Origin of the sequence: Bacillus cereus group sp. N12 (assembly GCF_016483575.1) — a bacterium.
Classification (GTDB): Bacteria; Bacillota; Bacilli; order Bacillales; family Bacillaceae_G; genus Bacillus_A; species Bacillus_A toyonensis.
Window position 1 is genome coordinate 57,672 of sequence record NZ_JAEHBO010000005.1, and the last position, 57,671, is coordinate 115,342.

Below are 57,671 nucleotides of genomic sequence, written 5' to 3' on the forward strand. Positions count from 1 at the left end.
TTTCATTAGTACTCCAAATCTTTATCTGACTTAACAGGTTGTCTAAACACATAGAAACTCCATATTTGACTTCCCATAACAAATGGCAATATAGCAATTGAAAAATACGTCATCAGTTTTAGTGCATAATCTCCTGATGCTGCATTATAAATTGTTAAATCGTATATTGAACCTAACGAGCTAATTAAGACACGTGGGAACATGCCGGCAAACACACTCGCACTTAGTAAAATGATTGTTAAACTCGTCATAACGAAAGCCCAACCATCTCTTCTTCTTTTATTTAATAATGTTGACGCACATAATGCTACAAAAGCTCCGATCGGAACCATAACCCACTCTGTACCATGACCAGTGAATATATCTGTTTTCCATAACCCTACACCGGCAAAAATAAGAAGTGCTATAATTGCAAGCGGTGCAATTTTCAACGCAGCAATACGTGCACGTTCTCTTAACTTACCAGTTGTACGTATAGTAAGGAATTGCAATCCATGAACAATACATAGCAGAAGGAACATAACTCCTCCAAGTAATGCAAATGGATGAAGTAGTTGTAAGAATCCACCTACAGCATTTTTCGTCTCATCAATTGGAATACCTACCATAAAGTTAGCAATGGCAACTCCCCAAAGAATAGGCGGTAGCAAACTTCCTAAAAACATACCCCAATCCCAAAAACCTTTCCATTTATGATTATCTATTTTCGCACGGAATTTAAAGGAAACACCTCTAATAATTAAAGCAAGAAGCATAAATACAAATGGAATGTAAAACCCGCTAAATAAAGTTGCATACCAGTGCGGGAATGCTGCGAACATAGCTCCACCTGCACAAACAAGCCATACTTCATTCGCGTGCCAAAATGGACCAATTGTATTTAAATATATTCTTTTCTCTAAATCGTTTTCCCCTAAAAACCTTGAAACTATACCTACACCGAAATCGAAACCTTCAAGTACAAAGAAGCCTACGAATAAAACTGCAATAATGATAAACCACAACTCATTAAGAGATAACATACTCTTCCTCCTTATCAAATGGATCATGGCTTTGAGAATCCTGTTTCGTTTTCTTATTCTCATGTCCTTTTATGACACGAACGAATAAGTAAACAGTAATCCCTCCTATAATTAAATATAGTGATGTGAATGAAACTAAAGAGAATAATACTTCTCCGAACGTAACATTTGGAGATACAGCATCTTCCGTTTTCATAACACCGAAAACTACCCAAGGCTGACGTCCCATTTCAGTCATAATCCATCCTACTGTATTACCGATAAACGGTAGTGCAATTGCATACACCATTAATTTTAAATACCAAGTTTTTTCAGCTAAACGATCTTTTCTTGATAAAAACCATCCGTATGCTCCTAGAAGAAGCATAAATGTTCCACTCATTACCATCGCTCTAAAACTCCAGAACATAGTATGTACTGGCGGTATATAATCTCCAGGCCCATATTTTTCTTCATATTGTTTTTGAATTTGATTCATTCCTTCTACTTGACCACTAAATTTATCAAATGATAATAGACTTAGCATATAAGGGATTTGAATTTCAAACGAATTTTCTTGCTTCTCTGCATCAATTTTCGCAAATACTGTAAATGGCGCTGGATCCTCACTCGTATTCCATAATGCTTCAGCTGCTGCCATTTTCATTGGATGTGTCTTAATTAATTGTTGTGCTTGCGCATGACCGAAGAATAATACTAGCGCAGTTGTAAGTGTTCCAACAATGATAGAAATGCGGAACGATTTTTTAAACACTTCAGTTTCTTGAGCTTTCGTTATTTTCCATGCACTCACACCTGCAATAAAGAATGCACCCGTTGCAATTGCCGCTGTAATTGTATGTGGGAATTGTACCCATAATTGTGGGTTTTGAATAATCGCTAAGAAATCATTCATTTGTGCACGTCCATCTGCTGCCATTTCATACCCTACTGGCGATTGCATAAACGCACTTGCAGTTAAAATCCAAAATGCTGATAACATTGTTCCAATTGAAAGGAGCCAAATACATAAAAGGTGAATACGCTTCGGTAATTTGTCCTCACCGAATACCCATAAACCTAAGAATGTTGACTCAATGAAAAATGCTAATAAACCTTCAATAGCAAGTGATGGACCAAACACATCACCTACGAAACGTGAATATGTGGACCAGTTCATACCAAACTGGAATTCTTGTAAAATACCAGTTACTACACCTACCGCAAAGTTTACAAGGAATATTTGTGTCCAAAACTTTGTCATCTTCTTATAAATTTCTTGTCCCTTTACCACATATAACGTTTGCATTAACGCAATGATAAATGCTAAACCAATAGACAGCGGAACAAAAAAGTAATGGAAAATCGTTGTTGATGCGAATTGTATTCGTGCCAATTCGAGCGTCTCCATACTACAATCACTTCCTTCATAATTTTTTATATCGTAATTTCAATTGAGTTGTGTGAATAAAACAACTCAATTCTTAGAAATGTAGAAAGATAAATTTGTTTATGTACTTTTAGAAAGTATAAATTTTCAGTTTTTAAGATAATTACAAAAGAATTTTCTCATAAAATTTACCTTTTCACTATTTCAGTAGTGTTTTATCCGTTAATCGAATTGTATAATATACCTGCATAGTAAATTCAGCTGATTTTTGACGTATTATTGACATCATTTTGTCTGAAATATGTCTTTTGTCATTTTTTTGAATTAGATTTTTCTCATTACTAAAATGTATTTTTTTAATATAAGACTTGCTTTCACATCAATAAAATAACCGTTTTTCTCTTCATACACTTGACTTTTTCACGAAAAAATGTCCAAAAAACCCACAGATAAATCAGTTAGTTTTTTGTCAAGAGAAAAATGCATTTTAAAAATTCAAACACAAATATTGTTATTCAAAAATAGAAACTACCCTCCCTCTTCCTAGACTAAAAATTCATTTTTTTGTCATTTTTTCAAACTAAATTCATACATAAAAAATACCGAGAATCGATTAGACTCTCGGTATTTTTTAAATTATTTTGCTGTATGTTTTCTAACAGCCGGTAAAATTTCAGTAGCAATTAATTCAATATTTTTCTCAATTTTATTAAGTGGTACACCACCAAAATCAATTTGTGCCATAAAACGTTGTTGTCCAAACAATTCATATTGGTAAAGCATTTTTTCAATAATTTGTTGCGGGCTACCAACCATTAATGCATCACGGTAATCTACTGCATTTGTAAATTGCTCTTTCGGATACCCACCACCGCGTAGTGTAAGCATACCAGCATTAATATGAGGATAGTATTCATTAAATGCATCTTGCGAATTTTTTGCTGTATAAAATAAACTCGTTGTTGCAACTGGCAAACTTGCTGGATTAAATCCACTTTGCGCCGCAGCCCCACGGTAAGCATCTACTGATCCTTTAAAGTTAATAGCTGGGCCACCTAGTGTTGTTATCATCATTGGCACACCCGCACGTCCTGCTTTAATCGCACTAGCTGGTGGGCCACCAACTGCACGCCAAATTGGTAAGTTATTATTTTTCGCTCTTGGAATAACCGATGCATGTGCAAGCGGTGCTCTGAACTGCCCATTCCATGTTACATGTTCCTCTTTATTAATTTTTAATAAAAGATCCATCTTCTCTTCAAATAATTCTTCATAATCATTCACATCATAACCGAGTAAACTATATCCCCCAATACGAGACCCACGACCAGCTACAATTTCTGCACGTCCATTAGAAATTAAGTCAATTGTAGCAAAATCCTCATATACTCGTACCGGATCAGATGTACTTATTATCGTAGCTGAACTTGCAATTTTTATATCTTTCGTAGCTTGTGCAATAGCTCCTAAAATAACTGTATGAGCTTGCGTTGTAAAATGCGTTTGATGACTTTCACCGACAGCAAATACATCAAGACCAGCTTCATCCGCTAACTTAGCTGTTTCAATTAATTCATGAATTCTTTGTTCAGCACTAATTTTCTCTCCATTATGCGGATTTAATACATGATCCCCAATCGAATATAATCCAAACTCCATTCCTTTACTTGTATCCATACGGTATTTTTCCATAGTTGCTCTCTCCCTTAATCAAGTGGTGTTAACTTCTCTTCTATCTCTTGTCTTCTCTCTTCTAAAAATGGTGGTAAATCAAGTTCTTTTCCTAATTCTTCAACTGCTGAATCTATAGTAAAACCTGGTCCATCAGTCGCAATTTCAAATAAAATCCCATTCGGTTCACGGAAATATAAACTTTTAAAGTAAAAACGATCAATAATCCCCGTCGTTTCAAAACCTTTTTCTTTCACTGCTTCATTCCAATAGTTTAGCTCTTCATCATTTTTCACACGAATTGCTACATGATGAATACTTCCCTTTCCAGGTCTTTCATTTTCTCCCTCTTGCTCTTTCACTAAAATTTCTCCGAAAGACTGACCTAGGACAGATTGATATATCCCTTCACCCTCAGAGAGAGATACTTCTTTATACCCAAACAAATCTGTTAACGTTTTTGATAATTTATTTAAGTCCCTTACAGTCATTTCAACTGTACCCATGCCTAAAATACGATGATTTTGCTTTACAGAAGATTCATTCCATGCAGTCCAATATTCTGGTACTTCTTCACCGTTATTATTTAACAGTACTAAGCGGAGACCGTCTGGATTTTCAAAATGCAGTGCATCTCGCTTGGCATATGTTGTAATTTCTCCATGTGTCACTTGAAGTGATTTAAAACGCTCCTGCCAAAATGTAAGGCTCTCTATTGAAGGTACGAGTAATCCTATTTGCGTTATCGCATTCGTACCATGAATTGTTCTCCCAACATTCGGCATTTCAAAAAATGATAGTTCAGTCCCTGCACTACCTGTCAAATCCCCGTAAAACAAATGATACATAAAAGGATTATCTTGATTGACTGTCTTTTTCACTCGTCGTAGTCCTAAAACATCTCGATAAAAATCATTATTCGTTTTCGCATTTTTTGTTACCATAGAAATGTGGTGGTGTCCTGGAATTGTATACATAAAGCTTCCTCCTTTTATCACTTGATTAGTCAATTGATTCTGTAAAAAAAATTACTCTTGCGGTAATTCTTTTTTTTCACTATGCTTATGAACTTTTGTCATTAACTCGTATAGTATTTTCTGTTCTTCCTCGTTCAATACATCATCAAAAAATGATGATTGAAATGCAAGTTGCTCTGGCAATGCTTTTTCTAAAGCTGCTTCCCCTTGCTCTGTAAGACTAATGGTTTTCGTTTTCCAATCTTGCTTTCGTACAATATATCCTTCTTTTTCAAGACGAGTTAACATTCGAGAAATACCGCCTTGCGTAACAGTAACCTTTTCAGCTAACTCCATTTGTGTCAACGGCTGGTATGTCCGTATTTGCAAAAGGACATCAAATTGGGCTGTCGTTAAATCAAACCGTTTTAAAAATTCGTTTGACATTTGATTACTTTGATTCGTAAATCGTATTAAACGTAACCATATTAACGATCCTATCGTATTATCACGCATGTTTTATCACTTCCTAGCGTTTATCTTATTATCACTTTACTACGCAAGTGATAATAAAGCAAGGGATAAACTAAAAAAACATCTCACTATATTATCGTTACTGTTAGCTTTCCATTTGAATTATTTTTCTTAATTTAACATTCAACAAAATATCATCGTGAAATGTGTAGAATTTCATAAATAGTAACATTGTCCATTACATCTATTTCAGGCTTTTCATTATAAAAACTAAATTGACTATATCCCCACTTATCCGGATTATATACGATTACATTGCCTAAACATTTTTCTATGTTTTGCACATTTTTATTTAATCGCGTCTCAATCAGCGATTTATTTTGAGAAATACTCCCTACATATTCAACAACATATCTACTTTTTCTAAAGTCATTACTTACATTAACAACGAATGGAACACCTATATTTATTTGTTGCCACCCGAACGATTGTAAAATATTATCGTAATACCCTTCAAAGATAAATTTGTTCATCCCTTCATGACCATTCCAAATATATAAAGGTGCATAGCAATTATAGAAATTCCCGTCCTTACCTGCCTCAGTAATTAAATAGGCCTTAAAATTCAACTCTTGAAAACCATCTGTTTTATGACCATTCTTTTTTACCCTTTCTCTAATAATCCTTATATCATAATCCTTTGGCAAAATAACCTTATATTGCATTCCAATCATGTTTATCACTCACTTTCAATCTTATATACATAATGATAAACCGATGGCTAACTAACGTAAAATAGGTATAAATTATGTTTGGTATCATTTATAATGATACCGTATAAGGGGCTGAAATGAATGGAAATAAATGATCTTATCATATTTAAAACTGTAGCGAATGAAGGCTCTATTAGTAAAGCTGCTAAAGAGCTAGGTTATGTGCAACCGAATGTAACGGAGCGAATAAAAAAATTAGAAAAAGAGTTAGAAACACCATTACTACATAGAGATAACAAAGGTGTTTCATTGTTACCTTCTGGTGACATTTTATTAGACTACACGAATAGAATATTAACTCTGTTAGAAGAAGCGAAAAATGAAATTAAAACGAGTGGTTCTTCTTATGTAATTGCGACATCACAATCTATTTTGACAAATTATTTAAGTATGCGCATTAAAGAAAATTTTAGGAGTTACCAACTATACATTGAAAGTAGTAGCCACTTACAAACACTATTACAGCAACAAAAAGTTGATATGGTCATAACTTATGAGGATTATCCTGACGCAGCGTTTAAAAAAGTATTCACCACTTCAATTTCTGTAGGTTTATTAAAAGCGAAAGAAAAGTGTAACATTGACTATTCAAAAGAACTTTTCTTCGTTAGTAATGACAAGAAGTGCCCTTTTAGAAATAAGACAATACAATTTTTAAAAGAAAACAATCTATCTCAGCGCCAACTTCAACAGTTAGATTCTTATTCGCTTATGGAAGAATTTATCGTTGAGGGAAATGGGATAGCTTTTTTACCGATTAAAAATGATAAGTTAGTAACAATTGAAAATGTTCCAATAGAGAAATTAGCTGTTCATTTTTTTACGAATCGAAACTTTATTAAGCATACCCCTGATGAACTATTTGAGTAATAGAATGACTTTGTTTACAAACTTTTTTCAAAATAAAAACCCCTCTTGAACGTATATAAAAGAGGGATTTTTTTTATATACAATTGATTTTTCACACGTTCTGCTCCACACCTGCGCTTTTCTCCTTCTTACTCCTTTTAACACTCTTCAACTGCTTAACCGTTCCAACTAATCCTTTCGGAAAAACTAGTAACACGATTATATACAATAACCCTAGAATAATCGTCCATCTTTCAAAAATCGGATACTCCGTCGCTAATTCTGATAAATAATATTTTAGTGATTCAATGATACCAGCTCCTGCAATCGCTCCGATTAACGTTCCAACTCCTCCAATCATTGTCATCAATAATGCATTTAACGTCATTTCAATTGAAAATACAGTTGTATTTACAAAGCGTAATGTGATGACGAATAGACCACCGCTAATCGCTGCAACTATTCCTGCCACTACACTTGCGATAATTTTATAATGAAGAACTTTATAACCAAGTGCTTCAACTCTTTGTTCATTTTGTGAAATTGCCTTTAATACTTTCCCAATTGAAGATTTTGTGAAAAGACGTAGCAAAATGAAAATATTGATTAAACATATAAACGTTACATAATAAAATGTAAAACGATCACGGAATATTTCTGGTACTCCAAATGTAAATCCATCTCCTCCGTGAGTTAGCCCACGCCATTTTTCAGCAAGTACGAAAAACAACTGTGAAATAGCGAGCGTTAACATTGCATAAAAATGACTTTTCAACCGTAAAGAAAGCAAGCCGATTATATAACTAACGATTGCTGAAACGATAATTGCCGCTATTATACCGATGAAAAAGTTTGTTATTGATACACCTTGCCGATCGAATAAAAGTGCTACCCCATATGCTCCTATTCCAAAGAACATACAGTGGCCGAACGATACAATTCCTGTATAACCAAGCAATATATCAAAACTCATTGCAAAAATAGCAAAGATGAAGATTTGAGTGAACAAAATTAACAAGCTCCGTGAATCATTTACGAACGGAAATACACTTAAACAAATGAGCATAAATACTCCGAAGTATACTTTAATTCGATTCGATGTGTTGTTCACCATTTCACCCCTTTTCACCAACAAGTCCAGTTGGCTTCACTATTAAGAAAAACAGTAACATTAACATATTGATTGCAAGTGATAAATCTGGCATGAAATATGCTGTAAAAGCTCCGGCTAATCCGACAATTAAAGAAGCGATAGCTGAACCTTGGACGCTACCTAACCCTCCAATTATTACTACAATGAAAGCTAAAATTGCATATTGCATACCCATTTCGGCGAAAACAACGCCTGAATATGGTGCAAATAAGAATCCACCTAACGCTGCCATTCCTGCTCCTAATAGAAAGACGAACGAAAATATAGCTTTCACGTTAATGCCGAGTGCTTGAACCATCTCCTTATCCATTACACCCGCGCGGATCATAAGACCTATCTTTGTTTTTTTGAGTAGTAATAGTAGAGCAATGTAAATTAGTATCCCAACTAAAATAACGAACAACCGGTATTTTATTAATATAACCCCTCCAAATGTATAGCTACCTTGTAACCATATCGGTAACTTTGCACTAATTGGATTCGGTCCCCAAAATATTTTTATACACTCACTAAGAACGAGCATTCCTCCGAGTGTAACGAGTAGCTGGCGAACATGGTTTCCATACACTGGCCTAATAAGAAATCGTTCTAAAATAAAACCAAGCAACATTCCCATAGCAACCGCTCCAACTAACGCTAACACATAACTACCTGTCATATTAAATAACCAAACGCCTGTAAAAGCTCCCCATGCAAATAAACCACCATGTGCAAAGTTTAAAACGCTCATTAGGCCGAAAATAAGTGAAAGACCTGATGCTAATAAAAAAATAAGCATCCCGGTTGAAACGCCGTTTACAAATAAGTTAATTAACACATCCACGTTCTATCCCCCCGTATCAATGTTAAGAAATACCTAAATATTTATGACATGTTTCTTTATCCTCTCGCAGTTCATTCATAAAACCTTTATGCACAATACGCCCATTATCCATAATGTAAAAATAATCACCGATTTGACTAGCCATCATAAAATTTTGTTCAACAAGTAAAACAGTCGTTTTCTCCTTCATTTTCAAAATTGCTACCATTAATTTTTCTATCATAATTGGTGATAGCCCTTTACTTGGCTCGTCAATAAGCAATAGTCCATCACTATTAATAAACGCTCTTGAAATAGCCAACATTTGTTTTTGTCCCCCGCTTAAAAGCCCACTTTTCTTATTCCAAAACTGCTTTAAATCAGGAAATAGCTCGAGCATCCAATCTATTTTCTCGTGAACTTCTTCTCCTTTTCCACTCGCAAGTGCGAACGTCTCTTCTACTGTTAAATCATGAAAAATCCCTTGATTTTCTGGTACATAGCCTATTCCTTTTCTTGAAATTAAATGTGTAGATAATCCATTGACCTGCGTACTATCATAATAAATCTCACCATTTGCTATCCGATGAAATCCCATAACCGATCGCAACGTTGTTGTTTTTCCCGCCCCGTTTCTTCCAAACAGTACAGTAATCGTCCCTTTCTCAACAGTGAGTGATACCCCTTGTAAAATATGAAACTGATCTAAATACGTCTCTATATTATTCACTTGTAATAGAGCCACTATATAATCCCCCTAAATAAGCACTTTGTACACGCTCATCTTTCATCATTTCTTCTGGTAACCCTTCCGCTAATAACTCGCCATGAAATAAAACGATAAGATGGTCCGACAAACCTAGTACCATATCCATTTTGTGTTCGATGAGTACGATTGTGCTCTCTGGATGTTTTTTAATATTTTCAATCACTTGTAAAATAGCCGGAACTTCCTCAACTGAAATACCCGCAGTTGGCTCATCAAGCAGTAATACATCTGTCTTTAATGCTAATAACATAGCAAGCTCTAACTTTCTTTTTTCCCCGTGAGCTAAATCTTTTGCTAATACCCCCTCTTTCTCATGAAGTAGCACTGTTTTTAAAAGACGTCTCGCCTCTCCAGTTTGCTGCTTTAACTTAGCTACATTCGGGAAAAAACTGTAATAATCTTGAACGAATGATTGAACACTTAAACGTACATTTTCAAGTACCGTTAACTCTGGGAATATATTTGTAAGCTGAAAAGAGCGCCCGATTCCTAATCTTGTTCGGTCTGAAATCGATAATTTTGTAATCTCTTTTCCTTTAAAATACACTTCACCTTTCGTCGGAGAAATTTGTCCACTTAGTAAGTTAAATAACGTTGTCTTGCCGGCACCATTTGGTCCAATAATTGAAATGAGCTTTCCCTTTTGTACCGTTAAATTAACATCTTTAATAACATGATGTTCACCAAAAGATACACAAAGATTTTTCGTCTCTAACAAATGTGTCACGAAATCCCTCCCTTTAAAGCTTTCAGTATGAAAGAAATACGTATAAAGAGGGTATCCCCTCTTTATACAAAAACAACAGAAAATTCAGTCTATTTATTTTGAACTGGTGGTTCTGTCTCTTTCATCGTTAATTCTCGCTCTAACACTGGTACCGGATAATCAACACCATCTTGCTTTTTCAACGTGATAGAATATAGCGTCTGCATCGCTTGGTGGTCTTTCTCTCTAAATTTCATCTTTCCTTTCGGTGTATCAAATTCCATTCCTTCCATTTTCTTAATCAATGTATTTACATCTGTATCACCATTTGATTTCTTTAATGCTTCCACAATGGAAATTGCCGCTGACATTCCTCCTGCTGTAAATAAATCTGGTACTGCACCATTAAATCTTTTTTTATGTTCTTCAACTAACCAGTCATTCACCTTATTTTTTGGAAGTGCATGATAATAAACAGAAAAACCTTGCATTCCTACTAATGCATCCATCGTTTTTAATGCTGGTATATCCGGTGCACCAGTAGAGACTTTAATACCTTGCGCTTCCACATTCATATCTTTCAACTGTTTCCAAGGTGAATTTGCCCCTGCCCAAACGATAAATAAGTAATCTGGTTTTGAGCTAATGATATTTTGAATATTTGCCGTAAAATCTGTTGAATTCGTGTCAGCGTATTGCTCGTTTACAATGTTTGCTCCTAATTTTTTCGCACCCGCTTTAAATGCCGCAATCCCTTCACGACCAAAAGCGTTATCTGGAGCAAACGTCGCAATCTTTACATCTTTTTTCGCAATTGCTGCTGCTCCTGCAATCGCATCTTGTGAGGAACTTCTTCCAGTTCTAAAAATATATTTATTCCAGTTCTTCCCGGTAATACTATCAGCAACTGCCGGTTCTACAACCATAATTTTTTCATATTCTTCAGCAAGTGGTAAAACCGCTAACGTATCACTTGAACTAGACGATCCGACTAAGAAATCAACTTTCTCTTCTTCTAATAATTTCGTAGCTTTCTTTACCGCTACATCGGCTTTCGTTTCTGTATCTTCTACTACAAACTTAATTTTTTTCCCTTCCACTTTCCCTGTTCCACCAGTTGCATAGTCTAACCCTAATTCAAATCCGTTCACTGTTTGCTTTCCATACGATTCTAATGGACCTGTTAATGATGCAAGAACCCCTACCTTAATCGTTTTTTCATCCTCTGTACTTGTTTTCTTTCCTGAACAAGCTGCCGTTATTAATAACGAACCTAAAACACAACCAGTAAACATTGTTTTTAGCCACTTACGTTTTTTCATCGACATTGTGATCCTCCCCATACTTTACTTTCTGATAGAATCAAACACGCCAAATTCCCCTGCCCGTAATCATGACTTTTAAACTATAAGATAGATAATGGAAAACTGTTGTAGTATCCTCTACATTCGGCACAAATCTATAATCACCTTCCTATTAAATGGAAACGGACATACAATCAATATATATTCCGTTATCCAATTGAAAATACTGTTTCATTACAGTATTCATCACGAAAAAAAGCTGCAATAATTAACTTAAGTTAATTATTGCAGCCTACATAAAAAGCACTTAATTATTTTCTACCCTTTCTAACCCTTCAACCAATTGTTTCTTATCTAGCCCTTCCCCGATTACTACCAAGTTTGTCGGGAAACCAAAATCTTGCTCCAGTAAAGTTGGTACGCCAAACGAATATTGGAATAGATGAGGGTATTTATCTCCATGGAATTTCACAAAACCTTTCACTCGATAAATACTATCTGGTAAATTCGAAAGCCATTCATATAATTTGTCTTGATCAATCGATTTCGTAAATTGATACGTCATCGTTTGTATATGTAAATGCTGTTTAACATGAAGTGTCTCGTGTTCCCCAGCACTCACAAATTCAGCTTCTTCTATATCATCTAAAGATATATTACAATATTTTGTTTCAAACAATTTCGCATGATTATTTATTGCTTTCACTTCTTCAAGTACTTTGTTCTTATCTTCTTCTGTTAGTAAATCTGATTTATTAATAAGAAGGTGACTACTAAATTTCATTTGCTCATGCAGTAACTGTTGCACATTTGCACTTAATATACTTCGATTTAACCATCTTACTGCATCTAAAACGACTACAATTGATTTCACTTCTAAGAAAGGTGCTAAAATTGGTGATACACATGCATCTAATACTTCAATTGGATGTGCGACGCCTGTTGTTTCTATGTAAATTACATCTGGTCTTTCTTGCTGATATAATGAATGCAATTGTATTTCAAGTTCTTCCTTTAACGTACAACAAATACATCCTTTTAGTAATTCTCTTAACACATTCTCTTTACCAATAATATCTGTATCTACTGAGTATTCACCAATTTCATTCATTAAAACAGCAACTTTTCTATTCTTCTTCTTCTCCGCTACTAATAAATTTTGTAATAATGTTGATTTTCCACTACCTAAAAAACCACCTAATATATGAATTTCCACTTTATTCATTTGATCAACCATCCATTTCTTTATTTCAAACGTATTCAAAGCGTAATAATTACGATTTATATTTATCATTTTATTAAAAGAATAACAATTTGTAAATATATCTTCTATCTTCACTTTTCATTTACTTCATGAGCAACTCTAATTCCAGACTCAATCGCTCCCTGCATCCACCCATGTGTCAACGTTGTATGTTCTCCTGCAAAGTGTACGTTTCCAGCCGGCGACGCAATATAAGGAAATAATTCTAGCTCTTGGCCTGGTTCAAAAGCTGTAAATGCTCCGCAAGAATACGTATTCTTACTCCAGCTAAAAGATTCCCCTGTTATAAACTCACTATAGACTACATTCCCATATATTTGCGCTAAATTTTTCAATGCGTAACGAATACGCTCTCTATGCGGGAGACTATCCCATGTTAAAGCCTCATCCGCCCACGTATAACTTGCTATAACGATAGCTGCCCCTGGTGACTGAATGCCATAGCTCGGATAATATGTAAAACGTATCGGTAAATCCGTAATAGATTTCCCACCATACTGCCCGACTCTTTCCCAAAATCTACTTTTGAACTCTATCGCAATTTTAGTTGCAGCAATATAATTTAATTCACGAATTGCTCGTCTTTTAAAATAAGTGAATAAATGAAATGGCTGAACTTCTACAAATCGTAACGCCGAAAACGGAATTGTGATAATAGCAATATCACTTGTTATTGTAAATGGATCTAACGTTTGTTCATGGTTTACTTGCAGCATCACTTTATTATCTTCTTGTATTATTTTTTCTACTTTATAGGACATAAAAATATTATCCTTTAGCTGTGGCAAAAATGCATTTGGTAATGCATCCATCCCGCCCGTTATCTCGTAATATTTCGCCGTTGAAGTAAAAAAAATCATTTCCCGTAATACTTCAATTAAAGACATTCCCATATATGCTTCCATATCAAGAAGTACACCAATCATATCTATTGCTCCATCCGAATAATACTCCATTAAAAATGAACCAAGCGAATACGTTTTATACTTTTTTTCAACGATAAACCAGTTTTTATTAGGATCCTTCTTAATATAATTTAGTATTGGTTCTAATACCTCAAGCATTAGCTCTTCTGCCGTTTTTCCTCTTTCTTTATCCAAAACCGGATATTCAAGTATACTTGGATCATTTTCAAACACATTCAATCTCGTTTGAATATGATTCGTATAAATGATATCTGCAAAAGTTTTATTTATAAAAAGGTTTAACGGTAGTTTAAATTTACGAATATACGCTAAAGTTAACTCATGCGTATCAGGAATTCTCATCGGTCCTGCATTAAAGTATAAACCCGCACTAAACGGTTCACGAATCGTATACACCCTGCCACCTATTCTATTATTTGCTTCTATAATCGTTACTTCATGTCCAGCCTCTTTTAATAAAGAACCTGCAACTAATCCAGAAATCCCTGCACCGGCAACTGTAATTTGTTTGGGGTTATTCGTTTTGGCAAGCCCTTCATGAACAATTTGAAGCATTTGTTCCATCGATAATGGATTCCCCATACCATTTCCCCTTTTAAAAAGGATTTTACTGAATTATATTCAGTTAACTGAATTCCTATGTTTTGTTCGCAAATTTGAACGGATACATTTTCAAATACTTGAATATCTTTTATAAAATGTAATAAACTAGATATGAATCTATAGAAGTAGGACGTATTATCTTACATAATAAAATCAATGAAATTGCGAGGAATTGTGAAATGAAAAAAGGTATTAACCGTGTTGTATTAGTAGGAACAGGTGCAGTTGGATGTAGCTATGCTTACTGCATGATTAACCAAGCTGTAGCTGAAGAATTTGTTTTAGTTGATGTAAATGAAGCAAAAGCTGAAGGAGAAGCAATGGATTTAAGTCACGCTGTTCCATTTGCACCAGCTCCAACTAGAGTATGGAAAGGCAGCTACGAAGATTGTAAAGATGCTGATCTTGTAGTCATTACAGCTGGATTACCACAAAAGCCAGGTGAAACACGTTTAGATTTAGTTGAGAAAAACGCTAAAATCTTTAAACAAATCGTTCGCAGTATTATGGATAGCGGATTTGATGGCATCTTCTTAATCGCAACAAACCCTGTAGATATTTTAACGTACGTTACTTGGAAAGAATCTGGTTTACCAAAAGAACGAGTAATCGGTTCTGGTACAACGCTTGACTCTGCTCGTTTCCGCTATATGTTAGGTGAGTACTTCGACATTGGTCCACACAACATTCATGCTTATATTATCGGAGAACATGGCGATACAGAACTTCCAGTATGGAGTCACGTATCAGTTGGTATTCAAAAACTACAAACGCTTCTTGATAAAGACAACACATACACACAAGAAGATTTAGACAAAATTTTCATAAATGTTCGTGATGCAGCCTACCATATTATTGAGCGCAAAGGTGCAACTTATTATGGTATTGGTATGTCACTTCTGCGTGTTACAAAAGCTATTTTAAACGACGAAAATAGCGTATTAACAGTTTCAGCATACTTAGAAGGTCAATACGGTCAAAAAGATGTTTATATCGGCGTACCTGCTGTTTTAAATCGCGGCGGTGTTCGTGAAATTTTAGAAGTAGAATTAAGTGAAGACGAAGAATTAAAATTCGATCACTCTGTTCAAGTGTTGAAAGAAACAATGGCTCCCGTTCTTTAATCGTATATTTCATTCAAAAAAGCAATCCAATTCATATTGGATTGCTTTTTTATATTTTTATTGTTCATCCTCAATCTAAACCGTAATATGATCCATAATAGAAAGGAGTGATTTTATGGATGATTCTTGGACAATTGTCATCCTCTTACTAGCTGTAGCGTCATTAATACTTTTTCTCTTTTTAATCATCAGAACGCTATTTCCAACTAAAAAATATGATAAGAATCTCGGGTTGATCCTTATTATTTTAAGCTTATTAGCAATACCGATAAGTATGTTCCTTATAGGAGGATGGGCAGGTATGGGGATTGGCATAATCGCGGTCCTTATTTTTACTGCTGTTATTATAGCTTTAATTGCAAATAAATTTATAAAACTACCTCCTCAAAAAAAAAATAAGAAATAACCGATGTTTTCAAAAAGACAACATCGGTTATTTCTATCACTTATTGCTTTTAATCAATTTATCATTATTTACGTCAAGTACATCTAATAAAAAGATAAAGATCGGTATCCCGATAATAAGCCCCCATATTCCGAGGAAATGCTCTGAAAAGATGAGAATCATAAATGTATAAAAGACAGGCAAATTCGTTTTTGCAGACATAAATTTTGGATTTAAAAAATAACTTTCAAGAGCGTGAATCACTGTAATGAACACTAGTATGTACAAAACGTACATAACCCCACCTACGTTATAGGCAATGATACAAAGTGGAAACAGTGAAATGATTACGCCGGCAACAGGAATCAACCCTAATAAGAAAATCATAACAGCTAATACGAGAAGCTGTGGAAATCCTAAAACGATTAATGCAATGACAGTCAGGATACAATTTACAACTGCAATTAAAAATTGTGCTTCAATTACTTTACCGAACGACCTTGCAAACCTTTCACCAAAATATGCAATCTCCTCATAAAAAATCTTTAGCTTACTCTCTTTAAACTTAGAAGTAAATGTAATAATACGCTCTTTTTCTAATAAGAAAAATAAGCTTAATATTAAAGACAATAATATTTGTAAACTCACCTTTCCTATATTCGCTATCGATTGATAGATGACGTCTACACCTTGTTCTATATATTTTGATACTTCCATTCCATTAATTGTCGAAAGTGCATATTTAATGATCTCATTATCCGGTGGATTTTGAAAAAACAGTTTAAATTGATAAATCAATTGTGAAATTTGTATCGTTAGCACAGGCAAATATTTATACAATGTCGTGCCGATAAAGGAAACTAATATTATATACAAACATGCGATAACAATTTTTCGATTCACTTTCAATTTCTTTGAAATAAAACGTTGAAACCGATCCATTAAAAATGTCAGTATAAACGTAATTAATATTAAATTGATCATACTTTTTAATCCATATAATACAAACGCTAATATTATTAAAACGATAAACCGTTGAAACCCTCTACTTCGAAAAAAATTTTTCACTTCATTCATTAAGATTTAACCTCCCCCTTCTATGGATGGAAATTTGATATATTACAAAACGAACGTATTCATTGTAATACTATTACATTTTATGAACTTCTATAGACAATCTTTCTTACTAATTTGGAAGAATCCTTTTTTTCTTTTTTAATGTCTGATTTTTAATCTAATCCTTTCCTAAAAACTATTTTTAAATTCTATATTTTAGGAGAACGTCTATTTTTAGACTGTTGTTCATACGCATATCCAATATTGAAAAGTTCTTTTTCACCAAACTGCCTCCCGACAAATACAACACCTACTGGCTCTCCATTTTTATCATAACCTGCTGGTACCGCTAATTCAGGATAACCAGCTACAGCTGATAAAAGAACTTCATCGTTATTAATCATGACTAAAGCGTCCAATCCTTTTTCTACTAAATATCTATCTAGCTCTTTCCTTGCATTTTCTTGACTCGTTTGAACTACTTTTTCAAATTCATCTTTCGTTATAGCAGATTTTTCAGAGCCCTCAATTAATGTTTGTCCATATTTCATTCTTCTTTTACTATCTTTTTTATTAAACGCTATAATCTCTTCTAACGATTTTACAGGCACATTTTTTTGCTTCGAAAGATAGTCGTTAACATTATGTTTGAACTCATATTCTAATGTTTGCAGATTATCTACACCCTCGCTACTTAACTGAATATCATCAGTCAATATCGCACCGGCATCTTGAATGTCTTTTCTAATCTTTTCTGCTACTGCTTTTCTATTTTCATCTTGTTGATCTACAGAAAAAAGAATCCCTATCTTTTTTCCTTTTAATCCATCTATTGATAAATCATTCGTATAATCTATTCTATCTCTATCTTTCATTTTTTCTGTCATAGCATCTTTTTCATCATAACCTACCATTGTATTAAATAACGTTGCCGCGTCTTTTACCGTTCTTGCCATTGGCCCTGCAGTATCAAGTGCTTCAGCTAATGGGATAATGCCAGCTCTGCTAACCATACCTAACGATGGACGTAACCCAACTACAGATTGCTGCGTCGCTGGTGCGACAATAGACCCCGTCGTTTCTGTCCCAATTGCAAGCGGTGCAAAATCTGCCGCAACCACTGTAGCAGACCCCGAACTCGATCCTGATGTATCAAATGTAATTGGACCGTACGGATTTAAATTTTGCCCTTTCTTCCCGCTATATCCACTTGGCATTGTAAAAGATAAATAATTCGCCCATTCAGACATATTTGCTTTACCTAAAACAAATGCCCCCTCTTCTTTCAACTTCTTCACAATCGTCGCATCTTCATCTGCAACCCAATCTTTTAATACAAAAGTGCCTGCGCTTGTCGGCATCACTTTTGCAGTTTGTACATTATCTTTTACGATGACAGGAATGCCGTATAAGTTCGATTTTTTATTTAACGACCTCTCTTTATCTAACTTTCGTGCTTGCTCTATTGCATTTGGATTAATCTCTGTAACAGCATTTAATGATATTCCATTTTGGTCATGTTCTTGTATTCTAAAGAGATAAATACTCGTTAATTCTTCATATGATAATTTTCCATCATCGACCATATTTTGAAGTTCATCCACAGTTGCATTTACAACTGCTTTTTCTTTTATCTTTACATTATCTATGTTGATTCCTTTAAGCTGCTTATGTATCGGCTTTAACACTCTGTCTTTATCATATACAATACGCTCTGGTTCCTTTGGAAAATAATTTTTATACACGTAATATCCACCGGCACATACCAATAGGACAATACCTCCGGCGATAGACAACGTTATCTTTACCCACTTTTTCATGTTGCTTCCTCCACTCTTACAGTTGCTCAGTTATATAAAAAAGAGAGTTATCTTTTACTTAACTCTCTCCAATCAAAATGTTAAATGAAAAAATGAATGATTTCAATCTAATCACTTCTTTTTTTGCATTTGCTTCGCTAACATTTCTTTCACTTGATTATACGTTAATCCTGAATTTTTATTTAAACGTTTTACTTCCTCGACATCAGTACCTACCACTGTATATTTTTTCTCGTCATTCATTTTCCTACTTCCTTTCTCACCTGACTATTTGTTATATTCCTTCCCTAAATGCTTATAAATTAACACTAATACAAAAAAGGAAGCTGTTTCTAAGCACAGCTTCCTTCTCGTTACATATTGTATTTCTTAATAAAATTTCACTACATCTTCAGTAGGTAAGAATGTTCTTTCTGCTGGCTGTTCATTTGGTTCACCAAATGGCATTTGACCTACTAAGCTCCACTCTGCTGGAATGTTCCAAGTTTCTTTTACTTCAGCATCTACGATTGGGTTGTAATGTTGCAGTGATGCGCCAATTCCTTCATCAGATAATAGCATCCACACAGTATGTTGTAACATTGCATTACCTTGATGAGACCAGAATGGGAATTGATCTTTATATAACGGTGCATTTTCTTGCATTTTTTCTACAGTTGCTTGGTCTTCAAAGAATAAAACTGTACCTACACCTGTATGGAAACCTTTTAGTCTTTCTACAGTCGCTTCAAAGTTTTCTGCTGGTACGCGTGATCTAAGCGTTTCTTTTACGATATCCCAAAACTTTTCATGCTCTCCATCCATTAATACAACCATACGGCCACTTTGCATATTAAAAGATGTTGGTGCGTGTAAAGCTGTTTTTAACACTTCTTCAATTCTTTCTTTCGTAATCGCATCGTTTTTTGTTACTTTACGAATTGAACGACGGTTCACGATTGCTTCTTTTAAATTTGTTGTAGTTGCTGACATTTTAATTCCTCCAAATATTTGTTTTATTATTTATTTTGTTATTTCATAACAATCGAATTAGCAATATCCATCGGTATTACATTGCACACCTTCAAATGAATTTGTTTTATCCTTTTCAATTTCTTTATCAATGACCCTTTCTAGTGTTTCTTTACTAGCAAGCCCTTGAATGACTTCATCCCCAATCATGACAGTTGGAACAGCCATAATATTCGCTTCATCATATGCGTGCTGAATTGCTTCTTGATGCTTTTCTTTATATTTACGAGTTACTAAAGCATCTTTAAATTCCGCCTCAGGAAGTCCTACTTCTACCGCTAATTTTGTTAACACATCAATATCTTCAATGTTTTGCTCTTCTTGGAAAAATGCTGTGAATACGCGGTGATGATACTCATTACCTAGTCCACGTTCTTTCGCAAATTGACATCCTTCGAAAGCTAAATGCGTATATGGATGTGGGGAAACACGTGGCAAACGCATATCAATTCCTAACTTCTTCGCTGTCGGAAGAATGAAAGCATCCCATGAACCTAATTTTTCTGGCTCATTCCATGGGTCTATTTTTGAATATGGACTTGGACGTAATTCAAATGGCATCCATTCAATCTCTACATCTTTCTCTTTCACTACCTCATCTAATGGACCTTTTGCTAAAAAACAAAACGGACATATAAAGTCTGAGTATACTTTCATTTTTACAGTCATAATTTTTACACCTTACCTTTATAGTTGTAATCAATATAGTTACATCGATAATAAAAAAATATAGATAATATTTTAAGCATTCATTTTCTCTTGTAAAGATTCAAACAACTGCCCCATCGAAATATTTTTCAAAACTTCTTCCATCGCGGATTGTGCTTGAATTAATATAACTTCTAACACCACTTGAATATTCGCCCCAATTGGACAATCTGGATTCGGTTGCTCGTGAATATGAAATAGCTTGTCTTCTTCGACTACGTTCACTGCATGATACACATCTAACAATGTGATTTCATGTAAATCCTTTAATAATCCCGCACCACCTGGCCCGCGATTTACGTAAACAAATCCAGCTTGTTTCAAGTACGACATAATTTTACGGATTACTACCGGATTTGTATTTACACTTTCAGCCATATAGTCTGAAGTACAAAGTGAAGATGGATTGTTTTTCAAAATAGATAAAATATGAACAGCTATAGAAAAGCGGCTACTAATTTTCATCGTCATCACCACCTCGATGTAATCATTATAGTTACAACTAAAAAATAAGTCAATCCTTTTCACAGATTTTTTATAAGTAAATTAAAAAGTGTCCCATTATGATATATGAGACACCTCTTTTTATTCTGCAAATAGCGCTTGAAATTCTTCAATAAATAGCTGCACAGCGATTGAAGAATCCTTTAATGAAGGAGCAGCTAAAGCAATTTCTCTCCATACTTGTGGTTCCAATTCTCTCGTTTGCACATTTTTTGGTAAATTCGTTAAAGATAATTCAGCCAATATTGCAATGCCTAATCCTTCTTGAATCATATTTAAAGCTGTAGTAACTGTCGAAATTACATACTCAGCCCGAAGTGGTACGTTTGCTTGTTTAAACATATCAATAATGGGTGGTTCGTATCCACCCTTACATAATATGATCGGTTCATTCTCTAAATCACTAATTGTAATAGCGTCCTTCTTACAGAGAGGATGATCCTCTCTTAAGATAACAACCATTTTCCCCTTCGCTAATGGAACAATCTCCATATCTTTATTAGGCAAAATAACAATTCCTATATCAATAACCCTCGATACTAACCAATCTTCAACTTCTTTAATCGTTCCTTCACAAAGAACGACTTCTAAGTTCGGATACTTCTCCTTAAAAAGGTTTATCATTTTGGGTAAGAAATGTGCAGAAGCGCTCGGAAAACTCCCAATTCGAATCGTCCCAACTTCGTGTCCTTTCTCCATCGCAACTTCTTGCTCAATTTTCTCAATTCCATTCAATATTTCTCTAATATGAACAAGAATTCTCTCTCCTACGTCAGTAACAATTAAACCTTCTCTCTTATCACGTATAAGAATCGTAATATCTAATTCTGACTCAATACTTGAAATGGCATGACTGACAGCAGGCTGTGTCATATTAAGTGCTTTTGCTGCTTTCGTAAAACTACCTAATTCAACCGTTTTAATCAAAACTTGTAGTTGTGTAATGGTCATAACTAATCACTTATACCCCTTATAAAAAAGATTCATTTTATTTATCACAGTCGATATCATATCATAGTGAAATGAAATACAACAAGGAGGTCTTACCGTGACACAGCTTTCTCGAACAAAAACGGCCATAATCCTTACTTTTCTCGTTATTATGTGGGGAATTAATTGGCCTTTATCTAAATTTGCCTTGCATTATACACCACCTGTTTTATTTGCAGGCGTTAGAACTTTAATTGGGGGATTCATTTTACTTATTTTCGCATTACCGAAATACAAAGCGCTACATTTAAAAGAAACTTGGCATTTATACGTTATTTCTTCTTTACTTAACATCATTATCTTTTACGGACTACAAACTATCGGTCTTCAATACATGCCCGCTGGATTATTTTCCGCAATTGTATTTCTACAGCCTGTTTTACTCGGCATTTTCTCGTGGATATGGCTTGAAGAATCAATGTATGGCTTAAAAATTTTCGGTTTAATTCTAGGATTTATTGGCGTGGGGGTTATTAGCTCTAGTAGCTTAACCGGCCATATTTCTATCATTGGAATCCTTCTCGCATTAGGTTGTGCGATTGGATGGGCACTAGGTACAGTATTTATTAAAAAAACCGGGCACCGCGTTAATGCTATTTGGATGGTAACACTTCAGCTTATTATTGGAGGTCTTTGCTTAGTCGGATTTGGATCAGAGTTTGAAAGCTGGTCTAGTATCGCTTGGAGTATGCCATTTGTTAGTGTGCTACTCTTTATTTCGTTCTTTGTTATTGCAATGGGATGGCTCGCTTACTTCACACTTGTTGGAGCTGGTGAAGCAAGTAAAGTTGGAGCTTATACGTTCCTTATCCCTCTTATCGCTATTATTGTAAGTTCAATTTTCTTACATGAGGCCATTACAATGAGCTTGTTTATCGGTCTATTATTTATTGTCGTGAGTATTTGCTTTGTAAATATAAAGCCGAAAACACTTACTGTAAGGCAGCAGGTTGAAGTGAAATAAATAAACGTGAAAAAGAGCCTACTATTTGTAGGCTCTTTCTTATACCTTACTTTTTACGACGTACTACAAAAACAAACGTACCTACCGAAGATACAATCGCTAAAACTGATAACACAATTGCTATTGCTTGCATATTACTTGTACCTTCATTTTTTACCACACTAGATACTTCTCCATGTTCTCCAGTTAAGGACGTACCTTTTGCAATTGTAGTAACTGAATGCGGTTTTTCAGCTTTCTCATCGCCTGTCCATTCAACAATTTCTCCGTCTTTATATTGTTGATACGCATCCCAGGCTATCTTTTGTTCTTTATCTGGGTTTTTAGCGACGAAAGTAAATCGTTGGAACTGACCAGATAAAATCCCTTCTCCTGTTGCTTCCCATACTACAGTTTTCACTTTTCCAGCATTATCTTTTTGCTCTTCCACTTTCCACCCTGGCACTGGTTCATACTGTTGAAACTCAACGCCGGACGGTATTTTCAATGTAACTTTTGTCGTTGCTACATTCTTTTCAACTGGTACTTTTATCGTGTAAGTCTCCCAAGAGTTAACATCCGAAGTTGCTGGCTTCACAGTGACGTGCGCACTTACAGGTAACGAAAAAATTCCCATTGCAATTATTGTTGCGATCATTGTTGTTCCTAATTTTTTTATACGTTTCATTTTCTATTAGCTCCTTTTTATCTATACCTTCTCTTTATCTGCCACCTACAATAAATTTATAATCCGTATCGAAGCTATCAAGAGATTTTGTTAACCCATGAACTTGTATATTCCAATTTCCTGTCATGTTAATATACATACCTTCCGCTTCATATTCTCCCGGTGAAATTGCTGAAACTTTAAATGAACCTTTACCCATATTCATATCTAACGATTGAGTCGTCAATACAATTTGTTCCATATTAGTAACAGGCTGTCCATTCTCATCCTTCAAAGTAATATGAAATGTATTCTGTCCTACCTTATTAGGGCTTACATGTAAAGTAAGTTCATATCCATTATCTAATTGTTTACTCTCTGTAAAAGGTCCAGTAGGAGGCATCGGCGGTGTTTGTACGTTTGTCATAAAAGCTACGATTATGAAAACGATAATTCCAATGATCAACTCTACTTTCAGCGTAGCGCCTAATCCTTGTCGGGCTCGCATTTTCCCTTTCACATAATGAATAATTCCCAATATCCCCATGAAAACGAATAAAAGTATCTTTGCTAATAATGCTAATCCATACTTCGTATCAAATAGGGAATGAATCGTGGGAATAAAAAATGTACTGTTAAAAAGACCCGTTAATACAATGACTATGACAGCACCTGTTGCCCATGGTGAAAAACGCTTAATTGCATCCCAATACTTCGTCCACTTGTCATCCTCTTTACGTAAAAGAAGAATAATCGATGATAGACCGCCAACCCATAACGAAGCTGCGAATAAATGTAGAAAGTCCATAACGACAGCAATGTCTTTAAACTTCAAACCAAATGCGTGACTATTAAAGGCTTTCATAACGAGTAACCCAATAAAAAGTAATATTGGAATGCTCCATACTTTAAACGATGAAAGTTTCTCACGCTTCAACGCAAAATAAGTAACAATGATAAGCACACTAATAAGAGCCATTTGAGTGATCCATACATAACCAAAAACAGATAGTTGCAATGTTTCTTTTAATAATAGTGGATCAAATGCTTCTAACCACGAAACATCAGCATTTATTTTCGCTTGCAATGGTAGATTGCATAGTAAGCTAATGAATATACCTATTAATGATATCCATATTATTCTCTTACTCCTTGAGTGAACTTCTATTGCATCCCCTTTATATATAATAAGATTAAAGAATAGAACTCCTAAAAATAGTGAGAAACTTGTATATAGAACCCCGCGTTCCATAATCATATCGATTTGCGGGACATACCCCATCTCTTCTACTTGTACATCATCTGCTCCCGCTTCGGCTAACCCAATCTGGAACGGAATAACTCCTTGAATTGGATGTCCATCAGCTGAAATAGCTTTCCATTGAATAGAATAGAGACCGTCTTTAAGATTCTCTTTTACCCCTGCCTCTAATAGTTTTTTGTTTCTTTTATCAATATGAGCATCCTTTAAATCTACTCTTTTACCTGAGGTATCTCTTACAAACAATGTATTAAAATGTGAAACTTGTATATCCTCATCAAATTCGATTTTCACGACAGTTGGTGCTTTCTTCAACGTTTCATTTTCAACAGGATTTGATTTCACAACATATGCATGAGCAGACGCGCTTTTTGGTATCAATATAATAAGCACACATGCTATTACTAGCCATGCCCCTAACCTTCTCATTACTTTCACACTCATTTCACTTCTTTCTTCTTCATCGCTACACTTTCATTACTTTATACTTCCTAGTTTGATTTTCTGACGAAATATTAACCTGATTAAGTATAAATTTCCATGCTATATAATACTTACTTTCTCCCCGCCTTTAAACTACTAATATAATAGTAACTACCCTAATTAAAACAACTTATATTTTTAAAGTCGATTGTAATTATATCATAAAATATATTTATGTAAGTTCCTTAAGAAGAAAAGTTCTCGTGAATCATTTGTGAAGAAAATGTGAAATACATAAAGTGAAACTTTAATTAGCCCTCACCAATAGAGCTTTTACGGGCAGTAAGACTCCTACAAATAGCGAGATAAATTAAAAGGTGTTACGTAATAACGTAACACCTTTTAAAAAATATCCTTCTTCTATTTCTCTTCCGGATAATCACAATACTCAATAATCGTTCCTTCTGTATCCGCTGAGTTCAGGTAAATTAATCGTCTACCATGTTTATTCATTCGAAGTGTATGCTCTAATGTTCGAATACCTTGTTCTTTTAATTCTTCTAAAGCCACATCTAAATCATCGACACGATACGCAACGTGGTGAACACCTTTCCCTTTTTGTTTTATAAAGCGTGCTATTGGCGACGTCGTATTATTCGTCGGTGCAAGTAGTTCAATTCTATCTCCATCCACTTCTATAATAGCAACTTCACTTTCCACACCTGGTGCTTCACTTACGTAACGATCTATTAATTTCCCTGATAGAACCTGTTCATAAAAACGTATCGTACTATCTATATCACGAACTGCGATTCCGATATGATCAATTGTTTTTTTCATTTTATTTCCCCTACTACTTTATTTTTTCTCATTATTAATAGTAACAAAAAAAGCTATAGAAACAAGTTCTATAACTTTTTTTATTTAACCTATTTTCTTATCCGCTCTAGTTGCTGGTTGAACTTGGTTTTTCACTTTTAAAACGCTAATGCCATATCCGATAAATCCACCGATAATCGCTGGGAAGATCCAGCCTAATCCTACTTCCTGCATCGGAAGGAATTTAGTGAACACTTGGCTTACTACTTCAATGTTAACTCCAGCTGCACTTAATCCATCGAATAAGCTGATGATAAATGTTACGATTAAGCTCACTTGATAAACTTCAGCTCTTCCTTTGAATAATGAATGGAAGAATGTTAAGAAAATCAATACGATTGCTAGTGGATAAATTGCTGTTAATACTGGAACAGAAACTGCGATTAATTGTGTTAATCCTACGTTTGCAACAATTGCACTAAATACACATAGCGTAATTGCAATTGCTTTATAAGGAATATTTGGGAATAACTTATGGAAGAATGAAGAACATGCTGATACAAGTCCCACACTAGTTGTCAAACAAGCAACTGTAATCATTAATCCTAATAATACTCCACCATATGATCCGAAATAGTAATTAGAAACTTTCGCTAATACTTCTCCGCCGTTCTCTAAATGTCCAAGCTTCGCAACACTTGAAGCTCCCATATAAGAAAGTGCTGTATAAATAATTGCTAAAATAGATGCTGCAATGATTGTCGCTTTTGCACAAACGACCATAATCTGTGTTTTCGTTTTCGCACCTTTTTCTTTAATTGCATTAATGATGATGATTCCGAATACGAATGATGCAAGCGTGTCCATTGTTAAGTATCCTTCTTGGAATCCTTTAAAGAATGCATGTGATGTATACCCTTCCACTGGTGCTTGCATATCTCCAATTGGATGAATAAAAGCAACGATTACTAAAATACCGATGAATGTCAATTTAATTGGCGTTAATATTTTTCCAACAATATCGACAATTTTCGCAGGATTTAGCGAAAAAAAACAAGTGATGCTAAAGAATATAATTGTGAAAAGAATTAAAGGTGTAGAACCTAATCCTTCTGGCATAAAAGGCTTAAGACCAATTTCATAAGAAACATTACCCGTTCTTGGTATTGCAAATAACGGACCGATTGCTAAGTATAAAACTGTTGTAAACACAATCCCGAATACTGGGTGAGCACGACTTGCTAATGACTGTAAATCATCTTTACCCGAAAAACCAAATGCTAGTACACCTAGTAATGGTAATCCAACACCTGTTACTAAAAATCCAGCGTTAGCAATCCATACATTCTCTCCTGCCGATTGACCTAGCATAGCTGGGAAAATTAAATTTCCGGCTCCAAAAAATAGTGCAAATAACATTAATCCAATAACTACTATGAACGAAAACGGTACTTTATTCGCCATAATATAACCCCCATTCAAATTTCCTTATCTCATTTTCCAATTTTAACTAATTGAATTTTCTGAATATTTAATTTAAGTATCAACTATTCTTGAACTCATTATAATTCGCTATATAATATTTTGCAATACTATTTTCAAACTTTTCTTTTATTTTATGAATATACATTTTTTAACATAGAATATAGACTAAAAAACCAACATGGTCATCCATGTTGGTTTTTCCATTTACTATCAGTAATTAAAATTTCGCAGCTACTTTTTTAACGTTTTCTAAACCTTCTTCAACAATTTGTTGTGAGCGATCTGGATATTGATTGTGTCCTTCAATTACCACTGTTTCTGGATTTGTAATTCCCCAGAATCCAAGTACAGTTGTTACATAATTAACCGCCATTTCCATGGGAGCCATTTGCTCTGAAGAATAATCTGAACCACGAGCACCTAGTACAACTACTTTCTTATCACCAGCTAAACCTTCCGGACCATTTGCTGTATATTTAAACGTTTTTCCAGCTTGAGAAAGGTATGAAATATACGTGATTAATGGTGCGGGTACTGTGAAGTTCCATAATGGGAACGCAAATACAACTTTATCAACTTCTAAAAACTGATTTAAATATTGATCTACTGTTGCTACAGCCTTCTCTTCTTCAGCTGTTAACTCCATTCCTTGACTGCGTTTATATCCACCTGAAATTGCGATATTTCCGTAATAAGGAAGATCTAATGCAAATAAATCTAACTCTGTAATTTCTGTATTTGGGTTCGCTTCTTTATAAGTACTTACAAATGTTTCATACATTTTTGAACTAATTGCTTGCTCCGCTGGACGATCGTTTGCTTTTACAAATAATACTTTTGACATTGTTTTATTCTCCTCTACTTTCGTAATTTCTTCTTTTTTACCAAATAATGAGCTAAATAGTCCCATTTTCTTCACCTAATCTTTCTTTTCATATTCATTATTCATCATCATAAAAATTCTTATTCTAAGAAAAAGTTCCAATAGAGACCTTCATTTCAGGAATCTATAACTTTTTGTTATTTAATTACCTTATGTAAGTGATTGTAATATAGTCACTTACTTTAGTCAAGTAACTTTTAACAAAAAATAAAGTCTCGAATTGAAAATAATAATAAAACACCAAATACTACTTTATTACTTGTATAATTAACTTAGAGAGGGAAATTCATATTTAGAAAGGATTTATTCATGAGCACTATAGAAAAGATTCAAACTTTTATTATTCTATTTGCTGTTACATGCGGCATTGTACTCGGACAATTTAATATCATACATATGTATTCAGACAAATTTATTGTCCCCTTCTTATTTTTCATGCTATATGGATTATTCCTCAGCATCCCATTGAAAGAGATTAAAAACGGATTTCGCAATTTAAAATTTGCCGGAACAAGCCTTACCATTAATTTTTTATGGACGCCTTTCCTCGCCTGGGGATTAGGTGCATTATTTCTTTCAGATCACCCAGCACTTTGGGTTGGGTTTATAATGTTAATGGTTACTCCATGTACAGATTGGTACTTAATATTCACTGAAATAGCGAAAGGAAACGTAGCGCTTTCCACAGCGATTTTGCCTGTAAATTTAATTTTACAAGTATTATTGCTACCCGTTTATTTATTTTTATTTGCCGGTGTAATGAAGACTGTAGCGGCTTCTATTCTAATAGAAAGTATCGTAATCGTTATCGTCTTACCATTTTTACTTGCACATGCTACAAAATTCATTATGAATAAAATGAAAAAAGCTGAAACACTCGAGAATAAAATCATTCCGTTTTTCAGCTCTGCTCAAATTGTATTTTTAAGTTTAGCAATTGTAGCGATGTTTGCATCACAAGGTAAATATTTACTTCAAAATATGAATGTTGTGTTATTATTACTCATTCCTGTTCTATTGTTCTTCATCATTAATTTTTTACTAGGACAATTTATCGGGCGTATCCTGCATTTATCTTATAAAGATACAGTAAGTTTAAGCTTAACAACATTAGCAAGAAACTCGCCTGTTGCGCTCGCTATTGCTGTGACTGCTTTTCCAGACGAGCCTCTTATCGCACTTGCACTCGTTATTGGACCGTTAATTGAGTTACCAGTACTTGCTTTTGTTTCACAAGTGTTGTTACTTATTAAGAAAAAACGGCAATACGCATAATAAAAAGCGTCCCACTTTGGGACGTTTTTTATTGTCGAGAAATTATATACATGCAAAATTGAATTATCGGCTCTAAAAATTTTATACGTTATATAAGATTGACTTTTCGTTACATTAACAGATCCTCTTTAATTAAAAATGATAGGAAAAGTAAATATAACGAACGCTGACCAAAGTCCGTAGATTGGCAAATACTTCGTAACGGCATCTTGGATAGGTAAAGGTCCGGATTTATTTTGTAGAAAACGCATATAAGAGAGCATAATCCAAATTAGATTTGCCCAAATCAGTATATTTACTCCTAAAACAGCGAGTCTATTAGGCGTAATACCATAGGAAGAAAGTCTGAACACGATAGCTGACAAAGCCACACTGTCAATAATAAGCGCAAGAACAATTAAGACAAAATTTATATAATCTGAAATGTTCTTTTTCTCATCTGAGTCGCTCTCAACAATGGAAAATATAGTAACAGCCAATACAACAAGAAGTATTCCGTTGAAGACCATCAAGAAATTGCGGTCCAAAAATGGATTTTTCCCAACCCATATAACCGTTATAAGATAGATCAACAAGGTGATCAGGACAAGCGGACTAAAAATTTTAGCTATATAGGGGGTAATATTTTTAGCAAACTTAAGATTCATTGATACTAAGTATGCAGCCACAATAGCGAGAGCGGCAGCACCAAATAAAACAACATTACTAAAATAGAACTCTCCTATATCCAAGTCAACAAAACTAAATAACCGCATGGTGAATACTGCTAGTATCATTCCGCTAACTGCCATACTGGCGTAAAGAATACTATATTCCAAATTAAATTTAATATAAGCTAACCTTGTACTGCCTTTTGAATATTCATTTCCTGTAAACGCAATCCCTACCAATACCCATAAGAATATAGGTAGGTGTAAATAAGCAAGGATAATACTGTCTTTATCATTTAATGGCAGCATATTAAGATAAAGCCCAGAAATTAGGAACAACGCTGCAAGAGAATAAATAATACTTTTTTTCGGAGTATTATTGTAGACAAAATAGGCAGCAATAAAGGGGATTATACCAAAAGCCAGATTAATCGGAGCAATTGCTTCCTGTTCGACAAAGTGGAAAATGATTCTGGTGCTTAATCCGGCTAGAATAGCTAACATGCCCATGAATAAGAAACCCTTTTGAATCAAGGAGGGCTTTCTTGTATTTCCCTTCTCCTTGAAATGTAATCTTTCATACCAAATACCCAGAACCTGAGAATTCGGATTTTGTTCCCATGCTTGTGAGAATGACTTTTTAAAAGCTTTCGGGTCTTTTCTATACATTCTCTCCAACTCATGAGGGTTATCCATATTTTCAATAATCAAATTGTGACTGTTCATAGTTTTACCTCCTCTAATAAAAAACAACGTTGTTACCTTTTCCATAAAAAGCAACTCGCTTTTTTATTCTGATTTTGATTTTAATATAAATTTTATCGTTTTACAATAAATTTTTATTATTTAAGATAATATTTTTGTTGTATATTTTTATTCCAAGCAAAAACAAAAAGCATTCCTCATTCAAAGAAATGCTCTATAACTTTTTATAAACATCGGTGTAAGCTACAGTCAGTTTTGAAACTTCCTCAAGTAAAGAACTTTTTATCCCGGCTCAATTTTTCGTAAGATGTCTTTATTACTTGATTGAAGGCTATTTTTGCTTTGTTCATATCTCCTAATCAACCATTTCCCAAAATTGAGATGCTACTTTGGAAATTCTTTGATTTTTTAATTTTACTATTACAGGTTCTAAATGAAAATCAAATTGTTTCAATTCAAAAAGCGTTGTATGTTCTAAAAATGATGATGTGTAATCCATTCTTGGAATAACGGATAATCCTAGTCCTCTACTAACAAGTGCTACAACCATCCTTATATCTTTACACTCGATAATGAAATTTGGCTTGACTTGATGTTTATCAAACACCTTGAAAAGGTCTTCATTGAAGGAGAGTCCTTCCATTGCTCCTAGCATAATGAATGGGAACTGGGCAATCTGTTCAATCGTCACATGCTGTGATGAAAACGATGTTGCCCAACTTGATGGAATAATCACAGCGGTTGGTTGTTTTTTTAATATTTTCATCTCATATTGTTCACTATTGCCCAATCGTAAAAGTAAGGCAACATCAATTTCTCTTTGTTCTAGTTTTTTTAATAATTCTTCTGAATTTCCAGTTACTATTTTTATTTTGACATTAGGGTATTGTGTTCTAAACGTACTAACATAGTCAATGAGCATATTCGAACATGTAGACGATACACCGATATTTACTGTTCCGCCTATACCTTGTTCAATTTCTTGAATTTGCTGCTTTACATCTTGAATTTGCATTAACATTTGATTGGCATATTGGTATAGTATTTCACCTGTTGCTGTAAGCTCCCATTTTTGACGATATCGATGAATTAAAGTTGTGCCAAGATCAGTTTCAAGCTTTTTTAATAATTGGCTAAGCGGGGGCTGCGCGATATGGAGCACTTCTGCTGCTTTAGAAATGCTTCCTTGCTTCACAATTTCTTTAAAGTAATATAATTGCCTGAAATCCATTGTATCTCTCCATCATATGTTTTTTGATATGATTAGTTTATCATATATATATTTTTCATATGTCGAATTTGGCGTTATATTTAATTCTATAGCTATAGTCTTTATATTAATAATATTAACTAGAAAGTGAGAGATACTATGAATCATTGGAACAGAACCTTGAAGCGCATCTTCTTATACGTGCTCGGGTTGTTTTTTATGTCGATTGGCATTAGCATGTCGATTCAAGCAGGATTTGGTGTATCGCCTGTGTCATCATTAGCATATGCAAGTACGCTAACGATTGGTTTATCGATTGGTGTGACAATGGCGCTTGCAAATGTTTTATACATTATTATTCAAGTAATATTAAGTAAACGAATGGAGTTAAATGAATTTGTGAGTCAATTCATTATTTCGTTTTTATTTGGTTTTTTCATGGATGCAACGCTCTTCCTTGTCCAACTTTTCCCTGCACCTGAAACTCTCCTTGCTCGAAGTGTATATTTGATTGTTAGTTTATTTGTTATAGCGGTCGGTTTAATGGGCTATACAACAGCGAAACTACCATTAATGCCGTATGATGCATTAACTTATGCAATTAGTGAAAAATTTAATTTAAAATTCGGTAAAGCAAAGATTTTGAGCGATTTAATAAATATTTGTGTGGCTGGTGCAATCTGTATAATTTTCATTCAATCATTAGGCTCAATCGGAATCGGCACACTAATTGCCGCCTATTTTATCGGCAAAATTTTAGGGTGGATGATACCGTATTATCAACCACCTCTCCAACAATGGGTATTTAAAACAGAAAAGGCTGCCTAAGGAATCATAATAAAGTACAGGAAAAATAGATGAATCAAATTCCTCAACCGAAATCAAATAATGAATTTTGCACCTTACCAAGTGCCAGTCCACATTAGGAATGGCACTTCTTTATTACTGCCTTTTCTTTGACCTTCTATCACTTTGGGTAAATGATAAAACAAATATTGTATTAAAACTAAACTGCCGTTTAGTTAAAGAAGAATCTTTAAACTTTTTTATATTTTAAAAGACTTTATTGCTACTTAACACTATTTCATACCACCTTTTCAAACAATTATTTCAAATAAATTTTAGTGCTAGTATACAAAACCCTGTAAATATAAAATAAAAAAGCATGACATAAAATTGTCATGCTTTTTCTTTTATATCTATATTTTCAAATCGAATACAGAACATTTTACTGGGGAAAGAGCTTTGTCACTTGTTGAAACTACTTAATTCTCAAACACAAAATTAATCTTATTATCTTTCCACTCTAACTTCGCATCAAACGTTTTCTCGCCCTTTTTAAAGCCTTTAATTAAATCGGTCTTCTCACCTTTTAAGAGCTTTGTCATATTCTTTTGCGAAATTGTTTTACTTAATATTTTCTTCGAGATGGTAAAGTCACATTGTGTTGTATTGTAATTGGAACAACCGTAAAACGTAGATTTATCAATTACATCACCATCGCATTTTTTACAACTTCCAACCTTTTTACCTGTCGTAAATTTCGATCCTTTTCGCTCAATCGATTCAACATGTAATCCAGTGAAATCCCATTTCTCCGACATTTCTACCGCATCTTCAATAATTTTAGCTGATAGCTTTTTCGTTTGTTCCATAAATGTAGCTGGTGAAGCGATACCTTCTCCGATTTCTGCAAGACGTTGTTCCCATTTTGCAGTCATTTCCGGTGAAGCTAGTATTTTGTCGCCGATTGCTGTAATTAATACTTTTCCCTTATCAGTCGCATACACTTGGTTTTTCTGCACATCTATATATTTACGGTCTTTCAGCATCGTAATGATGCCGGCACGAGTCGCTTCCGTACCTAAACCTTCTGTTTTCTTTAATACTTTCTCCAGCTCTTCATTCTCTAAATACTTACCTGCCGTTTTCATTAACGTAATAAGTTGTCCCTCTGTATAACGCTTCGGTGGCTGTGTTTTTCCTTCTTTCACTTTCACCTTTACAACTTTTCCTTGGTCACCTTCAGCTACAATTGGAAGAATCGTTTCGTCATCTTTATCGTCTTGGAAAATAACTTTACGCCAACCTTCTTGTATTTGCTGTTTTCCTTTCGAAATGAACGCAGCACGTTCGTCTACAAGAGTTGTAATTGTTGTGTAGTCAAAGATTGCTACTTCATAATGCGCCGCAATAAGTCTTCTTACGATCATATCGTAAATTTTCTTTTCATCGCCTGATAGTTTGCTTGGATTGGTAACTTGTTCTGTCGGAATAATTGCGTAGTGATCTGTAACTTTCTTTTCATTCACATAACGCTTATTGTTCATAATCGATTCAACCGGAGCCGGTAATAAACCTTTATATTCATCAAACTGACTTAATTTCTGTAAAATATCAGGGAACGTCGCTGCTTCTCCTTGTGTAACATAGTTAGAATCCGAACGTGGATAAGAAACTATCCCTTTTTGATATAGTGCTTGCGTTATATCAAGCGTCTTTTTCGGCGAAAATTTAAAAGCTTTATTTGCTGTCGCTTGCAGTGCTGATAAATTAAATAAAAGCGGCGGCTGAAACTCTTTACGCTCCGTTTTCATTTCCTTCACTTCTGCCGGTTTCCCTTGACAAAAAGCCGCAATTTTATTCGCCATATCAGGGTCTTTTAAGCGGGATTCATTATCCTTCTCCCATTTCCCATCATATTTCTTCCCTTCAATATTAAAGGTTGCGAACACTTCCCAAAACGGCTCTGACTTAAAGTCTTCAATTTCTTTCTCACGCTTTACGATTAATGCGAGTGTCGGTGTTTGTACACGTCCGGCGGAAAACACATCATTCATTCCCTTTTTCTTTAGCAAAATGCTAAAAACACGCGATGCATTCATACCAACAACCCAGTCGGCGCAAGATCTTGTATATGCTTCGTAATACGTATTAATCGTATCTGCTTCATCTAGTAAGTTTTTAAACCCTTGATAAATGGCTTGCTTCGTTAAAGATGAAATCCAAAGACGTTTCATCGGCTTTTGCACGTTACAAAGATTAATAATGTTTCGTACAATTAATTCCCCTTCGCGCCCAGCATCGCCTGCGTGAATAATTTCTGTTACCCCCGGATTATGTAACAGCTGTTTCACTATATTAAATTGCTTATACTTTGACTTTGTTACTTCAAATTGAAAACGTTCTGGAATCATCGGTAACGTATTAAGTGACCATTTTTTCCACTCTGCATGATAATGTTCTGGATTACATAACTGCGTCAAATGACCAATTGCCCATGTACAGTACGCTCCATTTGGAAATAACTCATTTGCTTCTACTTCTAAATATCCATCTTTTCGGCGATATTTAAACTGTGAAACAAGAGCCAAACCTTGATCTGGTTTCTCGGCAATAATTAATTTCATTGTATAACTCCCTATCTGTATTCCAGTGTTACTTTCATTGTATATATGTTTAGAAGCGATGATAAAACAACAATCTTATTTATCATTCGCGGGTCGCTCCCAAAAATGGGATAACTATAATATTATACGCTTTTTCTTTATTGCTTCACAATAGGGAGAGTTGCATTATCCAAGTATCCTCTCTTAATTCGTCTTTCGTAACATTGTAATTGGTATTTCTAGATTTCATGATTTTATAAATAATTCTAAATCTATTCACATCTAAATTAGCTACTACATTTCAAAAGATGAGATATCTTCTCTTTTCTATATGTCCTTGAAGTAAAAAAATGTGATTTGATATTACGATTAGTTCTCATATAAGAATCCGTCTCGCTCCAAACATAATTATGTTTGGAGCGAGACGGATTCATTTACTCAAGATTTTAAAATATGGGTTGAGGACTCTCCTAATCTATCCCATGCTGTGAATGCTCAATTAAAAGTAACAAAATTACATTTTTTAAATATCATACTTTTATTTCAAAGTTATACACGTTTAGTAAACCTTATGATCCGATACACAATTATTGCAGTAATCGAAATAATAAGAGCGGTTATCAAGCCAGATTCTCCAATCCAAATCTCTAATTGATATCCTGTAGTTGCACGTGCAAAAGGCCCTTGAATAATAGCATTCCAAGTAGTGTGGATGATAACCGACGGCCAAACACTACCTGTGATAAGTCGTAAATAAGCTGTAATATAACTGAATGGTACAATACAAAAATAGATGCCAAGTACAGAGAGAAAGACAGATGTTCCCTCTACATATAGACCAGCAATAACAATTGGGATATGCCATGTTGCCCATATTAATCCACTAATAAGGATTGGACGTGAAAATTCCGCATCGACTAGCCTTGTGAGCATATAACCCCGCCAACCCATCTCTTCTCCCATAACCGGGATTAAGTTAAGCAAGCTTCCTAAAATTCCGCTCAATACTACTATAAAAATGAAACGTAATGGTATCGGTAGATACTGAAGTCCAAGTATATTGTAGATAGGTTCTAGCATACCACCTTGTGGGAGCTGAAACCTCGCAAATCCGCTAAACCAGGCAATCGAATATGTAATTCCACATATTATCATAGGTATTATCAGGGCCAAAGCAATCCCCTTCCATATCTTTAAGTTATCTAGACTAAAAGATACATCTTTAAAGCCTTCTCGCAGTATGATACGAGTTAGAATAGAAGAAATTGCAGGAGTAAACATATATACCACAATTAGCGGCATGCTTTTCGTAATCATTATTACTACATTTAAAAGAATAGAAGTAATGAACAAAATACTTAAAAACAGTTGCAGTCCTTTTTTAGCACGTTGGACTTTATCCATATTGTGGAATGATTTTGCATGTAATATCATTGTAATCCGTCCTTCCCCTTTTATTAATTTGTTTATCTAATCAACTTCCTGTCATTTCGAGAAATACAACACAGAATGAAGATGTTTTTTCATATTGATTAATCAATCTCCCCCTCTTAAATTCATAATCTAGCCTTACTTACGATTCAATCATGTAATTATTCTTCATAAGTTGTCATAACCGATAGTACGAAACTGTAATGTTTAACCTATGACCTGTGTCAAATAATCTTGTGACAATATGTAACTAGAAAATATGATATGGAATAAATAAAAATTGAATTACGGCAATTGATTCGTGCAAGTACATGAATCAATATTGCTTTTGAAAATAATTCAATTGAGGTGAAAAAAATGAATAAAAAAAAGAGGTATTGTGGAATGGTTGCAATGGTTAGTACAGCTATATTAGTCGCAGGAGGTGGAGAAGTAGGAAAAGCACAAACAGTTGCAGTTGAAGATTCAGCTCAATCAATCCAAAAAAATATCGTTAAATCAATACAATCACAGGCGCATCCATTAAAAACGATAGAACCGTCAAAACCATTTGAGGATTTAAAACCACTTAAGAAAATGATTGGGAGCGCACAATATGTAGGATTAGGAGAGAATACTCATGGAAGCTCTGAAATTTTCACTATGAAGTTTCGACTTGTGAAATATTTGGTTACTGAGATGGGTTTTACAAATTTCACAATGGAAGAAGATTGGGGAAACGGATTAAAGTTAAATGAATATATACAAACAGGAAAAGGAAACCCTAGGGAGTTTTTGAAATTGTTATATCCTACTGATGAAATTATTGCCATGATTGAGTGGATGAAAGATTATAATGCTGATCCATCCAATAAAAAGAAAATCCAATTTATCGGACTTGACTTAAAAACAATGGACCAAAGTGTTTTTAATAAAGTAATTGATTATGTAAAGCAGCATCGACCAGATTTGCGGGCAGAAGTAGAAGAAAACTATAAAGACCTTTCTTCTTTCACTGGAAGTATACAGGAATATATAAATCTTGCTCCTGAAATGAAAGCAAAGTTCAAGGCAAACGCTGAGAAAGTAGCCCAATTACTAAAAGATGAGAAGGAACAGACAAACAAAGATGTAGGTTCATCCGAGTACATCTGGGTAAAAGCAACAGCGAATGCAATAGAGAAATTTACCACAATGCTGCTTTCTAATGACTACCCAAATGTAATAAAGCTACACGAGCAATACTTGGCCGATCATGCAATGTGGGCACAAGAGACATTTGGTGGTAAAACTATGGTATGGGCACACAATATTCATATGGCTAAAGGAATTATCGATGAGAAATTATACCCTGATGCTGCGGGGCAGTTTTTGAAGGAACGTTTAGACAATAATTATGTCACAATTGGTAGTACAACTACGGAGGGAAATTTCACTTTATACAGCGAATATAATCCTTCCACCGGAGGTAAGATTGCAACAGATACTATTCCACAAAATGTAAAAAGTTTCAATTACACCCTCGGAAAAGTACCATATAAAATGTTTTTATTGGATAACCGTCACCTTAAAGGACACGCAGAGAAATGGGTTAGAGCAAAAAGGCCATTACTAAGTATAGGGGGACAACTCCTCCCAGACGGTTCCTTATACTTTGATACTTCATTGCTTGAGCAATTCGATATTATTTTTCATATCCGAAAAACAAGTCCATCTCATATTAAATAAAAGTACAAAACAATCCCTTCTTGCTGATCCAAGAACGGGATTATTTTGTAGATGATTAATAAAATAATCTTGTTTTTAACTAAGAATAGGCTAATCCCCCCTTTTATCATCATGTAAAAATGTCATATGACATTTTTACACTAGTGAGTTTGACAAAAAAAGCAGTATGATGCGTTTATTACATAGATAGGAGCGATGCACTTTATGAGATCAAGATTCATCCAGAATGGTTATTTTTTATTACTAACTTTCATTACAGGTTTGTTTTATTTTTGTTTTTACTTAATAGCTCTGCTATTCAGTTTCACCCTTTCATTTACGGTAGTTGGGATTCCATTAATTATACGCGTACTACAAACTACCACAACTTTTATCCAATTCGAGCGCATACAAACGAAAATTTATACTGATATTTCGACAGACTCTTACGATAGAAGTGTAACAACGGATACATCGGACTGGGCTCAAGTGAAATTGGGACTTACGGATCGCCGCACTTGGTCTGCTGTCTTTTGGTTAATGCAGAAATTTGTGATTGGCATTTTCAGTCTCATTAGTGCAATCATTTTTTATGTAATGCCACTTATGTTCCTGTTAGCACCACTATTGTATCGATACATCGATATGAATATTATTTTCATACAGATAGATACTTTTCCAAAGTCACTCCTTATAATGTTTATGGGTATAGTGTTTACCGCCATAAGTATTAAAATGGTAGATGGTTTAACGAAAAAATTTGGAGGTTATACACGCAGTATGATTCAGCAACTAAATCGATAGAAGTTTGTAGTCTACGAATAGTAGGCAGTTTAAACTTAAAAATATAACAATGCAAGAAGGATTATTCTATAATATAGGAAATGAGAAAGAAGGCTACTTAGGGGGTAAATGAATTGTTTGATATGGTTAAATATTGGTTTTGGTATGATTGGATTATGTTAGGAATCCGTCTACTTGTTAGTGTGTCTACCATCCTAGCAACATTAAATTTTCAGGATGGTTTAACATTACCACTTTGGATTATTATTCTTTGGGAAATTATTGCCTTCTCTATTCCATGGGTGGCCTTACTGTTCAATTACAAATATTACTTATTCACAGAAATATTGCTATATGGTGGACTATGTATATATTTAACCTCTTTATTTCCAGAATCTTACAATATTTTTCTTATATCGGTGTTTCTTATCGCAGCAAATAGTAAGCATTTGTCCTATTATTGGACAGCTCCAACAACAGTTTTTGTAATAACCGGGATTTTCTATGCGGTTGCGCCAAGTAATAGCTATTGGATTATGGTCACCTACTACGGATTCGCTTATGTAATGGGATTCGCTTTCCATTTATTAATCATCAATCATAAACAAAATGAAGTAATTCGTAAACAAAACGCGGTACTTGAGCAATATATGTCTCAGATCGAACGCATCACACTGGCCGAGGAACGAAACAGGCTCTCTAGTGAGCTACATGATACAGTAGGTCACGCCTATACTTCCATTATTATGGGGATGGAAACGTTGCGAACCGATCTTGCTACCGAAATGGGTGTACAGAGGCTAGATTCCCTGCTTGAAATGGGACGTAAAAGCATCGAAGACGTGAGAGGTTACCTACATCAAATGGATCCTCAGTGTCAATCGCCTTCCTTGATTCAATCTCTACAAGATCTTGGAGCTGAATTTCAGGAGCACGCTCAGGTGGATGTAAGCTTCCGAACATTCGGAGAGGAATATCAACTGTCTCGACAAGCGAAGATAGCATTCATTCGTTGTTTACAAGAGTCCCTTACGAATGCGGTACGTCATGGTCAAGGGACTGAAATAATAGTTTCATTGCAGTTTGAACAACAATATACGAGATTAGAAGTGCAAGATAATGGAAAGGGAAATGTAGAATGGCAGGAAGGCTTCGGTATGAATACGATGAAAGAGCGGGCAATGAATTTGCAAGGTCAATTGTCTGTATATACAAAGCCAGAGGAAGGAATGCTTGTTACATGTACCATACCGCGACAAACTGAAATAAAAGATGGACTTATTCGTTTATTAATTGTCGACGACCAGCCATTTGTTCGGGAAAGTTTGAGTACACTACTCGACAGGTATGAAGATATAAATGTAGTCGGTTTGGCTGAAGATGGCGATCAAGCCATCGACTTGTGTGGGCGCCTTCAACCTCACGTTGTACTCATGGATTTAGATATGCAGCAAATGGATGGAGTCGAAGCGACAAAAAAAATTAAGCAACAATGGCCACATATCCGCGTATTGATTTTTACAACGTTTCAGGATACGAAACAGGCGTTAGACTCGCTTCGTAACGGTGCGGATGGTTTTTTACTTAAATCCATTGAAACGTTAGAGCTAGCTAATACGATCCGACTTATTCATGGCGGTGGGACGCTGATTGATCAGGGGATGTCTCACAAAATATTTGAGCAGTTTGATGAGCAAAACGAGACACCACAGTCAAAAGCAACTGCTTATGAACTAACAGCCAGAGAGATAGAAATATTGCAGCTAGTAGCAAAAGGACTTCGATACAATACGATAGCTTCAAGGCTATATTTATCGAATGGTACGGTCAGAAACTATGCTTCCTCGGCTTACACAAAGTTAGGAGTACGTAACAAGGAAGAAGCTGTCCAGAAGGCTCTGGAAATTGGAATTATCGAATGAGAAAACGGTTTGTTATTTCTTTAGAGCTAACTAAGCTGTAGTTACAAGATGCAGTAAGAAATAAGACTATATATTTAATTTCCCATCATTTTTGGTAGGCAATTTTGAATACGTTTATCCTGTTTTTAAATCTTTAAATAGCCTTACTACATTCAATATGCAGTAAGGCTATTATATTCTATATCAAAATTAAGCATCTTTTTTATTACTATATCGAAACTTGTTTCACATCTTTTCACCAGAAGCCAAACAATACTTCTCATACCTATTAAAGATCTTTATCTGTTTTTTATGTAAGAGATTGAAGAGACGAAATAATATCTTTGTTCATTCTTTGGCTTCTTTTTGTAAAGAATAATAGATAAGTAGAAAGTAATCTTTTATGATATAAATCACTTTATATTCGCTTCATTCTCGTTTCTTCTTTTGGAGGAGTAATTGGCGTATTTGAAACATGGCGGAGGCACAAAGAAGGGTGCTAATTTTATTTCGATCTTCCTTGCACCCAAGTAGCAATATCATTTATTACATACTCAGGGATATTGGCAGGACTATAATATTCATCCGGTTTACTTAATTCTCCATCTCCTTCTGTAAAGAAGTGATTTAACTTTGGATATAGTCGATAATCAACGTTATCTCGTTCTTTTAATTGTTCTTTCCATAGAGGAATTTCGATTTTTGATTGAACTTGATAGTCTCTTTCTCCTTGAATAATTAGAAGCGGTGTCTTTTGTTCTTTTGACATTTCTGCTGCTTTAACTTTACGAATAGAATCCCAAAATACTGCTGATCCTAAATAAAAACCTTTTGGAGGATTCTGACTAGAGAAGTTGGGATCATTTAATAATTCAAATTGCGATTTGTAAAATTTATATTCATCCGGTTTCATTGCTCCAATAGAAAAAAGATACTCAAATTGATCTAAAACAACATCTTGAATCGTACGGGCTGGTCCTCCCATCACAATCGCCCCAGCAATATTTTGATTTTGGTCTTTTTCAATCATTTTCGGAAGCATCATTCCACCTTGACTATGACCAAGAATATAAATTTGATTCTTATCTATCAGAGGTTCATTTTTAAGAAAATGAGTCACAAGAAGAGCATCATCTGTTGTCTCTTTATCCACTGTATAAAAAGGACTGGATTGTGTTTTCAATCCATGTTCATAAGTTCGTTTATTATAGCGAAGGACAGCAATTCCTTTCGATGCAAGACCTTCAGCTAAATCGCGAAATGGTTTTAAAGCAAACGCTGTTTCATCCTGATCGGTTGCTCCAGATCCTTGAACAAGAATAACCGCTGGGAAAGGACCCTTCCCCTTCGGAACAGACAATGTTCCTGGTAATGGAAACGCACCACTTCCAACCACTACTTCTTTATCAACAAAGGATTCAGGCTTACTATATGACGGACGCTCTGCAACTGGACTAAACGACATACTAAGTTGAAAATCATCTATTTTTCCAGATGGATCTAGCTTAATTAATAAAGGTACTGTAAATTGTTCAAAAACTAATTTAATCTCTACATTTGTATGAACAGAATTTGTCTCTTTTTGTGTTACCCCTCCAATCTCCATAAAAGAACCTGCTTGTAATTGCGCAGGGAGTCCCTTCCAATAACTCTTCAGCCATTCTTCGGATATTACTTTCTGTAATGATCGAGAAGTTAAATCAATTGCAGATTTATAGTCTTCTGTATCCATATAACGGATAAACGAAAGGGTAGTAGCTATAACAGGATTTTCACTTTCAGTATTGTCTATTTTTTTTATATTGTTGTTTGTTTCCTTTAATGTCGAAATAAATTGGTGATTGAACGGATTTTTATATGTACCAGGATATAAGCTTGATTTTAATACATCCGTATTCCGTCCCTCATACAAACTTGAATCATTCACAAAATTTTCAGGTGAAATTACTTCCTCTGCATATGAAACTGAAGGAATAGCTATTGTACAAATTGCACTAACAAGTAATAACCTATTCCCTATCCTTCTTTTCGTGCTCATATTTATTGATTCTCCTTTCGAAATTAAATTTTTTATACAGCTTGCCCTGTACTATAAGAAAAATTAAAATTATCAAAGAGATTAATAGTCTACTTTACGATCCCCCCTAACAGATTAAAAAGCTACTATAAACAAACTTCAATAAAAAATGCCTTCTCCCTCTTTTTTTTGACTGGATTTTTGAGTGGCATGGAAGGACCAAGCTGAATCACATGTAGCCGACCAAAGGTATACAGGTAAACTAGCATCCAAGAACAGTGCATATAAAATCTCAGTAGAAATGTTCTTTTGGATTTCATTTTTCTTGTTATTTGACTAATAAAAAGAGAGCACCTCTCAGTAAGTGCTCTCTCGTAAAAAGTATCAGTCATTCTATTCGCAATGCTCATTATCTATAAGGTTTTTTAATGTATAATTTCTATATAAGGGATATCGCCACATACCTATTAAGCTAAGATTTTACAGTCCCCCCTTTTATGCACCGTTGACTACTGATTTAAAATGTACATTCCTTTTGTTTACTAGTGGTTCGCTTATCTAACCTAAAGATAAGTATGTGGTCCTTTTACAATTTGAATTTCTTTTTAAGCTTCTTATATTTTCTATATGAACGTCTAACAATGTTTAACATGAAATACGGTATTTTAACAGGGAGAGGCAATTTATAAATGAAAGGCAAGTAAAATGTAAAATATGCCTTTTCTAGATCTCTCCACTTACTATCTTCTTTTGTTTTTAAGAAATCAGATACATCGACTACATATCCCCTTCCGTTTTCCATCATCACATTTTTCCCGTGAACATCACAAGGAGTTAATCCTTGTTCTCTTGCATACTCTAAAGCTTCATTGATATCGAGGATTACCTGCTTAGGAATTTTAATCCCCTTATGAATAGCATCGTATAAGGTAATTTCTTTTAAACGTTTCAATACTATGAAATTTTCTCCTTTATATATAAGCCTCGAATAAGAAGGATGATTTCCGATTCTTCGGTATACTTCTGACTCTTTTTCAATCCCTTCTCCTTTTCGCGCATAAACTTTCACTACCCAACCTTTGTGTTCTTTGTGCATAAATACCGCGGCATAATTACCTGTCCCTAAACACTTCCAAAGTCTAGGAATATCTTTAACTACTACAGGCTCGAATTCATCCTCACTTCTTATGCTTACCTCTTTTAATAATTCGTCCTTTATCAATCCCACAAAACTATTTATACTCATCATTTCCACTCCGTTTTTGCTAAAAGGGGTCCCACCCCATCGCTATTAAGCTAAGAAAATACAACTACTCCAGAACGAGATTTTGTCCTAACTTGTAATAAAAATAAATCCTATTGCTATAAAAGACAACAAATTTTCGTTCTTGGAACATCATAAATATTAACTTTATAACAGTGGGCTAGTTTAAAATTGCATCAAAAACCTAATTGAAATTAAATCAGGAATGTTATTTTAACCGATTTTCACCTGCTAATTTGCAGGTGAACTATTTTCTATTTCATAACAACCCACCAGTATTTCTTTTAAATATTCCTTATATTTGGAGCGTAGCATTTCCGGAGAAATGATTTTAATTTCTTTATCGAAAGACAAAAATATTGAACCAGAAAATCCATCTCCTTTTCTCCAAAAGTCACAATAATGTATTTGTTTTGTTATTCTTCTTGAAAAGACATGTTATGGTAAATGCGTTTATAGAATTGTTCTACCCCTTTCTCACTAACTTTAAAAGAAAAAGGTCGTTGTGTATTGAATTGTTTTCTATATAACAAACTAATTGTCTCTTCAGTAAAAGGAATGCTTTCCTCATCTTCATACTTTGTATATTGAATATAGTCACAACGGAAGTTTCGAAATTCTTTTTTGTCTAAATCCCAACTAAAGCAATACCAATTTCCATTTGTGATTAATAATCTTAAGGGTTGCATGATTCTTTAATTGTTGCCATATCGACAATCATTAATTTCTATTACTTTTTTATTCAGTATGGCAGAGAAGAGTTCTTCTAAAAAGTACGACTCCTTTTTTTGATTTATTCCTACAAATCGGATAACTTGATCTGCCTCATGAACTACCTCTTTTTGCCTCTTTGGGGTCCCATATTAAAAAAAGAAAATTGTACATTTGGACACAATTTAGACGCAAAATATCCAATTCCTTGTACGATAGGGAATCGGATATTTATTTTACTGTTTTATATAGTGTACAATTTCTCGCTTACCAGGTCTGTGTAGCAACCGAACCAAATCTTACTTTAAGTATTAGTGGACATCAAAAATAGTAATGACTAATCCAGATTAACATCCATCCGATTCACAATTACATATACCAATATGTTAAATAGCTAAATAATACAAACGGTATGAAGTGAATTTCTACTCTTTTCATACCGTTTTAAATTTGTTTATAAGTTTCATACGAAAATCGTGGAAAGATGGCAGCATCTCTTTATAAACAAGGATCAAAAGTTACCATACCTGACAACGGAAATATTAATGTAACTCTAGTTCCTTTATTCACTTCAGATTCAATGCCAATTTTCATTCCTAATTTTGAGCACAGTTTTTCGCATAGATACAAACCCATTCCTGTACTTTTGCTAAATCTCCTTCCATTCTCTCCAGTAAATCCTTTTTCAAAAACTCTATTTATATCTTTAGTTATTATCCCTACTCCATTATCTTCTATAGTTAGTATTACTGAGTTAGTTTTCTTAATTGTGTATATACGTATCATTTGTTCTTTGTTATTTGAGTACTTTATAGAATTTCCTATTATTTGATTAATAATAAATTCAACCCATTTTCCATCACTATATACAATCTCATCAATATCCTGTATATCTAATTTTATTCTCTTATGAATAAAATCTCTATAATTTCTTCTAATTACAGTTCTTACTACATCATCAAGGTTGATACGTACAGATTTTAAATTCGGATGGTTTGCTAGCGTTTCGTTAAAGTGTTGGTCGTACGCTTTATAGGAAAAGCCCTAATTTACTTCTTCATATTCCTTCATAATTTTATAAAAGGTGTTTTTCTTTAGTTCTAACATTTCCATAAATATAACAACAGTTATTTCTCTATTCTTCCATTTTGAATGAGTTTCCTCTATGTATGTATAATTATATGTTTTATATCGCTTTAAAGGATATTTCTACATTTCTATTAAAAAATCTTTAATGGGCGCCAAACTTTAAAATAAAAGTCATAATTACTCCAAAAATAAAGGAAGACATACAAGAGGTACCGCCCATGCATATCAACTTAAGAAATTGATTGTTCCCCAAAACAAAAAAACACTACATTCTCATAAATCACTGTTGTAGTGATATGAATTTTTCGTTTTGGGATACTTTAAAATATTAGCTTGATAGGCATGGGGCAGCAGTCTAATATGCTTGAATTATAATCAGTGTAAGCAGCTAAAAAAGTAATTGCTGGAATAGAAGTTAAGCATATGATCAAAAAAGGACAAACTCTCCAAGGTGAGAAGTTTGTCCAAAACCATAATCTATTTGATTTCACAATATAAAATTCAATTCCGCTAACAATCTTTCTTTTTTCATATCCCACGATTTTCACATGAGAACCCAAAATAGTGGATTAGAATAATGATTTAATACTTGCTAGTACAGTAAGGATACCTATAATAATGACAAATACATTGCTCGCTTTCCCTTTGTATTTAGCTAGTACCGGTACTTTATAGATCGCATACATCGGTAATAGACATAAGATAGCGGCTACTAACGGACCGCTAAGAGCATCAATAAGTCCAAGAATACTTGGATTTGCATAAGCAACATACCAACATGTTAATACGACAAAAGTAAGGATGATTGTCTTAACTGTTTTTTCTCCTATATCTTTCCCACGTGTTTGACTGGACTTGATAATCATATCACGCATTACTTCATATGCTCCTATATAGTGTCCAAGGAAAGACTTTGTTATGGCCGTAAAAGCAATGATAGGAGCTGCAATAGTAATTACAGGCGAATTAAGCTCATTAGCAAGATATGACAAGATTGATAAGTTCTGTTCTTTTGCCATCATGAGATCATTTGGAGTCAAACTTAAGGTACTGCTCCAAACAAAGAACATAACAACAGAGAATGTCATAATATAACAAACTTTTTGTATTTGAGCACACTTGGCATTAGTAGCTTCTATTCCATAGGTAGCTCTTTGTTTCATAACAAATGATGAAATCATTGGAGAATGATTAAACGAGAATACGATGATTGGTAGAATCATCAATATCGTTCCAAAATATCCTGTTCCTGTTGAAGCAGTAGAAACATTTGAAAAACTAAGCATTGACGTATTCCACTGTGGAATCAAAGATATTGCGATAAAAAGTAAAGAAGCTATGAAAGGATATACTAGCATGCTCATTATTTTCACAGTGATATCTTGACCAAAATTTAGTATAGCGATAAGACCAAGTACTAATACAAGCGATAAAATGGCCCTTGGAGGTTCTGGCATATGCAATTGATGCACGATAAAACTACTTGCAGTATTTGTAAGTGCAACCGAATACATCAGCACGATCGTATAAATTGAAACAAAATATACTATGTTAAAAATAATACTTGCCTTATTTCCGAAATACTCTCTTATTGTCCCTGTTATCCCCTCATCAGCAGAATTAGAAGCGTAAATCATTTTAGCAAGCGCCCTATGTGAGTAATACATTACAGGGTATGCTAGTATGGTAATTAGTAGTAATGATAATAAACCACCTGAACCTGCATTAATAGGTAAAAAGAGTACTCCTGCTCCAATTGCTGTTCCAAAAAGGCTCAATGCCCAGGTAGTATCCTGCTTATTCCATTTTTTAGGATCTGGATATTTATCATTTTTTACTGCAGTATTATCAGCTTGAAATTCTATGTTTTTTGCAGTATTCCCATTCATATAATACTTCCTCCTTGTGTCCTATTCTTACGTCTCTTTTTAGACTTAGGAATATAGATCGTTCTTGAAAAATGAATTGCTTAAAAAGTGCGCCACATCGTTTATCCTTCTTCTCATTTGACCAAAATCAAAAATTCCACTAGTCATCAACCTGATGGGTTTGTTACCACTTACAAAATATTTCAATTATATAGTAGTATATTTTAGTGGTAATTCCCCCAATATACAGACATGCTTAGGCGAACAATAGAGAATAAATTTGTTAAATTTTTCACAATGTATCCGATAACTGTTCATTGATCTAATTGTTTCTCTCCAAAGATTTTATTTTTAATGGAAATCCCTGTAGGTGTAGAGGCAATTCCGCCTAAACCTGTCTCTCTTAACTCGCGAGGCATTTGTCTTCCAACTCTATACATCGCTTCAATAACTTCATCAGCACTGATGAGATTGTTTACGCTGGCTAATGCGATATCCGCTGCCGCTAAAGCATTTGCCGTTCCAATGGCGTTTCTCTTTACACAAGGAATTTCTACCAAACCAGCGACCGGATCACACACTAAACCAAGTAAATTTTGTAATGCGGTTGAGAAAGCTTCAGAAGATTGTTGTGGTGTTCCTCCGGCAGCTTCTACCGCTGCTGCAGCCGCCATTGCTGAGGCACTGCCCACTTCAGCTTGACATCCTCCGTACGCTCCTGAAATACAAGCGTTGTTTGCGACTATCGTTCCAAATAACGCTGAAGTGAATAGAAAATGAATCATATCTTTATGACTTAACTGCAACGTATCTTTAATACTAAATAAGACTCCCGGGATTGTCCCACTCGCACCTGCTGTTGGAGTTGCACAAATAGCTCCTAATGCAGCATTTACTTCATTAACACCGATAGCACTTTGAATCCCTAGCACCATCAAATCGCCAGAAAGAGTTTTCCTATTTTCTCGATAATTTTTAATCTTAACAGCATCACCTCCGGTTAAACCGGTTGGAGAAAATACCCCGTCGCCCTCGATACTTTTATTTATGGCATTTTCCATAGTCGCTAAATTCCGTTCCATTTTACTCCAAACTTCTTCATAAGAAGTTTTAGTTTGTTTGATTTCCTGTTCCATTGCTAATTCATAAATTGGCTTTTGGCTTTTATTAGCTGCATCCACAATTTCTTTTATGGTCATATACATTTTTTTCACTCCTTAATGGAACTAAAGAATAATAAGGTTAGCTATATTACTTAAATTTCCCAATTCCTTCTGAGCATTACCAGGCAATAGAGAATCCAAAGCGAATGCATATAAATATTTCTTGTTATCTTCTAAACTATGAAAGTTGTTAATTTCCACATCATATTGTTTAAAGATCCTTCGTAAGACAAATTCAAAGTCAGCTCTTTCAGAAATCGCAATAATAACTGGCAATGGCCCCTGCAGATCTAAGCTAAATCCGTCAATTTCAACATGTTTGACTTCAATCAATCCACCACCGACCGAAATACCCATCGTTCTAATACTTCGAATTTCATCCTCTAAATGTACATCTGCCGTATTTGGATGACCAGCAGGACTATCACCCGCTTTTTCAATAAAGGTAATGTCAATTCCTTTAGATTCTGCTATTTTAATAGCATCTGGCACTTTGCTGTCATCGGCAGCAAATCCCAATATCCCAGCAATAATTGCAAAATCAGTTCCGTGACCTTTATGGGTTTCAGCAAATGATTCATAATACTTTACCACAACTTTTTTTGGAAGACCTTGAAATAATTTATTGGCAACTGTTCCAATAGCCAAGGCACCTGCAGTATGTGAACTTGAAGGACCTATCATTATTGGCCCAATCACATCAAAACAACTTTTGTATTTAACAATCTTTTTTTCTTTAATAGATGCTACATTCATATTCATATAAACACCCCCATAATTTGTTATTTTTAATTGCAGTTGAATCTAAGTTATTAAAATGACTGATTCAAAACAAGACCTAATTGAATACGTTTTCATTCTCGTGTCAAGTACACTTCCTTTTAATCACATACCTTTCTTAGAGTAATCATGTCAGTATGTCCAATTTTAAAAGGTTACTTGTAATGTCATTAGGATTTTTGCAAAAAACTAGGTTTGATACTTTCTCTAAAGGTAATAAATTTTCTCTCGACGCCCTCATTATAGCTTGTATATTTATGAGCTCAATATTTTTTTATTTTTAGAAAGATTGAATAAACAGAATCTTGAATGAGTAATAGATTACACTTAGCATGTAGCAATTGTGTCCTTTGTTTGAAGCTGTATTAGTTACTAGAAAAGCAAAAATAACACAGAGTTCCTTTCATTAACACATTGATTATATTGAAAAATCATTATAATGATACTTATATTGTCCTTTGTTAAAACATCTAATTTTGGAAATGAAAGCTGTTGCAATAAATAATAAATGTAGATGACAATGAATCCATTAATGAAACATAAAATCATTTATTGATATTAATAATTAATTTTGTATTAATATACATTTTCAGAAAAAAGAAACTTCTTTTTATACTCTTAACTTGAAGTACTACTTTGACAATATTCACTAATTTACACCATCGATATCTACAGTTATGGAAACCCTAATTAGATTTAAAAAGAGAGAAGTTGTATTTAGTGCGCCCAAAAACATATGAAATGGCCTACCGAGCAATTCAAGAATATATTCAATTTTATAATACAGAAAGATTCCAAGAAAAACTTCACGGCCTTTCCCCGATAGAATATCGGGAAAAGGCCGTGGCATAATACTCTTTTTATTACTGTCTACTTGACAGGGAGATGACCACCAAACTGAGCTAATCCCCAAATTGGCCATAATAGCTCTGGACCTTACAATGCCCATCCCCTATGATCTAGCCCCCTTTATTAATAAAACCCTCGGATATACATCAAACCAGTTGAAGTAACCATTATGGAAACAAGTGAAGCACACAAAAAACAACTCCAAAATCCACTTTTATTGTATATTTTGGAGTTACTTGACGTTTACCTTACAAACACAAGTAGAACAGTTCAAATCAATTGAACTGTTCTACTAAGGTTATTTCATTTTTTTAACCTAATCCCATTTTGACAAATTAAATTGCAGCTCCAACAACCACTGCTATCACAAAAACTAAATCACTATATATTTTATGTTTAACTAGTTTTATTGATTATAAGAATATTCATTTTGGTTTTGCAACACCCTCAACGTGAATACTTGTACTTTTTCATACGGATATTACTTACCTCTGTAGGTTCATAATCTCTGTATGCCTAAGTAATTGTTTTAAAACAGTTACATCAAAACATAAATTTTAATGTTTAATGACTTTTGATATTTCCTGATATTCCAATGATTTTGAGCTACCCGACTGGATTTTTTTTGCTAATTCATTAGCATAGTTTGTTGTTGCCGGCGCAAATTTATTACGATCCCACTGATGGTTTCTAGCGATTTGTTCATCAGACAGATTATAATATGAATAAGTTACTCGTCCTTGCACATCTGGAATTGGATCATCAAAAGTTGTATCAAGATGGTACCATTTCCCTTCAATTTTCACTTGATTCCAAGCATGTGGTTGTCCATTTCCAGTTCCTGTTACAATATGAGTTTCTATTCCAGCCTCTTTTAACAATTGATACGTTAATAATGCATACCCTTGACAAACAGCAGAGCGGTTTGCTAAAGCTTCATATGCTGTATAAGCTTGGAAAGAAGTATCATAAGAAACATGCTTTACGACATAATCATGGATTACTTTTACTTTTTCGTGTTCATCCATACCAGCTTTGATAATGGAATTGATAATTGATTTTGCTTGCGCCTTTACATAGTCCGTTTGTCCTTTGGATTCACGATATGTAATCTTTACTGTAAACGTGTAATTTCCTGGAATACCACGAACGGAATATTGCGTATGTGAAATATTATGATTCAAATATTCGTTAGATTCGACTGCCTTGTCATATTCTTTAACAAGTGTGTTTAGAACCTCATTAATATTAGAGTTTTGGGATTTGTATGTCATCGTTATATTTTCTTTTTGATTATTAATATGAGTTTTTATTTCATTTTGAAATGCGTCTAATAGTTTCCCATCAGGTCGTGAATTATTATTTACAGATGTAGGATTTGGATTCCAAACACCATTACTTTCAAGGTAGTACTGTTTACCATTATCTTGGATCCAGCCTGTTTGCATCGCTCCACTTCCATTGAAGTAGTACCACGCTCCGTTTACCTGCTGCCAATTTGTTTGCATCGCTCCGCTTCCGTTAAAGTAATACCATGCTCCGTTTACCTGTTGCCAACCTGTTTGCATCGCTCCGCTTCCGTTAAAGTAATACCACGCTCCGTTTACCTGCTGCCAACCTGTTTGCTTCACACCGTTTACATTATAGTAATTCCATACTGATCCAGTTTGTTTCCAACCTGTATCGGCACTTGTGTAAGTAGCTACTGTTGATCCCATCACTGTGAGACCAACTGCCATAGCTAAAACTTTTATATTCTGTTTCATAAATCTAATATTCCCCTTCTCTTGACCTATTTATCTATCAAACATTAACAATGAGGGCGTTGCAAAACTAAAATAAATACTCAATATTATAAAATGACACTTTCATTAGTAAATATTACTCTCCTCACTAATTGTTAGTTGATTCAATCGAGATTTTACGAGCAGTTAATGTAGGATAAATTAGAACAACTAGCTAAAAGATGACGATACAACTCTTTGTCTTTCCACTTATGAAACGCATAATACATGGCCTCTTTGTTATAAGAGTTATCTTAGTCAATATTAGCGATTAAAGCAAGATTTGACATTTATTTATCTATACAAACATATTAAACATATGGTAATTGAAATTTTATAACAGCGCATTAGGGAGCAATTCAGGTCAAAGGTTATGGTAATTATACGGAATTCAGATTTATTAACCATTTTGTTGTCACTTCTGTATACTGAGTACCTGTTATAATAAGAGGTTCTTTACATTCGGGACGTTTGCTTTTTGCAATATTGACTTGATGATCTATGTCTTTCAAACAGCTTTTAATATTTAGGATTTTTTGAGAATCATATTGTTAGCGATAATAGAATGTAAGTAATTACGAACATCTATGTGTTGAAACAAAAGTAAACGAATATTCAAAATTAACTTTCATATTTATAATAAATAAAGAGTACTTTTTAATGTTTAAAAGTACTTTTTATTTGATGTTGATGTGACGTAACCTTAAGTATTTAGTAATTAAAAAAAGTCCCTTAATAATGTTAAAGGGACCTTACTCACACAAATAATCTGTAAATCAATTCATTTTTGATATACAGATCATTTGTATGATAATTTTTATAAATAATTGCTAAATAGTGAATTTACATAAATGCTTTTAGAAGTTCTTGAACTAATGGGATTGCTCCACCTATAAATTTTAAAACTGCCATTGCGATTTCCATATTATTCTCTCCTCTTTTTTCGTATTAAGATGTGGTTAATCTTTATACCCTTATTATAGTAAGCGCTTACAATTATAACAATACATTTTTGTATGCAATATTGCATATTTATACGTTTAGACAAAATTAGACCTCTATTAGTCATTCTTTAATGGTACCATAGCGAGGTGAGAGTCTTTAAGGGTTCTCCTTAATAGGAGGAAATATGGAAAGAGTGCAAGAAATTGACAGTAATCTAAAATTTAAGGGTTGGGTTAAACAGGTATTAGCTGTAGGAGGAATGTTAGGGTTCTGCTACTTAGTGCTATATGTTTTCTGTTTCTTAGTTACTATGTAAATATTATACAACTAAACTAGTAGAGTCTTGCCTAGAGCGGTAAGGCTCTTTTGTTTTGTATGAGATGAGCAAACTACATACAATACCTCTCAGGTTTGTCAGATTACTCTGTATGGCGCCTTGTTTCTCTAGGTTCTAGGAACATTAACTCCTATCATTGAAAGGTAAATAAACTTCTATTTAAAAGTTTCCCTTTCTATTGAAAACACAATTGTATTGATAAAAAATGTCTTTTTACTAGATACATATTAAAAAGACAGGCATAAGTTATATTACACTTTGGTAAAATCTTTTTATCTTTGAAAAGGACTTACATCTGATTAATAGATTTGAATCCTTTTTGCATATTATCATCTTTATATTACCATATAAATATAATATATTAAAAACAATTTAAATGCAAAAATACTAGTATGGATACTGCAAGTATTTTTCAAAATAACGTAAACTATGCGGAAAAATAAAATAAGCTGCCCATATGGACAGCTTATTTACATAATTATCGTTATCGGAATTTAACCCTCTAATATTCATTCTAGAAAGTATCCTAGCCAAAAGCGGATGTTTAGTCGCTTTGTTTGAATTATGATTTTAGTAAGGAGTTTTGCTTTATCGCTTACAGATAAAGCATTATCTTTATTTTCAATCGGAGTTTCCCTTTCTTTTGATAAATCATATAGGTAGTTTAATGTCTTAATAAATCCTTTTAATGAAGATGATATTATCCTTGGATTCCATTCACCTTCGCCATGTTCCGCAGTATATATTGGTAAATATCTTCTACTCATATCTACAAAGATAGGGGTTCCATATTCCTCCTCGTGCCCTATGACAAACCGAGACTGTCTCCAATCTCCTTTATTATCTATGCTATACCCCAATTGTTCCTTTTCTAATGCACTATTACTATAAATTATTAATCCACTATATCCAATAGATAGTTCTATTTCTTTAAATGTGTCTAATAGATTATATAATTCGTTAATTTGTAATTTCATCAGTACCCTCACGCAAAATGCTTTGTATATCACTCGATTTAATTTTTCTATTGTAATTATTAAATATTTCGCATTATATGGGAAGTTAAATTAAGTAACTAAAACAAGTACTCTATACATGTAAGGTTAATATAACGTCTCATTATCAATAGCGAGTACAAGGGAGAATCCTAACCTTGCAAGGGAACCTCCTTTTTTGTTCTATGTATTCATGCATTTTTTATACATTCCTATCCTGTCGCTGTTTTGTTCCGGAATGCTGACGGTATAACATATATATATAAAGACACCCTAAGGTACCTTCCTCCGACTTAAACCATCTTAATTTTAATAATATGTATTGAACTCACACCAAATATTATTGTATCAAGCTGGTGTATAGCGATTATTGGTAAACCGTTTTGAAAATTTGCGTTTTGTTGTTACTATCCCATGCCCATCAAGCTAATATTTTGAAGTATCCCCAAAACGAAAATTTTCTTCGTTTTGGGGAACTACCAATTTCTTAAGTTGATGGGCATGTATGGTGACCCCTATTAGAGAAATTTACTAGGTTATGGCTTTGACTCGGTTTTTCTAAAGAATACATCAGGATTATTCTGTCCGTTCAAAATATTTCGATTGTCACCCCAAGCATGGAGCAATGAATGACCTGGACCCGTAATAACTTGATTGTATTCACCCATATAACAAGAAAACACTCTTGGATCAAAATTCACGAAAACCCCACCGCTTGGTATATGATTATTAGGCACTTGAGAAAATTTGGTGCTGACCATATTTTCTTTCCCTACTTTACCAACGCCCTTATGAAGAGAGAATGTTTTCATAAACACACCAAATGTTCCATTACCTATGCCGCCAACATTATTAGGATCATTAAAGCGGTTATATTGAATATGAGCTCCTTTTTTATTGACAGCTACTGATGGAAAGAATGCATGTGGTAAATTATTGGAGATATTCACTTGAGTCCAGTTATTTCCTCCATTTTGACTATAGGCTAAAAAGACATCGATAAAGGTTGTACCTCCAATATTTCTACGTTGATTCCATACTACATAGATCGTACCATCTGGTCCTATACCTGCTTGAGGGATCTCAAACATCCTGATTACCCGTTGCTGCTCTGTTAATATAACAGGACGGAGTTCATTGGCTGGTCCGCATGGTACAACATCCGTAGCCGCTGCTGCAAATAGGCCAGCAGAGACTTGTACATTTATTGGGAAGGTATTTCCTCCATCGATTGACTTAGCCATACGAATGGAACGGTTCGCAGTATTTAGCTGAGCAAATGTGCCTGGCAAACGACTTTCATAAAAGATATATATATTCCCGGCTTTATCCACTACCGGAAAGGCTCCAAACACTGCATTAGCCCCAGCGACAATCGTTTGACTTGGAATAATAGGAGTTAATGTTACACCTGTTCCAAATTTTGAAAAACGAATTTTTGTACCTACATTAGGAGGGCCAAAGTCAGTCCATACAACATATAAAGCCTCATTTCCTGGATTATCAGCATCAGGACCTACTGTAATCCACGCTTTATCTTGATTTCCTGGATCACTAGCAGCTGGAGTCTGCCCTCGCCCAACAACTTGAGGAAGGTTCATAGTTATTGTTTTGTTTGGACTGATCGTTCCGGTTGAAACAGTGATTACACCTTCTTGCCTGCCTCCAATCAATTCATCCCCAATTTGTGAATAATAAAATACTCCATTTCTATCAACTGCTAAAGATGGATCACCAAAATTTTGACCTCCAGGATTGGCTGGTATTGACCCACCATCGGTCCAATTTTTACCTAAATCTTTTGAAAAGGAAAACCCTGAATAACTTGATGCCCCAGCTACCCCTGTGGCATTATTGGTATCATTAAATCCATACAAAATAAAATCTTTAAAACGCGCAAGGCTTGTCTCGCTTTGAGTTATATTTGGAAAACTAGCGATATCAACAGCAGGGTTATTCACTTGAACTTCTTTATCATTTGGTTTTGGTTTTGGCGGCATTTGATCACCCTTTCTATTATTTTTTTCAATATATAATATGAAAAAAACGAAAGAGTGCTTAGACTATTTAATAGATTTAAGTTTTTTTTGGAAGAGTCATTTAATCAATTAATTAGTCT

48 protein-coding genes and 6 pseudogenes (1 of these 54 only partly in view) are annotated in these 57,671 nt (G+C 34.3%); 11 read left to right on the forward strand and 43 right to left on the reverse strand.

Annotated features, from left to right (window positions below; all coding sequences use genetic code 11):
• The 7 genes from cydD to JDS92_RS04470 all read right to left on the reverse strand — a co-directional run.
• On the reverse strand, positions 1-6 hold the start of the coding sequence (cydD, locus tag JDS92_RS04440; protein ID WP_199631556.1) for a thiol reductant ABC exporter subunit CydD. It extends 1,716 nt beyond the left edge of the window; only the first 6 of its 1,722 coding nucleotides appear in the window; its start codon is at positions 4-6; its stop codon lies beyond the left edge, outside the window.
• Positions 6-1,022, reverse strand: a complete 1,017-nt coding sequence (cydB, locus tag JDS92_RS04445; RefSeq protein WP_063261808.1) for a cytochrome d ubiquinol oxidase subunit II — start codon at positions 1,020-1,022, stop codon at positions 6-8. The genes cydD and cydB overlap by 1 nt, the downstream gene beginning before the upstream one ends.
• On the reverse strand, positions 1,009-2,412 hold the full coding sequence (gene cydA / locus JDS92_RS04450; protein ID WP_073518040.1) for a cytochrome ubiquinol oxidase subunit I: 1,404 nt from the start codon (positions 2,410-2,412) through the stop codon (positions 1,009-1,011). The genes cydB and cydA overlap by 14 nt, the downstream gene beginning before the upstream one ends.
• 615 nt (positions 2,413-3,027) lie before the next feature.
• The gene (locus tag JDS92_RS04455; protein ID WP_199631557.1) at positions 3,028-4,083 is read right to left on the reverse strand and encodes an LLM class flavin-dependent oxidoreductase; all 1,056 of its coding nucleotides are present in this window, start codon (positions 4,081-4,083) and stop codon (positions 3,028-3,030) included.
• A gap of 14 nt (positions 4,084-4,097) precedes the next feature.
• Positions 4,098-5,039, reverse strand: coding sequence for a ring-cleaving dioxygenase (locus JDS92_RS04460; RefSeq protein ID WP_199631558.1), 942 nt, complete (start codon positions 5,037-5,039; stop codon positions 4,098-4,100).
• Positions 5,040-5,090: 51 nt separating this feature from the next.
• Complete coding sequence (locus JDS92_RS04465) at positions 5,091-5,534, reverse strand: MarR family winged helix-turn-helix transcriptional regulator (protein ID WP_001205517.1); 444 nt, start codon at positions 5,532-5,534, stop codon at positions 5,091-5,093.
• A gap of 152 nt (positions 5,535-5,686) precedes the next feature.
• On the reverse strand, positions 5,687-6,226 hold the full coding sequence (locus tag JDS92_RS04470; protein WP_087970034.1) for a DUF4865 family protein: 540 nt from the start codon (positions 6,224-6,226) through the stop codon (positions 5,687-5,689).
• Positions 6,227-6,346: 120 nt separating this feature from the next.
• On the opposite strand from JDS92_RS04470, the gene JDS92_RS04475 reads away from it, so the two are divergent.
• A complete protein-coding gene (locus JDS92_RS04475) occupies positions 6,347-7,135 on the forward strand; it encodes a LysR family transcriptional regulator (protein WP_087970033.1) in 789 nt (262 codons plus the stop codon).
• A 91-nt stretch (positions 7,136-7,226) separates the two neighbouring features.
• Here the strand turns inward: JDS92_RS04475 and JDS92_RS04480 are convergent, their stop codons facing one another.
• From JDS92_RS04480 to JDS92_RS04510, 7 genes are all read right to left on the reverse strand, one after another.
• Positions 7,227-8,180, reverse strand: a complete 954-nt coding sequence (locus JDS92_RS04480; RefSeq protein ID WP_002093784.1) for a branched-chain amino acid ABC transporter permease — start codon at positions 8,178-8,180, stop codon at positions 7,227-7,229.
• Between the two features lie 49 nt (positions 8,181-8,229).
• Positions 8,230-9,090 (reverse strand): branched-chain amino acid ABC transporter permease, encoded by an 861-nt coding sequence (locus tag JDS92_RS04485; RefSeq protein ID WP_000382809.1) that lies wholly within the window; start codon positions 9,088-9,090, stop codon positions 8,230-8,232.
• Between the two features lie 22 nt (positions 9,091-9,112).
• Positions 9,113-9,814 (reverse strand): branched-chain amino acid ABC transporter ATP-binding protein, encoded by a 702-nt coding sequence (locus tag JDS92_RS04490; RefSeq protein ID WP_001196711.1) that lies wholly within the window; start codon positions 9,812-9,814, stop codon positions 9,113-9,115.
• Complete coding sequence (locus tag JDS92_RS04495) at positions 9,792-10,565, reverse strand: ABC transporter ATP-binding protein (RefSeq protein WP_098911508.1); 774 nt, start codon at positions 10,563-10,565, stop codon at positions 9,792-9,794. Before JDS92_RS04495 ends, JDS92_RS04490 begins: the two co-directional genes overlap by 23 nt.
• A gap of 89 nt (positions 10,566-10,654) precedes the next feature.
• Positions 10,655-11,872 (reverse strand): substrate-binding domain-containing protein, encoded by a 1,218-nt coding sequence (locus JDS92_RS04500; protein WP_087970032.1) that lies wholly within the window; start codon positions 11,870-11,872, stop codon positions 10,655-10,657.
• Between the two features lie 283 nt (positions 11,873-12,155).
• Positions 12,156-13,073: a CobW family GTP-binding protein gene (locus JDS92_RS04505; protein ID WP_087970031.1), complete on the reverse strand. Its 918-nt coding sequence runs from the start codon at positions 13,071-13,073 to the stop codon at positions 12,156-12,158.
• Between the two features lie 110 nt (positions 13,074-13,183).
• Positions 13,184-14,620, reverse strand: coding sequence for a flavin monoamine oxidase family protein (locus JDS92_RS04510; protein WP_000528020.1), 1,437 nt, complete (start codon positions 14,618-14,620; stop codon positions 13,184-13,186).
• 200 nt (positions 14,621-14,820) lie between these two features.
• On the opposite strand from JDS92_RS04510, the gene JDS92_RS04515 reads away from it, so the two are divergent.
• Together JDS92_RS04515 and JDS92_RS04520 are read left to right on the forward strand one after the other, a co-directional pair.
• Positions 14,821-15,765 (forward strand): L-lactate dehydrogenase, encoded by a 945-nt coding sequence (locus tag JDS92_RS04515; RefSeq protein ID WP_000715319.1) that lies wholly within the window; start codon positions 14,821-14,823, stop codon positions 15,763-15,765.
• A gap of 115 nt (positions 15,766-15,880) precedes the next feature.
• Positions 15,881-16,171, forward strand: a complete 291-nt coding sequence (locus tag JDS92_RS04520; RefSeq protein WP_199631559.1) for a YesK family protein — start codon at positions 15,881-15,883, stop codon at positions 16,169-16,171.
• A 36-nt stretch (positions 16,172-16,207) separates the two neighbouring features.
• On the opposite strand, the gene JDS92_RS04525 is transcribed toward JDS92_RS04520, so the two are convergent.
• The 7 genes from JDS92_RS04525 to JDS92_RS04550 all read right to left on the reverse strand — a co-directional run bounded on the left by JDS92_RS04525 (position 16,208) and on the right by JDS92_RS04550 (position 22,200).
• Entirely contained in the window at positions 16,208-17,227 is a 1,020-nt protein-coding gene (locus JDS92_RS04525) for an AI-2E family transporter (protein ID WP_001006567.1), read from the reverse strand.
• A gap of 188 nt (positions 17,228-17,415) precedes the next feature.
• Positions 17,416-19,026 (reverse strand): amidase family protein, encoded by a 1,611-nt coding sequence (locus tag JDS92_RS04530; RefSeq protein ID WP_199631560.1) that lies wholly within the window; start codon positions 19,024-19,026, stop codon positions 17,416-17,418.
• Positions 19,027-19,137: 111 nt separating this feature from the next.
• Positions 19,138-19,269: a hypothetical protein gene (locus JDS92_RS31200; protein ID WP_000997344.1), complete on the reverse strand. Its 132-nt coding sequence runs from the start codon at positions 19,267-19,269 to the stop codon at positions 19,138-19,140.
• Between the two features lie 126 nt (positions 19,270-19,395).
• Positions 19,396-19,998 carry a nitroreductase family protein gene (locus tag JDS92_RS04535; RefSeq protein WP_097959115.1) on the reverse strand — a complete coding sequence of 201 codons (603 nt, stop codon included), beginning with the start codon at positions 19,996-19,998 and terminating at the stop codon, positions 19,396-19,398.
• 57 nt (positions 19,999-20,055) lie between these two features.
• Positions 20,056-20,706 (reverse strand): DsbA family oxidoreductase, encoded by a 651-nt coding sequence (locus JDS92_RS04540; RefSeq protein ID WP_000216688.1) that lies wholly within the window; start codon positions 20,704-20,706, stop codon positions 20,056-20,058.
• Between the two features lie 72 nt (positions 20,707-20,778).
• Complete coding sequence (locus JDS92_RS04545; protein ID WP_087970027.1) at positions 20,779-21,210, reverse strand: Rrf2 family transcriptional regulator; 432 nt, start codon at positions 21,208-21,210, stop codon at positions 20,779-20,781.
• Between the two features lie 120 nt (positions 21,211-21,330).
• On the reverse strand, positions 21,331-22,200 hold the full coding sequence (locus JDS92_RS04550; protein WP_000156755.1) for a LysR family transcriptional regulator: 870 nt from the start codon (positions 22,198-22,200) through the stop codon (positions 21,331-21,333).
• A 97-nt stretch (positions 22,201-22,297) separates the two neighbouring features.
• Between JDS92_RS04550 and JDS92_RS04555 the strand changes: the two genes are divergently transcribed.
• Positions 22,298-23,203: a DMT family transporter gene (locus tag JDS92_RS04555; protein WP_097959109.1), complete on the forward strand. Its 906-nt coding sequence runs from the start codon at positions 22,298-22,300 to the stop codon at positions 23,201-23,203.
• Between the two features lie 46 nt (positions 23,204-23,249).
• On the opposite strand, the gene JDS92_RS04560 is transcribed toward JDS92_RS04555, so the two are convergent.
• The 5 genes from JDS92_RS04560 to JDS92_RS04580 all read right to left on the reverse strand — a co-directional run bounded on the left by JDS92_RS04560 (position 23,250) and on the right by JDS92_RS04580 (position 28,747).
• Positions 23,250-23,870 (reverse strand): YcnI family copper-binding membrane protein, encoded by a 621-nt coding sequence (locus tag JDS92_RS04560; protein ID WP_070173026.1) that lies wholly within the window; start codon positions 23,868-23,870, stop codon positions 23,250-23,252.
• Positions 23,871-23,904: 34 nt separating this feature from the next.
• Positions 23,905-25,554: a copper resistance CopC/CopD family protein gene (locus JDS92_RS04565; RefSeq protein ID WP_000114318.1), complete on the reverse strand. Its 1,650-nt coding sequence runs from the start codon at positions 25,552-25,554 to the stop codon at positions 23,905-23,907.
• Positions 25,555-25,953: 399 nt separating this feature from the next.
• Positions 25,954-26,373: a VOC family protein gene (locus JDS92_RS04570; protein ID WP_199631561.1), complete on the reverse strand. Its 420-nt coding sequence runs from the start codon at positions 26,371-26,373 to the stop codon at positions 25,954-25,956.
• Between the two features lie 84 nt (positions 26,374-26,457).
• Entirely contained in the window at positions 26,458-27,816 is a 1,359-nt protein-coding gene (brnQ, locus tag JDS92_RS04575; protein ID WP_087970024.1) for a branched-chain amino acid transport system II carrier protein, read from the reverse strand.
• A 238-nt stretch (positions 27,817-28,054) separates the two neighbouring features.
• Positions 28,055-28,747 carry an FMN-dependent NADH-azoreductase gene (locus JDS92_RS04580; RefSeq protein WP_199631562.1) on the reverse strand — a complete coding sequence of 231 codons (693 nt, stop codon included), beginning with the start codon at positions 28,745-28,747 and terminating at the stop codon, positions 28,055-28,057.
• Positions 28,748-29,029: 282 nt separating this feature from the next.
• Here JDS92_RS04580 and JDS92_RS04585 point away from each other — a divergent pair, with 282 nt between their 5' ends.
• The gene (locus tag JDS92_RS04585) at positions 29,030-29,995 is read left to right on the forward strand and encodes an arsenic resistance protein (protein ID WP_199631563.1); all 966 of its coding nucleotides are present in this window, start codon (positions 29,030-29,032) and stop codon (positions 29,993-29,995) included.
• Between the two features lie 128 nt (positions 29,996-30,123).
• Here the strand turns inward: JDS92_RS04585 and JDS92_RS04590 are convergent, their stop codons facing one another.
• Together JDS92_RS04590 and JDS92_RS04595 are read right to left on the reverse strand one after the other, a co-directional pair.
• Entirely contained in the window at positions 30,124-31,371 is a 1,248-nt protein-coding gene (locus tag JDS92_RS04590) for a DUF4153 domain-containing protein (RefSeq protein ID WP_087970022.1), read from the reverse strand.
• 334 nt (positions 31,372-31,705) lie between these two features.
• Positions 31,706-32,581, reverse strand: coding sequence for a LysR family transcriptional regulator (locus JDS92_RS04595; RefSeq protein ID WP_087970021.1), 876 nt, complete (start codon positions 32,579-32,581; stop codon positions 31,706-31,708).
• Positions 32,582-32,719: 138 nt separating this feature from the next.
• Between JDS92_RS04595 and JDS92_RS04600 the strand changes: the two genes are divergently transcribed.
• Positions 32,720-33,388 (forward strand): YczE/YyaS/YitT family protein, encoded by a 669-nt coding sequence (locus JDS92_RS04600; protein WP_087970020.1) that lies wholly within the window; start codon positions 32,720-32,722, stop codon positions 33,386-33,388.
• A 437-nt stretch (positions 33,389-33,825) separates the two neighbouring features.
• Here the strand turns inward: JDS92_RS04600 and topB are convergent, their stop codons facing one another.
• Together topB and JDS92_RS04610 are read right to left on the reverse strand one after the other, a co-directional pair.
• A complete protein-coding gene (gene topB / locus JDS92_RS04605) occupies positions 33,826-35,970 on the reverse strand; it encodes a DNA topoisomerase III (protein WP_087970019.1) in 2,145 nt (714 codons plus the stop codon).
• 528 nt (positions 35,971-36,498) lie between these two features.
• On the reverse strand, positions 36,499-37,383 hold the full coding sequence (locus JDS92_RS04610; protein ID WP_087970018.1) for a CPBP family intramembrane glutamic endopeptidase: 885 nt from the start codon (positions 37,381-37,383) through the stop codon (positions 36,499-36,501).
• 381 nt (positions 37,384-37,764) lie between these two features.
• Between JDS92_RS04610 and JDS92_RS04615 the strand changes: the two genes are divergently transcribed.
• From JDS92_RS04615 to JDS92_RS04625, 3 genes are all read left to right on the forward strand, one after another.
• A complete protein-coding gene (locus JDS92_RS04615) occupies positions 37,765-39,087 on the forward strand; it encodes an erythromycin esterase family protein (RefSeq protein ID WP_371404030.1) in 1,323 nt (440 codons plus the stop codon).
• Between the two features lie 204 nt (positions 39,088-39,291).
• The gene (locus JDS92_RS04620) at positions 39,292-39,870 is read left to right on the forward strand and encodes a sensor domain-containing protein (protein WP_001257619.1); all 579 of its coding nucleotides are present in this window, start codon (positions 39,292-39,294) and stop codon (positions 39,868-39,870) included.
• A gap of 113 nt (positions 39,871-39,983) precedes the next feature.
• Positions 39,984-41,771: a helix-turn-helix transcriptional regulator gene (locus JDS92_RS04625; RefSeq protein WP_199631564.1), complete on the forward strand. Its 1,788-nt coding sequence runs from the start codon at positions 39,984-39,986 to the stop codon at positions 41,769-41,771.
• Between the two features lie 225 nt (positions 41,772-41,996).
• Here the strand turns inward: JDS92_RS04625 and JDS92_RS30790 are convergent.
• From JDS92_RS30790 to JDS92_RS04645, 5 genes and pseudogenes are all read right to left on the reverse strand, one after another.
• Positions 41,997-42,254, reverse strand: a pseudogene (locus JDS92_RS30790) (hypothetical protein); the annotation flags it as partial.
• A 1-nt stretch (position 42,255) separates the two neighbouring features.
• On the reverse strand, positions 42,256-43,788 hold the full coding sequence (locus tag JDS92_RS04630) for an alpha/beta hydrolase (RefSeq protein WP_199631565.1): 1,533 nt from the start codon (positions 43,786-43,788) through the stop codon (positions 42,256-42,258).
• A gap of 565 nt (positions 43,789-44,353) precedes the next feature.
• Complete coding sequence (locus tag JDS92_RS04635) at positions 44,354-45,013, reverse strand: protein kinase family protein (RefSeq protein ID WP_000026521.1); 660 nt, start codon at positions 45,011-45,013, stop codon at positions 44,354-44,356.
• A 434-nt stretch (positions 45,014-45,447) separates the two neighbouring features.
• Positions 45,448-45,720: a WYL domain-containing protein gene (locus tag JDS92_RS30795; protein ID WP_242475982.1), complete on the reverse strand. Its 273-nt coding sequence runs from the start codon at positions 45,718-45,720 to the stop codon at positions 45,448-45,450.
• Positions 45,721-46,240: 520 nt separating this feature from the next.
• A pseudogene (locus JDS92_RS04645) lies at positions 46,241-46,711 on the reverse strand (ATP-binding protein); the annotation flags it as partial.
• 507 nt (positions 46,712-47,218) lie between these two features.
• Here JDS92_RS04645 and JDS92_RS31500 point away from each other — a divergent pair.
• Positions 47,219-47,329, forward strand: a pseudogene (locus JDS92_RS31500) (IS6 family transposase); the annotation flags it as partial.
• A 71-nt stretch (positions 47,330-47,400) separates the two neighbouring features.
• Here JDS92_RS31500 and JDS92_RS04650 read toward each other — a convergent pair.
• The 3 genes from JDS92_RS04650 to sdaAB form a co-directional block, all read right to left on the reverse strand.
• Positions 47,401-48,720 carry an aromatic amino acid transport family protein gene (locus JDS92_RS04650; protein WP_087970015.1) on the reverse strand — a complete coding sequence of 440 codons (1,320 nt, stop codon included), beginning with the start codon at positions 48,718-48,720 and terminating at the stop codon, positions 47,401-47,403.
• 293 nt (positions 48,721-49,013) lie between these two features.
• A complete protein-coding gene (gene sdaAA / locus JDS92_RS04655) occupies positions 49,014-49,904 on the reverse strand; it encodes an L-serine ammonia-lyase, iron-sulfur-dependent, subunit alpha (RefSeq protein ID WP_087970014.1) in 891 nt (296 codons plus the stop codon).
• 21 nt (positions 49,905-49,925) lie between these two features.
• Entirely contained in the window at positions 49,926-50,624 is a 699-nt protein-coding gene (gene sdaAB / locus JDS92_RS04660) for an L-serine ammonia-lyase, iron-sulfur-dependent subunit beta (RefSeq protein ID WP_087970013.1), read from the reverse strand.
• A gap of 714 nt (positions 50,625-51,338) precedes the next feature.
• Here sdaAB and JDS92_RS04665 point away from each other — a divergent pair.
• A pseudogene (locus tag JDS92_RS04665) lies at positions 51,339-51,494 on the forward strand (IS3 family transposase); the annotation flags it as partial.
• 554 nt (positions 51,495-52,048) lie between these two features.
• On the opposite strand, the gene JDS92_RS04670 reads toward JDS92_RS04665, so the two are convergent.
• From JDS92_RS04670 to JDS92_RS04685, 5 genes and pseudogenes are all read right to left on the reverse strand, one after another.
• Positions 52,049-53,257 carry a transglutaminase domain-containing protein gene (locus JDS92_RS04670; protein WP_199631566.1) on the reverse strand — a complete coding sequence of 403 codons (1,209 nt, stop codon included), beginning with the start codon at positions 53,255-53,257 and terminating at the stop codon, positions 52,049-52,051.
• A gap of 410 nt (positions 53,258-53,667) precedes the next feature.
• A pseudogene (locus tag JDS92_RS31355) lies at positions 53,668-53,870 on the reverse strand (ABC transporter substrate-binding protein); the annotation flags it as partial.
• Between the two features lie 248 nt (positions 53,871-54,118).
• Positions 54,119-54,305, reverse strand: a pseudogene (locus JDS92_RS04675) (hypothetical protein).
• Positions 54,306-55,066: 761 nt separating this feature from the next.
• Entirely contained in the window at positions 55,067-55,534 is a 468-nt protein-coding gene (locus tag JDS92_RS04680; protein ID WP_199631567.1) for a copper resistance protein, read from the reverse strand.
• 554 nt (positions 55,535-56,088) lie between these two features.
• Complete coding sequence (locus tag JDS92_RS04685) at positions 56,089-57,552, reverse strand: exo-alpha-sialidase (RefSeq protein ID WP_199631568.1); 1,464 nt, start codon at positions 57,550-57,552, stop codon at positions 56,089-56,091.
• Between the last annotated feature and the right edge of the window lie 119 nt (positions 57,553-57,671).

Coding starts and splice junctions, on each gene's coding strand:
- cydB (WP_063261808.1), bottom strand. CDS start 1,022: ATGTTATCTCTTAATGAGTTGTGGTTTATCATTATTGCAGTTTTATTC.
- cydA (WP_073518040.1), bottom strand. CDS start 2,412: ATGGAGACGCTCGAATTGGCACGAATACAATTCGCATCAACAACGATT.
- JDS92_RS04455 (WP_199631557.1), bottom strand. CDS start 4,083: ATGGAAAAATACCGTATGGATACAAGTAAAGGAATGGAGTTTGGATTA.
- JDS92_RS04460 (WP_199631558.1), bottom strand. CDS start 5,039: ATGTATACAATTCCAGGACACCACCACATTTCTATGGTAACAAAAAAT.
- JDS92_RS04465 (WP_001205517.1), bottom strand. CDS start 5,534: ATGCGTGATAATACGATAGGATCGTTAATATGGTTACGTTTAATACGA.
- JDS92_RS04470 (WP_087970034.1), bottom strand. CDS start 6,226: ATGATTGGAATGCAATATAAGGTTATTTTGCCAAAGGATTATGATATA.
- JDS92_RS04475 (WP_087970033.1), top strand. CDS start 6,347: ATGGAAATAAATGATCTTATCATATTTAAAACTGTAGCGAATGAAGGC.
- JDS92_RS04480 (WP_002093784.1), bottom strand. CDS start 8,180: ATGCTCATTTGTTTAAGTGTATTTCCGTTCGTAAATGATTCACGGAGC.
- JDS92_RS04500 (WP_087970032.1), bottom strand. CDS start 11,872: ATGTCGATGAAAAAACGTAAGTGGCTAAAAACAATGTTTACTGGTTGT.
- JDS92_RS04505 (WP_087970031.1), bottom strand. CDS start 13,073: ATGAATAAAGTGGAAATTCATATATTAGGTGGTTTTTTAGGTAGTGGA.
- JDS92_RS04510 (WP_000528020.1), bottom strand. CDS start 14,620: ATGGGGAATCCATTATCGATGGAACAAATGCTTCAAATTGTTCATGAA.
- JDS92_RS04515 (WP_000715319.1), top strand. CDS start 14,821: ATGAAAAAAGGTATTAACCGTGTTGTATTAGTAGGAACAGGTGCAGTT.
- JDS92_RS04520 (WP_199631559.1), top strand. CDS start 15,881: ATGGATGATTCTTGGACAATTGTCATCCTCTTACTAGCTGTAGCGTCA.
- JDS92_RS04525 (WP_001006567.1), bottom strand. CDS start 17,227: ATGAATGAAGTGAAAAATTTTTTTCGAAGTAGAGGGTTTCAACGGTTT.
- JDS92_RS04530 (WP_199631560.1), bottom strand. CDS start 19,026: ATGAAAAAGTGGGTAAAGATAACGTTGTCTATCGCCGGAGGTATTGTC.
- JDS92_RS31200 (WP_000997344.1), bottom strand. CDS start 19,269: ATGAATGACGAGAAAAAATATACAGTGGTAGGTACTGATGTCGAGGAA.
- JDS92_RS04535 (WP_097959115.1), bottom strand. CDS start 19,998: ATGTCAGCAACTACAACAAATTTAAAAGAAGCAATCGTGAACCGTCGT.
- JDS92_RS04540 (WP_000216688.1), bottom strand. CDS start 20,706: ATGACTGTAAAAATGAAAGTATACTCAGACTTTATATGTCCGTTTTGT.
- JDS92_RS04545 (WP_087970027.1), bottom strand. CDS start 21,210: ATGAAAATTAGTAGCCGCTTTTCTATAGCTGTTCATATTTTATCTATT.
- JDS92_RS04550 (WP_000156755.1), bottom strand. CDS start 22,200: ATGACCATTACACAACTACAAGTTTTGATTAAAACGGTTGAATTAGGT.
- JDS92_RS04560 (WP_070173026.1), bottom strand. CDS start 23,870: ATGAAACGTATAAAAAAATTAGGAACAACAATGATCGCAACAATAATT.
- JDS92_RS04565 (WP_000114318.1), bottom strand. CDS start 25,554: ATGAGTGTGAAAGTAATGAGAAGGTTAGGGGCATGGCTAGTAATAGCA.
- JDS92_RS04570 (WP_199631561.1), bottom strand. CDS start 26,373: ATGAAAAAAACAATTGATCATATCGGAATCGCAGTTCGTGATATAGAT.
- brnQ (WP_087970024.1), bottom strand. CDS start 27,816: ATGGCGAATAAAGTACCGTTTTCGTTCATAGTAGTTATTGGATTAATG.
- JDS92_RS04580 (WP_199631562.1), bottom strand. CDS start 28,747: ATGGGACTATTTAGCTCATTATTTGGTAAAAAAGAAGAAATTACGAAA.
- JDS92_RS04585 (WP_199631563.1), top strand. CDS start 29,030: ATGAGCACTATAGAAAAGATTCAAACTTTTATTATTCTATTTGCTGTT.
- JDS92_RS04590 (WP_087970022.1), bottom strand. CDS start 31,371: ATGAACAGTCACAATTTGATTATTGAAAATATGGATAACCCTCATGAG.
- JDS92_RS04595 (WP_087970021.1), bottom strand. CDS start 32,581: ATGGATTTCAGGCAATTATATTACTTTAAAGAAATTGTGAAGCAAGGA.
- JDS92_RS04600 (WP_087970020.1), top strand. CDS start 32,720: ATGAATCATTGGAACAGAACCTTGAAGCGCATCTTCTTATACGTGCTC.
- topB (WP_087970019.1), bottom strand. CDS start 35,970: ATGAAATTAATTATTGCCGAGAAACCAGATCAAGGTTTGGCTCTTGTT.
- JDS92_RS04610 (WP_087970018.1), bottom strand. CDS start 37,383: ATGATATTACATGCAAAATCATTCCACAATATGGATAAAGTCCAACGT.
- JDS92_RS04615 (WP_371404030.1), top strand. CDS start 37,765: ATGGTTGCAATGGTTAGTACAGCTATATTAGTCGCAGGAGGTGGAGAA.
- JDS92_RS04620 (WP_001257619.1), top strand. CDS start 39,292: ATGAGATCAAGATTCATCCAGAATGGTTATTTTTTATTACTAACTTTC.
- JDS92_RS04630 (WP_199631565.1), bottom strand. CDS start 43,788: ATGAGCACGAAAAGAAGGATAGGGAATAGGTTATTACTTGTTAGTGCA.
- JDS92_RS04635 (WP_000026521.1), bottom strand. CDS start 45,013: ATGAGTATAAATAGTTTTGTGGGATTGATAAAGGACGAATTATTAAAA.
- JDS92_RS30795 (WP_242475982.1), bottom strand. CDS start 45,720: ATGCAACCCTTAAGATTATTAATCACAAATGGAAATTGGTATTGCTTT.
- JDS92_RS04650 (WP_087970015.1), bottom strand. CDS start 48,720: ATGAATGGGAATACTGCAAAAAACATAGAATTTCAAGCTGATAATACT.
- sdaAA (WP_087970014.1), bottom strand. CDS start 49,904: ATGTATATGACCATAAAAGAAATTGTGGATGCAGCTAATAAAAGCCAA.
- sdaAB (WP_087970013.1), bottom strand. CDS start 50,624: ATGAATATGAATGTAGCATCTATTAAAGAAAAAAAGATTGTTAAATAC.
- JDS92_RS04670 (WP_199631566.1), bottom strand. CDS start 53,257: ATGAAACAGAATATAAAAGTTTTAGCTATGGCAGTTGGTCTCACAGTG.
- JDS92_RS04680 (WP_199631567.1), bottom strand. CDS start 55,534: ATGAAATTACAAATTAACGAATTATATAATCTATTAGACACATTTAAA.
- JDS92_RS04685 (WP_199631568.1), bottom strand. CDS start 57,552: ATGCCGCCAAAACCAAAACCAAATGATAAAGAAGTTCAAGTGAATAAC.